This is a genomic window from Azorhizobium sp. AG788 (assembly GCF_004364705.1).
GTDB classification, from domain to species: domain Bacteria; phylum Pseudomonadota; class Alphaproteobacteria; order Rhizobiales; family Xanthobacteraceae; genus Azorhizobium; species Azorhizobium caulinodans.
Map to the genome: position 1 here is coordinate 1 of NZ_SOBM01000006.1, position 57024 is coordinate 57024.

Consider the following 57024-nt stretch of genomic DNA (forward strand, 5'->3'; position numbering starts at 1 on the left):
ACCCGCTACGATCGGTGCGCACACACCTTCTTCTCAGCCATCTGCATCGCCGCAACAGTCATCTTCTGGCTCTGATTAGTGAGTCCTGAGCCTAGGCTAGCAGTGGCAAATCTGGCCGGAGGTGACTGGCTCAAGGTTGCCATCATGGTAGCCGGCAGCCGGAACGGCCTATGCCGGCTAGCAGCCCCCGCAGGCATCCACACCTCCGCCGAGAACCTTGTGTCGTTGATTACAAGCGGGTTCTTGGAAAACGCTCTTGCACCAAGCGGTAGAATCCTCCGAGCATACATCTTCTTGGGGAGGCCGGATTTGGAAATCATCGAAGATAGTCTGGATGGTCTGCTGGTGGTTTTGTACGAGGCGCTCATGAAGTCGGGCGACAAGCAGGAAGGCTCGCGCGGGCCTATGCTCGAACTGCTCGGCGTGACGCTGCGGCTGACCAAACCGCGGGCAAGGTTGAGCAGGTCCGAAGACCGGGGCAAACCCTTCAGTGCGCTCGGCGAGCTGCTCTGGTACCTCACCGGCTCCGACAAGCTCGACTTCATCGAAGCCTACGTGCCGCGCTACAAGGAAGAGGCGGAGGACGGCCACATTCACGGGGCTTACGGCCCGCGCCTCTTCGCGATGCGCGGCAAGACCAATCAGGTTGAAAACGTGCTGGAGATGCTGGCCAAGAATGCCGGGTCAAAGCGCGCGGTCATCCAGCTCTTCAATGCGGAAGATATCGAAAAGCGTTACCCGGAAATTCCATGCACGACAACCCTGCAGTTCATGGGGCGAAACGGTCGTCTCCACATGTCGGCGACGATGAGATCCAACGACGCCTATCTCGGGCTGCCGCACGACGTGTTCTGCTTCACCATGATCCAGGAAATGGTCGCGACGACGCTCGGGTTTGAGGTCGGGGAATACTATCACTACGTCGGCAGCATGCACCTCTACACGGAGGCTCTCGACGGGGCATCCCGGTACAATGAAGAGGGGCACCAGCGCACCGTCGAGATGCCGGCGATGCCCCCGGGCAAGCCATTCGACTTCGTACCGGCATTGCGTGAAGCGGAAGACCGCCTTCGGCACGGAGAACCGGTTGACGCCGCCACCGTTGCGCCTGACGGATACTGGGCGGATATCGTGCGGCTCTACCAAGCCTACTGGGCCAGTGGTGACGACGCTGCGCTCGACACCCTGAGAGGCGCGGTCAGTACGCCCATTTACAAGAACTACATCGACGGTCGCCGCGCCTTGAGGCGGAGGACCTTCCTAACTAGGGACAACCCTTGTAATGTGGCCGACTAGGCAGACCCAGAAGCGGGACATCGCCAGCAAACTGCTGGACTTCAGCGCTAACCACAGGCAACTGCCCGGCATTGCCAACCCGCTGGCGCTCGATACGCTGTCGATGCAATTCGTCGCGAGCCTCAGGCGCGAGGACTACTACAGGCTTGTCCAACGAACCGCGATCGGGCCACGGCGCGCCGATCCTAATAACGACGCCTTCGACGCGGAGCGTGCGGTCGCCCATCACGTCCAGAACGGCAACCTAGAGGAGGCCGCTTGGCTGGTATTCCTCATGACCCATCTGGCGCGTCCGGCCGACTCGGGCTGGCTTCGCTTACGCCAGATCTACGGCAGGCTGGGGCAGGGCATCTGGACATGGGATGTTGTGGCAGCCGACCCTCAAGCCTTCGCTGACTGGCTGGCAGCCAATTGGCAGTCTGTGGGCGGCAAATTTGGCAATCACAGAAAGTACGAAAGCCTCGATCCGGCATCGAACCGGGCGTTCGGCAAGGTGCTGGCAACCTATCTCGACTGGATCGGCGCCGAAGGTCACACCGCGTTCTTCGCTCGCGCCGTAAGGGAAGCTGGTAACGACCCGGGCACGATTTTCGACCATCTTTACCAGGGGATGACGGTTCTGAGTTTCGGGCGCTTAGCGAAATTCGATTATCTCGCCCTCATCGGCAGATACGGCATCGCCCCTATCCACGCCGGTCAGGCGTATTTCCGTGGCGCTACAGGGCCGGCTCGCGGAGCCAAGTTGTTGTTCGACGGCAACGCGGACAGCAGGGCGGAACCGGATACGCTACAAGACCGGGTCGGAGAGCTCGACGGGGTATTGGACGTGGGCATGCAGGTCATGGAAGACGCGCTCTGCAACTGGCAGAAGAGCCCGACAACCTTCATTCACTTCAAAGGTTAGACGAGCGCGGGCTCGATCTCTTCCCAGGTCCAGCGACGTTTCAGCCCGTTCATCTGGTTGTGGCCGATGACCCGGCGGTGCTGCATCTGGCCGACAGTTATACCAGGAGACACGCCGACCGAATGGCTGAAGCGAAGGATAGCATCGCGCGTGGGGTTGAGCTCATCGAGATCGCCGACACGATGCAGAGGGATCAGGCACGCGCTGGCGAATTCGTTGGCTTCGCGCTCGCTCTGTTCGTCACCCGAGGTGTCGTCCTGATCGACGAATGTCCCCGCCTTGTGAAGCAGGAGGTGACCAATCTCGTGGAACAGGGTGAACCAGAAATGATCGTCTGACCGGTGCCGAAAACTCATCAGGATCATCGCTTTCCCAGGCGAGACCATACGGCTTGCGCCGCTGGCGCGGCAGCCCTTCGGCGCGCGGACGACAACCAAGGCCACGCCCACTTCGGCCAGCAACGTCCGTAGCGACGGCAGGAACCGGGCTGGCTTGGAAACACGCGCGAGCTTGCGCACACTCTCGAGACGGTCTTGCAGGTTGCCAGCGCTCCATTCCCCCGTTTCAGCGAGTTCAGCTTCCATCTCTCCGCGTCGCAACCAACGCAGGACGGACTCTTCGGAAGACTCGAGAGTCTGCGACGTGCGGAACCGTGTGGCGCCGATCAGTGAACCGTACTGTCGCTCCCAGGATTCGAATTTGGGGACGTTGAAATACACCAGTCGGCTACGCAGTTCTTCGCGCAGCTTTTCCGCGGAGGCGTTGGCAGGCAATTTCTTGCCGCTTGGTGACGGCACGCGCATCAGCCACGCGTCGCGCTCGGATTCGGCCGCCACCGTGACGGCGCGATTGACCGCGTCCTCGAAATTTGCCTGACGCTTGAGCCAGAATGCCTCGCCGCCGCCCAGGCGCTTCGACAAGGAGCGGGCGATGGTCGCGTCAATTGCCAGGGAGCCGTCGCAGATCGCGCGCACGGTGTTCATTCCGCCGTCGAAGTCGGCGGACAACTCCTGGGCGGTAACGCCCCGACGGTGCATGACGGCGCGGATGGAGTCGCCGGGCTTGGAGAACCAGTCGGTTGCTGCCTGCTCACCCATCAGTGTCCGTTTCCAATCTGAACCAGTTTCAGGTACCGTACCGTTTGCCACTTCACGGTGCCGTCGTCTTCTTTTTCGAACTTCGTTCCCACAGGAATCAGTCTCGCGAACAAGTCTGACCCAAATGCGAGTATGAGACTACAATCTTGCTGAACCGCTACTTCGTCGCCAAAGAATTTGATCCAGTCGGCGGCATTCTCCATGGCCTCTGCGTCTGCCAGTGCTGTAAACAGGGCGCGCGCGTCGAGGGGGCCATATACCGATTCCGCCACGGCGTACTCGCAGCAACGCTTTTTCAGTTCCGTCGTGTTGAAGGAGATGTTCAGCATCTGGCGCTGGCACGTCGCATTGTCGGAGCCATCGAGACGCGTCAGGTCAGTTGCGTTGGGGCAGGGGCGAATTACCCGGCCGGGTTGCCCGCTTGGCTCTAATGATCTCGAGCCGATCCCAATTGCGCGACAGTTCGGTCTCGCCGGCCTCGGTCATATCGAAACCGGAAGCCGAGCAGAGGCCCGCCAGCGTCACCATGACGCCGCCCGCCTCAAGCTGCGGTTGCCCCGGGTGGCGGGAGAAGACGTAATCGACCAAGGCGATCGCGTCCTCGCGCGATCCGCCACTTGCCTGCGCCAGTTCTAACGCTTCCTCGAGAAAGCGATGCAACCGCTCCTGCATGTCCGAAGTCGCTTCGGCCGGGAAGCAGGCCGTCATCCAATTCTTCACCCGATCCTGGAAATCCATTCCTGCCTCCATTGAGGCAATGGTAAGGCCGAGATCTCTTGGCACGAAAGATTTCGTGCATGCGGACGGAAGCCAAGTACGACCTAATCCACAGAAATGAGGAATCACTGCGCTGATCGCGTGGATGCAACGCTTCGTGCGCGAGCGGTCTGTCAGCCAAAGCAACCTTTATCCTTCCTAGCCCAGCCCAGTCCTGTCTTTGATCAGACGGTCCGGCGATGTCCGCTTTTAGGGATACACGTACGGTCGTCGACCGACCGGAATGGGGGCGCAAAGCGGCCGCCGCCGACGATCCAGGAAGCTCCGAAGCGGAAGTCTCCGGCGGCCACGCGCTGCGATACCTCATCGCTTGAACGGACGTCCACTTTTCGAAAGTGAACCGACAGTCAGCGGAGGCACTGAGCGCGGATTGACGCATTGCCCCTCAATGCATAGGGTCTGCTCCTATGCCTAGACCCTCGATGCCTGATGCCGCAGCGAAGACCGGGCCCGACTTCCTCAGTCGGGCCTACTGGAACGGCACCATCAAGATGAGCCTGTCCAAGTTCTTCATCCTGTGCGTGCTCCACCAGCGGGCCATGCACGGCTACGACATCGCCCGCGCCGTGGAGCAGACCACGAACGGCTGCTGTTCCCCCACCGAGGGGACCATCTATCCGGTGCTGCGGGAGTTCGAGGAAGGCGGCTATCTCACCGTCGAGACCGAGGTCGTCTCCGGGCGGGAGCGGAAGGTCTACACCCTGACCGACAAGGGCCGGGCCGCCTTCAAGGTCGCCGTCGAGGCATGGATGGACGTCACCCGCTGCCTGCTTGATGCCGGAAAGCTCGTCGAGGGGAACGGCCCGGCATGCTGCCCATGACCATCCTTCATTTGCCCCGAAGCATTGATGGTCGATGCATGAAGGAATGCGCTGTTCGCCCTCCACGGGTTCCCGACTCCCGAGTGAACGCATGACCGGCACCTCGGCAGCCACAACAGACGTGCCACCCCTGAGCGGCAGAAGCTGGTTCATCACCGGCCTCGGCATCGGGCAGATCTGCTCATGGGGATCGCTCTATTATGCCTTCCCGCCCATCGCCGAGGCCATGGAGCGGGAACTCGGCTGGTCGAAGCCCGAGACCTATGGCGCAGCCACCTTCGGCCTGATCCTAGCGGGCTTCGCCGCCTATCCCGTCGGATCGGCCATCGACCGAGGCCATGGCCGCTTCGTGATGGCCGGCGGCTCCCTGATCGCTGGCCTCCTGCTTCTCGGCTGGTCGCAGGCCGCGTCCCTCCTGCCCTTCTATCTCTGCGTCGCCGGGATCGGCATCGTGCAGGCCGCCACCCTCTATGAACCCGCCTTCGCCGTCGTCGCCCGGCGCAGCGGCAGCGGTGGGGCACGGGCCGGGATCACAGCCCTCACGCTATGGGGCGGCTTCGCCTCCACCGTCTTCATCCCCATCGTCCAGCATCTGCTCGACACCGTGGGATGGCGCGGAACGCTCATGGTGCTGGGCGGCGTGAACCTGATCCTCTGCGCCACCCTCTATGCCCTCGTCATCGATCCACGGGCGGATCATCCCGAACGCACAGCCCCGGCGACGTCGGCAATGGTGGGAAGCGGCATCGTCCGTCGGGTCATGCGCCTTCCCGCCTTCTGGGCCCTAGCGATCGCCTTGACGGCCTATTACGCCACCTTCTCCGCCTTCACGTTCCACTTCTACCCGCTGCTCATCGAGCGCGGCTTCGATACCGGCACGGTGGTCGCAGCCATGGCCATCATCGGTCCCGCTCAGGTCGCGGGCCGGATTGCCATCTGGCTGTTCGCTCCGAAAGCATCGGTGCGCCTGATCGGCAGTGCCGTCGTGCTGGTCTTCCCGGTGGCACTCCTCGCCCTTCAGGCACTTCCGCCGAGCTTCACCCTCGTCGCCGCCGTGGCGGCCCTCTACGGCGGCGCCAACGGCATCATGACCATCGTGCGCGGCCTTGCCGTCCCGGAGATGCTCACGCGGGAAGCCTATGGGGCCGTCAATGGTGCGCTCGCCGCGCCGGGGACGATCGCGCGGGCCATCGCGCCCGTCGGTGCCGCATCCATCTGGGCCAGTACCGGCTCATACGATGCCGTTGTGATCGCGCTCGTGATCGGAGCCTGCATCCTCGTGATTGGCTTCTGGAGCGCCGCTCTGCTTTCCGTCCGCGCGTCCCGCGCAGCCATCTGACATCAAGGTTCAAGTGATGACCGACACGACTTCGTCCCCGGACTTCCCCGCGCTCGACGAGAGGGACCTCGTCCTTCCCGATGCCGCTCTTCTAGAGCCTCGCTCGGTCCCCGATCACGCGCCCCGCATCCTCCTTCTGTACGGCTCACTGCGCGAGCGGTCGTACAGCCGCCTGCTGACCGAGGAAGCAGCTCGGCTCCTTGAACGCATGGGGGCCGAGACCCGCATCTTCGATCCACGCGACCTCCCGCTGCCGGATAGTGTGTCTCCAGATCACCCGAAGGTGCAGGAGCTGCGCGCCCTGTCCACATGGTCGGAGGGACAGGTCTGGTGCAGCCCGGAACGCCACGGCAACATCACCGGCGTGTTCAAGAGCCAGATCGACTGGCTGCCCCTTGAGATGGGTGGCATCCGGCCGACGCAGGGCCGCACGCTCGCCGTCATGCAGGTGAGCGGGGGTTCCCAGTCCTTTAATGCCGTGAACTCTCTCCGTGTCCTCGGCCGCTGGATGCGGATGGTCACGATCCCGAACCAGTCGTCGGTGGCGAAGGCCTATCAGGAATTCGACGAGGCCGGGCGCATGAAGCCCTCGGCCTATTACGACCGGGTCGTGGACGTCATGGAAGAGCTGATGAAGTTCACGCTGCTCGTCCGGGGACGCTCCGACTATCTCGTCGACCGCTATTCCGAGCGCCGCCAGCAGGCCGAGGCGCATCGGATCGCCGTGGAGAAGAGCCTCGCCGATGCGCGAAGCGCGGAGGGGCGCTGACCGCCGGGTTACTTGTGGTGCCAGACCTTCCATGCCGAAATCAGCAGGATGACGGCGAGGGCTGGCAGCAACACGTCATCCGGGATCAGACCCAGCAGTCGCCCGCCGATGAAGGTTCCGACGATGGAGCCCGCGGCCATGGCCAGCAGGAAGGCGCGGTTCCGGCCGAGCACCGCGAAGGCCTGATCGCGGCTGTATCGGGTGAAGCCGACGATCATGGTGGGAAGGCTCACGGCCAGCGAGAGACTGCCGGCCAGCTTGATGTCCGCGCCGAACAGCAGGACCAGCGTCGGAATGAGCAACTCCCCGCCGGCGACGCCAAGGAGCGAGGCAACCACCCCGATCACGAAACCGGCGGCCACGCCCGCCACGATCTGCGCCACGCCGACGAAAAGCGGTCGACCATCCCCAGCCTCATGCCCCGTGACCAGCACGATGGCGATAGCCACCAGCATGAGAGCGATGACGCGATAGAGGTTGTCCGATCGCAGCCGGGTCGCCCACCCTGCGCCGAACCACGCACCCGCCAGACTCCCGGCGAGCAGATTCAGGATGATGGGCCAGTTCGCCCCCACATCCGCGAACGGCACCGTGGCAGCCCGGAACGGGAGGGCGGTGGCGACGACCACGAGGCTCATGGCCTTGTTCAGGATCACGGCCTCAAGGGCGGCGAACCGGAACATTCCGATCAGGAGCGGCAGCCGGAACTCGGCTCCGCCGAGGCCGATGAGCCCTCCCAGGGCACCGATGACGGCACCTCCACCGAATGCGAAGGGCAATCGACGGGACGACGGCGCACGCGAAACGTCTGATGTCATGCTGCTATATCCGATCAAATATAGCGTCGATGTACGGCCGATCCGTCTCGTCTGCAATGCGACGACGGCATTCCTAGATCAGCTCAGTGACTAGCCCCGAGGACGGGCAGCCACAGGGCCAGGGCGATGAGTGTGACCAGTAGGACCGGCGGCGTGATCACCAGCCCGACCTTCATGTACGCCCCCCATGTGATCTTCTGCCCCTTGCTGCCCAGCACGTGCAGCCAGAGCAGCGTGGCGAGGCTTCCGATCGGGGTGAACTTGGGGCCGAGGTCGCAGCCGATGACGTTCGCGTAGACCATGACCTCCCGCATGAGCGGGGAGACGTCCGGAGCCTGCTGGACGGCAATGGCCCCGATCAGGACGCTGGGCATGTTGTTCATGACCGAGGACAGGATGGCCGACGTGAAGCCGGTCCCGATCGCGCCGGCCATCGTTCCCTGTCCGGCGAACCAACGGAGCAGGCCTGCGAGGTGATCGGTCAGACCCGCATTCTTCAGCCCGTAGACCACCAGATACATGCCGAGGCTGAACAGCACGATCTGCCATGGCGCAGAGGCCACGGCCTTGCGGACGGAAATGGCCTTCCCCAGCCCAGCGATCGCGATGAGCACGAGGGCTCCGGCGCCCGTCACCGCAGCCACCGGAATGCCGAAGGGGGCGGTGACGAAATAGGCGACGAGCAAGACCCCGAGCAGGGGGAAGGCCGCGATGAATACCCCTCGATCCCGGATCGCGCTTTCCGGGGCGTCGAGTTCGGTCACATCGTAGGCGGCCGGGATGTCCCTTCGGTAGAAGAGCCAGAGCACGATCAGGGTCGCCGCAAGGGAGACGACGTTCACCGGCACCATGACCGCCGCATAGCGGTCAAACGTGATGCCGAAGAAGTTCGCGCTGACGATGTTGACCAGGTTCGAGATCACCAGTGGCAGGCTCGTGCTGTCCGCCACGAAGCCGCAGGCCACGATGAAGGCCATGGCAGCGGCGGGCCGGAACTTCAGGCGCAGCAGGATGGCGAGCACGATGGGCGTGAGCAGGAGGGCTGCGCCGTCATTGGCGAACACCGCCGCGATCGCCGCGCCCAGCAGGATCACCAGAGGAAACAGGAGTGCACCTCGGCCCTTCCCCCATCGGGCGACGTGCAGGGCCGCCCACTGGAAGAACCCTGCCTCGTCGAGAAGCAGCGAGATGATGATGAGCGCGACGAAGGTGAACGTCGCATCCCAGACGATGTCCCAGACCACCGGGACATCAGCGAGACCGATCACGCCCGTCGCCAGCGCCAGGGCCGCGCCGCCGAGCGCGCTCCAGCCGATGCCAAGCCCTCTCGGCTGCCAGATGACGAGCACGAGGGTGGCGATGAAGATCGCGACGGCGAGCATGGGCGCAAGTCCAGGGAAAGAGCTCAGGAATTGGTCACGCGGTTTCCCGCGTCGTCGACGACGCGTTCGCCGTCTTCCTTGGTGAAGGCGCCGCGCTGCGGCGGCAGGAGGTCGAGGACCTCTTCGGATGGGCGGCACAGCCGGACACCCTTCGGGCTCACCACCAGGGGACGGTTGATGAGGATTGGGTGCGCCATCATGGCATCGAGCAGGTCGTCATCGGTCAGCGCCGGATTGGCGAGACCTAGCGCCGCGAAGGGCGTGCCCTTTTCGCGCAGGAGGGCGCGGACTGTCATTCCGGCCCGGTCGACAAGCTGACGAAGCATGACGCGAGAAGGTGGGCACTTCAGGTATTCGATGACGTGCGGCTCCACACCAGCGTTCCGGATCAGGGCCAACGTGTTGCGGGAGGTTCCACATTCCGGGTTGTGGTAGATGACCACGTCCATCATTTCGACTCCGAATGGAGGAGATTTGAGCGGGCAACATAAGCGTCCGTCAGTTGACCGATCGCGCGGAGCTGGTTGTGGAGCGCCATGCGATCGAGAGAGCGCAGCGGAAGCGCCATGAATGCCGAAATCCGGTTCGAGAGATGGCGCTGCGCCGTGACAAAAGCCTTCCGCCGCTCAAGATAGGTTCCCTCGACCGCTGCCGGATCTTCAATGCCCCAATGGGCCGTCGCCGGGTGGCCGGGCCAGATGGGGCAGGTCTCGCCCGCCGCGTCGTCGCAGACCGTGAAGATGAAATCCATGGTGGGAGCATCCGCCCGGGCGAACACCTCCCAGCTCTTGGAAGACAGTCCGTCGGTCGGGAAGTCCGCCTCCCGCAGCACCTCGATGGCAAGCGGGTTAACCTCGCCCTTGGGCTTGCTCCCCGCCGAGAAGGCGCGGAAGCGGCCGTCACCGAGCTTGTTCAGCATGGCCTCGCCGAGGATCGAGCGGGCCGAATTCCCCCTGCAGAGGAAGAGCACGTTGTAGGTGTGGTCAGTCATGTGACCCTTGCTCCGGGCATGAACAGGCGGTCAGCGCCTGCATTGCGGGCGCGCAAACCTCCGGATGGCCCTGGCAACAGTCCCGCATCAGGAAAGCTGCGAGGCCCGCCAGGGCATCGAGGGCCGCGCTGTAGATGATGGAGCGGGATTGCCGGCGCGAGCGGACAAGGCCCGCATGCTCCAGCTCTTTCAGATGGAAGGACAGGGTCGACATCGACGCACCGACCGCCTCGCTGATCGCTCCGGCCGAGATTCCATCAGGCCCGGCGATCACGAGACGCCGAACGATCCGCAACCGGGTCTCCTGGGAGAGAGCGCCGAACGCGGTCAAGGCAGCGAGTTCGTCCATATCGGCCCTAATAATTCGATATTTATAGAAATATTGAATTACGAGATGATCCGCAAGCCCTTCATAAGCGGGCTTGCGCTATTTCTCTTCGCAGTGGGGAGACGGACGGTGGCGCTGTCAAAACCTCAGTTTAGGGCGCAAACGCCAACACATTGATCGCACTGGAGCTTCCGCATTGTATTGGCGGCTTGACGTCTGCTCTCGGCGCAAAGGGTGCCACCGTGCCGTGCCTCGCTAATGTCGGCTTTCGGGCCGCAGCCGTTACCAGATCAGTGGCTGAAACGGGGGCGCAAAGCCGACGTTGCTGAAATGCGGTCGAGGGGCTGCTTTGGGCCATCAGCGGAACTCCCTTGGCCCCACCTTCAGCACGTCGATGCCAGATCCGGGACATAGATGTCCCGCTGCGGAGACCTCTCGGCGGCGGGTCCGGGGATCAGGACCAGAATCGCACGCCGTCCTGCGCCAGATCGGCCTGGCGCAGGACCTCGATGGGACCAGCGAGACCTAGCAACAGCGCCTGCGGCGGGGCCACGCCGAGGACTGGAATGCGCCGGGTTGGGGGCTTGGCAGTCATCCCGCCTGACGGGCGCGCGGCCGGACAGCCCCCTCCGCCTTGGGTACGTTGCCACTTGGCGACACAGCACGTTGCTATTCCCGCGAGGCTCATCGCCTGCGGTTAAACACCGAGAAGGCGCGGAACACAAAAACGAAAAAGGGCCTCCGTGAATGCGGGGCCCTTTCCCTTTATCCGCGCCGTTTTCAGGCAGTGCGCCAACCTTTGGCTGCCAATGAGCCACACTATGGCGTCAAATGCTCAACCTTTGGGTGCCACGACAACAACAACTGTAGGGGCACCCAAAGGATGGCTCACAGATTTCATAAGTCATTGATTATATTAGATATTTTTCAGAGGTTTGGCGCAGCTGGTGCCGTTTGTGAGCCAAAGATTGGCTCAACATACTCTCCATAAATCGGCTCGATCTGAGCCAATCTATGGCTTCCATCGCCGCGGGCACAAAAAAGCCCCCGGCCGAAGCCGAGGGCAAGGAAGTCCGGAGTTCAGCGAGCAGGTCGCTAATCGAATATCGCCTCCTGGACCTGGCTCAGGTCGAAGAAGGTCGCCTTCACCTCATCAGGCTCGAAGGCTGGAGCGATGCCCTGCTCTCTCATGGTTGCGGTCATTATGCCGATTTGCATCGACAGCCTGACGGCCAGGTTCCGCGCCGAGATGTATCGGCCGAGGAACGCCTCCACGTCGGCCTCGTCGACAACCCGCTGGGTATTACGGCTGATCGGATTCACGATTGTCTTCGACGGAAGAATTGAAAGATCAACAAGAGCTTTCACGACAGCTGTGCTGGTCTCCATCCTCTTCTCGACCTGTTGGAGCGAGAGACCTCCCAACTCGGGCTTCATTGCCCTGGAGATCTCTTCCGGATCGACCCTGATCGCAGCGAACGCCCTCCCCCCGGGATCCAGCTTCACCGTTGCGAGCGCACCGTCCAGAAGCAGGCGCACGACATCCACACCGGAGACGCATGCGCGCGTCGCGGCCTTCGAGACAGAGACCAGATCCCCGTCCTCAGCGTCGGCCGGTCGCGCGCCTTGCACCAGTCTCGCCAGTAGATCATCGAGATCCCGCGGATCAAAAGCATGATCAATGTCGCCCTTGGATCCTTCGATGAAGGGCACGAGGATCCCAGCTTTCAGAAGGTGCTGCTCCAGGGGCCTGGGCAAGCCGAGGTAGTCGCGGGCCGCCTTCAACGACATTGATCGTCCCACTTTCTCTAAAAAATCAGAAGCTGCATCGGCCGGGAACTGGACCAGATCGTCCGGAAGCGACATCGTCTCCTCGGTGATGTAGCCCGCACGCAGCAGAAACTTTCGCAGTCGCTTGGGGTGAATTTTGAAGCTCTTTGACGCCGAGCGGATCGAGTGCAGCCGCCTTCCATCGACTTGATGCCCAAAGGCCCCACGCCCGGCCGGGAGCGGCATGGTCTCTGCCGCCACCTCCGCCAGCACCCGGCGCAGTGGATCGTAGGCACTGTCGTCGGTGTCGTGGCCGAGCCAGCTCTCAAGACGACCATACATAGAGCGAAGGCCAATCCGCTCGCCCGGGAATGCCTCCTGCAGTCCCGTCAGCAGGTCATGCACGCCATCCTTTCCACGGGAGAGGATATCGAAGCCTTCACCGCCAGCACGATGCCAGAGCGCATCAGTCATCTCCCCGTTGCGGTAGTCAGGGCCATGCCCGATGACGGCCCCGATCACCTCGCAGGATCTCGCCGCGACATAGAAGGGGAGTTCGTCGAGCCAACACGCTGTCGCCTCCCCCTCCAGCCGACGGAGCAGGTAACGCTCAAGGCTCGATGGCGCACGTTCGCTCGCCCCCCTGGTCATGTCATCAAACCTCCGGAGATGGGGCCGCGCGAGCAGCGCAAAGTCATGCACACGCTGTGGATGGTCGTCCTCGCTGATGACCGGCAGGGGCACGTGATGCTCAGGGCAGGTCCGGATGGAGTCGATCAGCCAGATTGCCCGGCCATAGGGCCGCGCATTGACCGGACCGCGACCTTCGGCCATGTCCTTCCGAAGGCAATGGGGACAGACGCGGAGCGTCGCCCTGCTCAACGCGTCGCGGACGAGATGGTGGCCGCGATAGGTGAACTGCCGAGGCTCGTATCGCACCATCGCGTTTGACACGAGCGCACCTTCGCTGGCCCCGGTGAGAGTCGCGAGCGCCGACAGCGCCTCAGACCGCCCATCGACGATGTCCATGAAGGCCAACCCGAAGTCACAGCAGAACGCACGTGCAGAACGCCCCACGATGGCCGCGACGCGCGAGCAAAAGCTCGCCGGTGTCTCACCGCGCATGAAGGCGGTCGTAAGGGACTGGGGAAGATGATCCATCACTTACGCCTCCTGCGCTTCTTGACCCGTTCGTCGACAATCGGGGCATAGAGCTCGCCATCACGCCGACGCAGGGCGAGACGCGGGTCGATTTTTTCCCAATCGTCCTGGGTGAAAACGTTGCTTGCAGCATCGCACCCCGTCCGGCGCTCATAGGCTTCGGCGAAATGCCGGGTCTCGAGCCGCTTCGCACCGTTGTGCAGGGCGTTCTCAACCGCGTCCTGAATGAGCTCGATCACGATGCCGAGGCGATTGATCGCCGCATGGATCAGGCGCGCGATGGAGGGATCGTCGAAGAAGTGGGATACGTCGAGCTCGCCCTTATCCCGACCTAGGCCCGAAATCGCGTTCCTGACGAGCTCGGCATCTTTCGCGAGTTCGATATCCTCGATGTAGAGGGGAAGGGTCCGGCGCCATACCTGCTCATCGCCCGGATCCAGCGTTAGCGCAGCGATGTCGGGCGTCCCGGACAGGATCAGCCAAACCGGCCAGTCCTTGCTCTGCATAAGCGCCTTGAAGGTGTTGCGCACCTTCTGAATCTCGACCGGATTGTTACACTGCAAGACGTGCCCAACCTCATCGAAATGCAGGAAATAGACGCCCAGCTGCTTCAACACACCCGGAACGACCTGCCAGACTTCCGCTTCCCGGAGTTCCCGGGTGATCGGATAACCCAGCGCCTTCAAGGTCGCCGTCCCTAGCACCCGCATGGTGCACGGAGATGGCACGTCGACGGACACGAGAGGGCAGTCGCCCCCCGGGGTGCCGTAGCCTCCGAACTCCTCCCGCCGCCGAAAAATCCGAACCAGGCTCCGGGTCTTGCCCGAGCCGGATTCGCCCAGAACCAACAGAGGCCGGGCCTCAGCGAGACGGCCGACGCGGTTGCCGCTAACCCGCGCGTCCTGCACGCGCAGGCATTGATCGATCATCTCCTCGATGCGCTCCTCGATGAGGCGGTCCCGATCCGAAAAGATGTAGGCAGAGTGAAGCTTCGCGACGCGATCGGAGACCGCGGCACGCTGCGTCGTTTGCAAACGACGCATGCGCTCCAGCGGATTTTCGCGGCTTTCAGGGGTGGGCTGGTCATTCGTGTTCATGGTCAGTCTTCCATGAAGCTCGTGCCACGAGTACGCCAACGGTCGTGATCAGCGCTCCCGGCAAAATCTGCCTCGGCCGGCGGCGCGGACGATCCATCGTTCGAGGAGACTTCGCCGTCAGCCAAGGGAAGGTCGTCGAAAAGGGCCAGTTCGACGTCGCCCCGATCGAAAGTGAATGCCTTCGCGAAGGCGCGTTCGAACTCCGCGATGCTCTTGCGATCCAGGAGCGACGATTCAATCCCCGCACGAGCCTCCGCAGCCCGAGCGGCTCCCTCAATTTCGGCAAGGGCCTCGAAGACGGCACTTTCGCTCACCTTCGCGAGATCGGCATGCCTGCGCCGGATGCGCTCGGCTGCAAGCATCCAATGGCGCGCGGACACCCCGTCAAAGCCGTGCCTGACGCATTCGACCGTTAACCACTCGCCCGTACCCAACTCGACCGAGATATGACCAAGGTCGGCGCGATCGATACGCACACGGACTTTCGAGTTGGGCTTCAGCCGACGCAGCTCCTGCAACTTCAATGACTGATAATTCAGGCCGAGCACGCGGACGCCATGGTTTGCGATCGGCCGTTCGACATCGAGCCCGAATACATGACGCGCGCGATCGGGGTCCGGCGGCAGCCGCGGCGGATAGAGCTTGCTAAGCCGCAGCCAGGCGGAACGCGGCGTCTCACCACCGAGACCCGAATGCGGTGTGTTGTGATAGACGTCCACAACCCAGCGAACGATCAGCTGCCAAACCTCATCAATGAGCAGGGAAGCATTCTCTTCCGCTGGATAGTCTCCCTTCCGAACGACATCCTCGAATGTCCGCCCGCTGAACCGGCTGAATAGGCCGCTGTGCATGGTCCGGAAGAAACGTTCGATGTGCCCGCGCAACTGCGGGGCCCCGGCCGGCGGAAACGACGCTTCGGCATGAAGCCCCAAGACGGCCATTTGGAACCACTCGTTGGCATATTCCGGGCCATTGTCCGTAATGATCGTCTCAAACGTGCCCATCATATCCCAGGGCGTCGTGCAGCCGAGCGAGCGAGCCATTTCCCGTTTGTCGCTGACCGCCATCCGCAGCGTCTCGATCGAGCTCGCGCTGGAAACATTCTTCACCAAGAGTAGTCCCAGTACACATCGGGTGGCGACGTCGATGACGACCGACACCTTGAGGCGACTACGTTCGATTTGCGCCTTCGCTTCAGGCGAAAGGCTCTCCCAGATTTCCGTCTCCGCCATCAGGCTCGAGAGCGGAAGGGTATGGCCGTCGGCCTGGACCACCTCGAGCGGCCGGTTGACCCCCAGCCCATTGCGGACGATGCTGAACTTCTTTTTCGCGGCCTCGACACCGTTCCGCGCGGCATAAACCTGAAAGGGGTCGAGCCGCTTGATGACGAGGCCAAACGCCCGCCTGCTGGGCATCGGCAACGCAGCCTTGCCCTCGGCCGCAAGCGCCTTGTTCCGTTTCCGGACAGCTTGGCATAGCCTCTCCAGCACGATCTTTATTGTTGGCTGCTTCCGGTCGAGGTACTGCCTCGCATGATCGTCCATCATCTGCGTCAGCTCGGCCGGGAAGCGGGACAGGCTGTTACCGGATCGCGCGTAGTTATCGACCAATGCCATCGGCTCAAGGCCGAACAGTTCATAGATCTTCAGCCAGCGGCGAAGAGTCGACGGGGCCGGCGGATGCTCGATCTTGATATCATCGCTTCCGTGCCGACCGCGCCCTCTCTGTTCGGCAATCCTCGAGGCCAGATGACGAGCGACGAATGCGCGGATGGATGCATCAGAGCGCGAGACTTTTTTCTGATTTTCCTCGATGAGGAACGAGTCACACCAATGCTTTCGGATCAAGAGCTCCTGCCTGGCACGTTGCGGAAGATCCAAAATATCGTGATATAACTGCGTCAGGCTCAGGCGAGACTTGTTGTAACTGAGCACGTTAGGGCGGTACTCAACGGATCCCTCCTGAAGGTATTTATCGAGTTCCTCGTGGCTGAACGTCTCGAAAAAATTGGGATCGCTTCGCCGGGCAAGAACGTGGCCGTACTCGTCCTGCGAAACCGGAATGTATTCCGTCCCGTTGATAATCAGAACGTCATTGGCGGCGAGACGAAAGTGAGCCGGCGGACAGTGGCCGGCGGGCGTTACGAAGAGCTGTGTCTTCATGGTCATTTTATCCATTCCTTCCAGTAAATTCGAACTATCATCGACGGGCGGGACGCTCGATCAGGCTACTGCGCGTCAGGTGATTGGTGTCGGCGCGGCGGAGCTTTCCGTCCGCGATCAGGCAGAGCGCCGCAATGAAAGCGGCAGGCTCGTTCGGTCGGCTCGAGATGAAGGTCGCGATGGTGGCCGCCCCCCGCATGTCAGCGGCGAGCGCTGCTAACGCCAACACCTCGTCCTCGTTCCGCTGCCGAAGCGCCCAGGTAATGAGTCTCGCATCATGAGCTCTCCGCCGCGTGATGTGATCGCCCGTGAGCAGCTCGACGCGATCACCATACCGCGGCGACTGGTCGCGAATGAGCTCCAGCGTTCTCTCTAAGTCAGTGGTCCGCGCGGCAGGCTTGACCGCCAGGGAGCGATGGCTGTCGTCGGTCAATTCAACGCGAAAGTCGAAGGTGTGCGAACGCCGCACGCCCGCATCGTCGATGTAAAATACCGGCGCCGGCTGCTCCTGGATGGCCCTAACGTGCGGATCCGCGATGAGCATGTACGCAAGATCCCGCTCAAGCGTGCTCTCGTAGACAATCTCCCGGCCCGTCCGGGGATGCACGACGTAGCCCCGCACAGAACTGCGGCTGCGGAGTGCCGGCCGTCTCGTGGCCTTTGACATCGCAGGTTCCTGCCAGATCTTGTCGTGGCGGCGGGAACGGCCGGAATGCAGAGGCTGGGGTTCCTCATTCGAGTGGATGGCGATTTCATCTACGTATTCACCTGTTTGGTCGTTCATGTGGCAAGTCTCCACGCTCGCAGCACTGCGCTACGTTCGGTTACCCTCAAGAAAGGCGAGATTTTTTATAACACCGTCGGGCGTTATTGATCGTTAGTCGCTAATCACTCGCACCAATCGGCGCGGTGAGCACCTGGTGGCGAGTGGATAGGGAAACTTTAGTCTCTGGCATGGGCCCGTCTTCTGGCGCGGCGCCTCGTGGGCTCCTAAAAAAATGAAAACCCGGATCCAGCTGAGGAGCAATGGCTCATCTGCGATTTTTTTCCGATGGGAACCTGGGGGCTGCCTCTCGCGTGCCAACCTGCTGACGCCGCGGTCATGCATGATCTTCGAGCTGTTGGGGGGCTTCGAGCAGGCCTGGGGCGCTGCAGCCAGGATCTGAGCCCGATGAGGCAAGCCAGTGCGAAGCTCAAGGCTATCCCGAGACCTGGCATCGTTGTGGTCGAAAGGTGGGGAGCCGGCGACCTCGTCGGCCCCTCGCCGCTCGACGATCAAGGCGTCGACGGGACACGACACTCGGAGACTTCCAAGACCAATCCTGGCTGAAAGCCCGTTTCCTCGGATGGCGTCCCCCTCGCGTTTGAGACCACCCGCGTCCGACCCACGCGGTAATCGCAGCACGAATGCACGTGCCCGTGCACCCACAGGTCCGGGTGGTGGCGCAGCATCAGCCCCTCGAGGTTTGACGCAAAGCTGGGGTTCAGCGGATGTCCGGCATATTGCCTCCCTATTGAGCGGCCGGACGGCGCATGGTGGGTTACGACCACTGTCGGCCCCTGAAACGGCTCCGCGAGGACACCCTCAAGCCAGCTCCGAGACCGGCGATGGCAGGCAAGTGCTTGCCGGGGACCCAGACGCTCGTCACCGATGCGAATGTTCCGGTGATCCGAGCACGCGCCTTCAGCGTGGCTCATCGCAAGAGCCGGATTTCCATCCAGGGAGTAGTCGGTCCAGAGTGTGACACCAACAAACCGGACACTTCCGATAATCGCGCAGTCCTCGTCGAGGAACGTGATCCCAAGTTCCCGGGCAATCTGCGCCGCGATCCGGCGCTCGATCGTCATATCGACGCCGTGGAAGTCGGAATTGCCGGCCACGCAAACGATGGGAATAGAACACTGCTGGCGAAGCCACCTCAGTCCCCCGGCAAAGGGGGCCATCACGTCTCCCGCGACCACCAGAACATCGGGTATTGGCGACGGCGTCGAAATCTCCAGTGGACGGTCGTTCAGGTGGAGATCGCTCATGATCCAGATGCGCATCGTCCCCTCCTCACGTCGCGTTCGCTTCGGAAGCCGCCTGCGTGTCAGCTGCAGTCGACAGATGGATCGGCCCAATCAGATCCGTGAGTTCGGAGCCGCTGAGGCGCTGACGCTTCAACAGCTCGTTGGCAACCTTGATCACCGTTTCGCGGTGCTGGCGGATGATCCGCACCGTGTCTGCATGGAGCTCGGCAAGGGTTTTCTCGACAGCAACGGAGATGCGAGGGTGCAGCAGAAGCCTTTGCGTTGCGTCCGCCTCTGCCCACCAGGTGAGATGTCCGCCCGCGCCCAGGCCGAGGCTCCCTTCCAGGGCGGCTATCAGCCTCGTGGCCTGTCCGAGATCGCTGTTTTCTGGACCGCCGCCTCCGGCGGACACATCACCGACGATCTCCTGCTCCGCAGCCCGGCCGGCCAAGATGTAGCGAACCATGCGCAGGCATGTTTCACGGGTGGTCATGCCATCGTGCGACGTTTCGAAATGGGTGAAGTTCGAACGGCCGATCTGCACGTTGACCGAAGTTGACAGGCCCAGTGCAATGGCGACGAAAGCATGGCCGCTTTCGTGGATGGCAATGCGCCACCAGTTGGCCGCCGACAGGTCGCTGACGGGCCCACGGATCTCTGCAACAAGATCTTCAAGGATCAAACCCCGGCCGGCACGCCGCGCCCGCCGCCGCGCCGTTCGAACACACTGCTCCACATCGGCGCCCGTGAACCCGTGCGCAATGGTCGCCAAGGGTTCGAGATCAACGCCAACGAGTTCATCTGCCTGCAGGTAGTACCGGAATATGGCTTCCAGCGTCGGGATGCTCGGCATCGGTATCCTGATCTGCCTATCAAGCCGTCCCGGCCGCTTCAACGCGGGGTCGACACGGTCCGGGAAATTGCATGCCCCCACAACGACGACGCCTTCGCGCTTTGCGGCCCCGTCCATGCATTCGAGCAGACAGTTGATGACCTGCGTCACGTAATCCCGATGCTTGTGATGGAGATTGGCCCGGTCGCCGATCCCGTCGATCTCGTCAATGAAGATAATGCCAATGTCCCCTTTGGCCGCATCGGCGAAGATCGACCGGATAATCTTGAGCGTTTCGCCGAGGTGCTCCGCAGCATACCAGGCAGAAACCGACGTCACGATCAGCCGGACACCACAGGTCGCGGCGAGGGCTTTGGCGTAGGTCGTCTTTCCAACCCCGGGCGGCCCCTCGATCAAAGCCCCACGATCGACCCCGTGCCAACCGATACGCCCTTCCCTATAATCCTTCAGGTCCAGCGCGAGGTTGAGACCCCATTCGGTGGCGGGGCCAAAAGCGGGAAGATCGGCGAGCGTGGTCTGGGGCGGAGCGTCATCATTGGGAGCGTTATGGGACGCCATCACAGCCAGGCGTCGTGTGCATTCGTCGGCGCTTATCCCCAACGCAAAGGCAGCAGCGATCTGCAACGGCGTCAGAACGTTCGGATCCAGGTTCTTCGGGACACACACAACGCCGCCGGTGCTGATACGTCCAAGCCACTCCAGGTCGCCAGGTTGAATTAACGGAAGCTCGAGAGCATCGGTGCGGACCGACATCGCCTCGTCCCCAAGAAACGCCTCCTCTCCGGACCAGATTAACAACACAGATTCGCCCTTACCTATCGCTTCCGTGAGTATCTTGCTCCCGTGTTTCTTGAACGACCCGGATTCCTCCATTATGACTATAATATTTCTCCGGCGATTAACCTCAAGCGTACGCACACCCTTGCTGGAGCCTCGAGAGGCACCGCGGGACGATGTCGAGCGACCGAGGTCATCGAAGAACGTGCCGCCAATCACCGGAGCGATAACTTCGGACACCACAGCGGCGCCGTCTTCCGACTGGGCCCGGACGGTTGCGACGCTTGCACCCAACCCGACCGCCTCTGCGAATGCAGGGTTAAGATCGAGCAACCTTGCGCACCAGAGCCCGAATATGAGCTGAGCAGCGCCCCGCTGCCGCTGGTGAAGATCGAGGTGGGTCTGAAACGGTTTGCGCATTTCTGGCGCAAATTGATTGGCCTTCCTGCGGAACGCCTTTTCGTATTTCCCGGTCGCCATGGCTCAAGCTCCCAATACGCGGCGACCGCGAACACGGCGCGTGGGGAGGTAGATGATGCTGGAGGATGAGAGGGGCCTCGAAAAGTCGATCCGCAGCCGTCCCTCGGCAATGAGGGCGAGCACCGCGATGACGGGATCCCTGTCGCGTAATACGTGTGCCGCGCATACACCGAGGTCGGAGCTGCCACCGTTTGTCAGCAGATGCTGTTCCACCAAAATCCAGTCCGTGCGTGACACGCGGTGCGCTTTGCATGCCGTGAGGGACTGCATCACATCCCGACGCGGCTGCCTCATGAGCCACCCCTCGTCGACAACGAGCAGGTTCCTGCTGCCCCATTGTTTCACCAGCGTCCGCCGCAACTGCGTGCTGGGCATATCGCCATCAGGGACCGCGACGACGGTCAAAATCCGATCGGGCAACTTCGCGACCCGAACGACGGCGCCCTCCGGAGCGCTAGCTGCTCTGAGTTTCTCGTCGCTCCGCTCGTCGGACCGAAAGCCAATCACATGCGGAGAGACTGCAAGATGCACCTCGAGCGCATCTGCGAGCCAATCCTCGCGATGCTGGCCGGAGGGCGAAAAATGAGTTCTTGGGTGTATGGCGGGCGATATGAACATGGCATGACTCCGCGATCGCCGGAGAAGGACTCCGGACGCATGGGAACGGACTCGAAGCGATGCGGGCTCCGAGCGGATGGATTCGCGTGTTAGGCTTAGGGGTACAGATGGATTCGCGCTTCGACGGGTTTGGCCGCCGTGCGGGCTCTCAGTTGTCACCGCGAGAATGAAGGCAATGTCGACTGACGATCAGGTGCCTTTGGGTTCACGTATTTCCCATAGCATTATGGGACATGATGTACGAATCATAGATCGCGGTATGGTTAACGGTCGTTTGATAGCCGCTGCCCGAGGCCTTCTTGGCTGGGATCAGCAGGAGCTTTCAAAGCGCGCGGGGGTAAAGCGGCAGACAGTCGCCGACATGGAGAATGATGCGAGGCGGCCCCAGCTGCGCGTTCGCAACGCGGTGATGGACTCCCTCGAGAACGCTGGCGTGCGCTTCATCGAAGTCCAAAGCTCCGTCGGCGCCATCATTCCGAGAGGTAATACGACATCGGGTAACGGGCCCCTAGATCAGGCGCATGAGAGTGGCGTGCCGCCTACGACGGCGAAATGACGCGGGCGTTGACAGGTAGCGTCCGATCCTCGGGCGAAGGTCTGGGGGGACTGTCAAGAAGCTCTTATGCGAGGCGGGGGGGGTGAAGCTCAGGCCGCCATGGCCCTGGTGAAGCGCTAGCCGAAGACGACGGCGAATTGGGCCTTGGCCATGCCCCATGCACGGGGGCCCATCTTCCACTCCTTTTCCGAGCGCTTCAATGATCGACGGACTCTACCTAAATCTGGAGGAGGATCAGGGTCTCAGGTCACCGCGCTACGCCCCCAGAATGCTTATGCGGTAAGAGATCCGTCTGGGTTGCCGAGCCGGTCCACTGCCCGGCCATCGCGGCTATTCCGGGGAAGGCGCGGGTGCGCTCGGTGCCGTCGGAGGCCCGTTCCGCATCACCCTCAGCTCCGTATATAAACAGCCCCCCCCCGGTGGGCGCCGGGCCATGAGCGCTCTTCCATCACATTAGCGTCGATCCATACTGGGAGGGGCGAAGCGAAAGGTACGTCATTGAGGTCAGTCCGGGTGGAAGCCAATGTGCAACATGCCTCTTCGGCAATCACTACCATTGAACCGATTTTTCCCTTGTATCTCACCCCCTTCTCGTGATAATCTACCGATCAAGTTATATTTGAATATGTTTCGATAATACAAATACGATACAGTCGAGGCCGCCATGGCGCTTGCCCGCTTCAAATTATTCGCAACTTTTTCCGTCTTTATTCTTCTCGTCGGGTGCTCCGGCCATAAATTGACCGAGAGTGTTGAACTCGCCACCACGGGTTCAAAAGCCAGTGCTGAATTGCTCTCTGCTGCCACGAAATTGGATGAGTCATTCTCTACTTTTCAGAAAAATGATGTCTTCATGAATAAATTGCAATCCAGCGGATCAGTAAATCCAGCAGAAGGGGCAAGCAAAGAAAGCGGTGAAAGCAACGTTAACACTTGTTATATCGCTTCAAAGGGCACAAATATTACATGGAACTCGTCGCCGAAATCGTCAGACGTCATGAAGATACAGTCGGCCCTCAGAGCGAGAATTGAAGTGGCCGAAGCCCTTGGAAAGGCGTATTCAGCCCTAAATGCGCTTGGTTCCTACGGTGCGGAAGCCGCCGTAAGTCAAAGTGTTGTGAATCTCGCAGCTGCCACAAATACTCTTCGTACTGCTCTAGGTATTATGCCACTGCCAAGCAGCGTAGGAAGCATTTCAGGTAGTGCGGCGGGCGCTTTTTCTCAGTATGTTCAGGTGTCCGATCTCAAGACGGCGTCCGCCCAGATCAGGGTGGCCCTTATCTCTTATAAAGAGACAGTCGAAGCCGGACGCTCATCGGTTACGTCAGCTATGAGAGTCACGATAGCGCGTACATACAATTTGCGTATCGCCCTTTGGAAACGAGGCTACCTCGACGCCAATTCGTATTTGGCCTCTGTCGCAGGTAAGTCAGATCTTGCCGCGCCGCCGGCGACGGTCGTTCGTTTCACCGCTCAGGATGAGAATTTGTGCAATAGCGTGACCGCGGTACTCGAGTCCGAACGAGATGCCACGAAGTCGAAGGTTGCAGAAGAATATGATACATATATTAAGATCATCAGCGCAATGATTGATGCGCATGAGAAATTCGAGGCGGACGCACCCTTGAACAGCGTTCAGATTGCCGCCTTGCTTGATCGAATTAATCTTCTTTTGAAAGATGTTAAGCCTGGGAATTAGAGCCATGCAAGATAACGTTGTGACGTCTCTTGAGCGGATTGAACAAGCATTTTGTGCTATTGATGATAATTTTGATAATCTAATGCAAAATGCGAGCGATGATCAGCGGAGACAGCTTGTGCTAGCCCGCAATGTAGCGAAACATGCATACGATGAGGCCCTCGCCAAGGAATTAACTAGATCAAATAGACAAATTGATTTCGCTAGGCAAAGACTGATTGACGCGACAAATTTGCTCAAAGACGCAATTAATAATCAAAGATCAATTGCAGAATGCATCCAACTTGCGACCTCCGCGGCCAGCTTGGCTGCGTCTCTAGTAATAATTTCTGTCTGACGCGCTCGTCACCGCTATGAAATAGCCTACTCCGCTGGAAGTGAGCAATTCCATCGAAATGCGGCCTACAACTGGCGCAAGAAGTATGCGGGGCTGATGCCTTCGGAGATGCGGCGCTTGCGCCAGCTCGAGGATGAGAACGCCAAGCTGAAGCGGATCGTGGCCGACCTGTCGCTCGACAAGGCGATGTTGCAGGACGTGCTGTCAAAAAATGTATGCTCCGCCCCGTCGTTGCAAGGTTCGGGTTCGGTCTGACGATCCAGTCTGCATAAATGTATCCGGCCTCTCGCGAGTGGGCTGTTGTTGCAGCCAGGCCATGATGAGATCCGCGCGCCCCGTTCTCGAATAACTGGCTCGGGCTGGAAGCCCGCTTTTTTGCCCAGAGCTTACGGTGCGCCGATCAACTTTCTCGTCATCACTCTCCCGTGCCTCGCAGCTGGTCGAACGCGTGGGTCAGGCTGCCGCCAGCCCACGCCGCTCGTAGGTCGCGCCGGGCTTGGTGATCACCACCCAGGCGACGCGAGCCATCTTGGCGGCGAGCGCCACGGTGGCTTTGTTGTTGTGCATCCGGCTCTGAAGGCCGTCGATCCAGCTCCCGAGCCGATCGCGGGACCGGTCGAGATGGAGCAGGCAGGATCGGGCGCCGTGGATGAGGAGGCGTCTCAGATACGAGCTCCCTCGCTTGCTGATGCCGAGCAGGGTCGTCTTGCCGCCGGTCGAGTACTCCCGTGGCACGAGCCCGAGCCAGGCTGCCATGTCGCGCGCCTTGCGGAACTGCAGACCCCGGCCGGCCGCCGCCAGCAGGGCCGTCTGAACCGCCCCGGCTTCAGCGGAGGCCATTTGGTTTAAGTCATGCCGCCATGGCTGTCTCACCGAGTATGGCGTAGTAGCGTTCCTCGGCTTCGGCCGGCGGGATGTTGCCGATAGGCTCCAGCAGCCGGCGATGGTTGAACCAATCAACCCAGGTTAGTGTGGCGAACTCGACGGCCTCGAAAGATCGCCAAGGCCCCCGCCGATGGATGACCTCGGCCTTGTAGAGGCCGTTGATCGTCTCTGCGAGGGCGTTGTCATAGCTGTCACCGATACTGCCGACCGAGGGCTCGATGCCGGCCTCAGCCAGCCGTTCGGTGTAGCGAATGCTCCCATATTGGGCGGATTCAAACGGTCGTCGCAACACTGATTTCGACCTACTGCAGGAATTGATCAAGAGCTTCGGCCGGTGTTCTCCAGCCGAGTGCTTTCCGGTGTCTGGCATTGAGAGCCATTGCGACTGCGGCAATGGATTCCGCGCTGTGCGCACTCAGGTCCGTGCCTTTCGGAAAGTACTGGCGCAGCAGGCCATTGGTGTTTTCGTTCGTGCCGCGCTGCCACGGGCTCTGAGGATCGCAGAAATAGACTTGGATGCCAGTGTCGATCTTCAGCCGAGGATGCTGAGCCATCTCGGCACCCTGATCCCAGGTCAGCGACCGACGCAGATCCTGCGGTAGAGTCGCGATGGTTCGGGTGATCGCGTCGCGCACCGCCTCGGCGCCGTGACCGGCGAGCGCGGGCCCATTCTTGATGCGCCGCGCCTCGCCGTGGCCCTCCAGCCGAGGCAGATGCAGATGCAGCAACATAGTCTATCGCGTCGCGCGCTCGACAAGCGTCCAGATCGCGGAGCTGCCGAGGCCCAGGATGAGGTCTCCCTCCCAGTGTCCGGGGATCGCCCGGTCGTCCGCCTCGGCTGGACGCTGGCTGATCATGATCTCGGGCGCGACGAAGCTCTTGCCGCGCCGGCTCACACGTGCCCGCGGCGTACGAAGCGCCCGGCCTGTTCTCAGGCAGGTCGTCAATTCGCGGCGAAAGACTCCTGGCCCCTGGATGAAGAGAGCCTGGTAGATGGCTTCATGGCTGATGCGCATCGTATCGTCGTTCGGAAAGTCGATGGGAAGGCGTCGTGCGATCTGCTCCGGGCTCCATGCTCTTGCCCATCGTCGGTCCTTCCGCTTTCCATGCCGGCGTCCCTTCCACGGGGCGAAGGGGCCGGGAACGAAAGCGCCGCTCGAAGCCGTAACGACGCCAGCCAGCCTGTCCTCGACATAGGCGCGCAGAGCAGCATTCTGTGCAAGCTTGGCTGCTTTCGGTCGCCGGCCCGACCGCGCGGCATGCCACTGCGCCGTGGTCGCGCGATACTCCAGTCCACCGCCACGGGTGGCAGCGTTGCGCCGGAGCTCGCGGGAGATCGTCGAGGCTGAGCGGCCAATGCGGCGCCCGATCTCCTGCATGGAATGACCTTGCACACGCAGAAGCTCGATCTCCTCACGCTCGGACAAAGAGAGATAGCGACCGGAAAGAGGCGTGGCTGTGGGTCTGAACATCGTTGGTGGCATACCGCCCGCCTTCCGAAACCATCGGGTTCCGACAGGCTGCGACACGCCAGCCTCCAGCGCAGCATTCTCGCTGGTCATTCCCTTCGCAATGCCGGACCAGAACCGCTGTAGCTCTGTTCGCGTGGCCGACGGAGGCCGCCCGGGAGAAGGCAAAGGCGGACGTCCCGAGCGGTCCGATCTGCGTCGTGTGATACCCACCGCAACCTCCTTCGTTCGGGTGTTGCGACGACCGTTTGAATCCGCCTTGCGAGCCGCGGTCGCTATGGTGCACCAGGCCGCCGCGATGAGTGGGCCGTCGCTCGTGAAGGGCCTGCTCCAGTGCATCCAGCACGAAGCTGGCATGCGCGGTCTTGCTCACCCGCCAGCCGACGATGCGGCGGGCATAGGCGTCGATCACAAAGGCGACGTAGACGAAGCCCGCCCAAGTGCTGACATAGGTGAAATCGGACAGCCAAAGCTGGTTCGGCGCCGGCGCATGGAACACACGGTTCACACGGTCGAGCGGGCACGGTGCCGACTTGTCCGAGAGGGTCGTGCGGACCGGCTTGCCGCGGATCACACCGGCCAGGCCCATGCCCTGCATCAGCCGTTCGACGGTGCAGCGCGCCACGACGAATCCCTCGCGCATCATCTGTCGCCAGACCTTGCGTGCTCCATAGACCTCGAAGTTCTCGGTGAACACGCGCTCGATCTCGGGGCGCAGAACCTCGTCCCGTAGCGCCCGTGCCGAGCACTTCGACGGATCAAGCCGCCGGGCGACATGTGCATGATAGGTCGACGGGGCGATCGGCAGCACCTTGCAGATCGGCTCGACCCCATGCGCACCGCGATGATCATCGATCAACGCAATCATGTCTTCGACCGGCGGTCGAGCTCCGCCATGGCGAAATAAGCCGATGCCTTGCGCAGGATCTCGTTCGCCTGCCGTAGCTCGCGGTTCTCGCGCTCAAGAGCCTTCAGCTTCGCCGACACATCCGTCGTCACGCCTGCACGCTTGCCGGCATCGACCTCGGCCTTCTTCAGCCACTCATTCAGTGAGTGCGCCGAGCAGCCGATCTTCGCCGCAATCGACACGATCGCCTGCCAGCGCGAAGGGTGTTCAGCCTCGTGGTCCAGCACCATCCGTACTGCGCGAGCGCGCACCTCAGGCGAGAACTTGTTCGTCGTCTTGCTCGTCATGGCCCCATCCTCTCAGGAGTTGGGGCCTGCGGCAAAGCCGGGGCGGTTCAGTACCACTACGAGAGCCACGAGCAGCTCCGCACCCATCTACAGCTCTTCCTGGATGCCTACAATTACGCACGTCGGCTCAAGACTCTCAGGGGCCTGACGCCCTACGAGCACGTCCTTCATGTCTGGACTGAAGAGCCCGAACGCTTCAGACTCAACCCGTCACACCACATCCTGGGACCGTACACCTAACGTTCGCGTCCCTGTTCGATAAATTCGCGAAAACCCTTACTTCCGAACGTCGAGCCCCCGCCTATTGAAACTATGATATCGAATTCAGGAAAGACCTTTGTCCACATTGCGATGAACGTTTTTACTTTCCCATCCTGATAAACTGAATCCCCTATATTCAATAATTCCAAAAGACGATCTCTTCCGTGTGAGAGTCGCCCCCATACGATCGACCCGTTTATTTCTATTTCTTTTATATCCGCATATCCGTCATTGACGAAATTCTTTATTTCACTCTCTTGATTATCGGATCGAGTAGTGATCGTGATGCGTCTGATTCCACAGGCGCGCTGTACTTGACGGGCGATTGCGCCGCCATTGGCTAAAAAGCCGCTCTTCTTGGCCGGACTTGTTATAAGGACCGCCCAACTGTTACTTGCTCCCATGAACACCTCGGTAGGGCTGGTCGTGTCGAGGGCAAAGGGAAACAGCATATCGGCGACCGCACCCACGAATTGTGCACCTCGCTGCGTGATCTGGTTGTTTCGTCTCGTAGCGAAAAAACCGAATTCTTTGACCGCCGGACGATTGTACAACCAGTTGGCGGAGAGGAGGTTGTCGGCGAGCGTGAATGTTCGGCCGAGGCCCTTGACATCGATCCTATCGCCATAGTCATTGACAACGGACCCGACAAAAAGCACTCCCGGCCGCAACGATTGGGCGAGGGACTTCGGGCGGAAGTAAGCGAGGACGGATGACATGATTTCGATGTCGTCAGCCTCGTCACCTGCCAAGACACACTCCAGCCGCTCGGAAATTCTCTGTATCTCCTCGCCTGAATCAGGAACAAACAAATCCGCACGCATTCTGTGCAGTTCGATTCGTTCGATTATGCATATCAGGCGCAATAATGGGCTGCGATTCCTCATCATGACAGCCCACGAGTAGAGCAGCTTTCTTACGCACAGCGCCATGGCCTCGAAATCCTCGAAAGCGTGCGCGGCTCCCCAGTCCACCAGATGCATGCGCAACTTGGTCAGTTGATTGAAGTCCGGCTGACCGGCCTGATCGAGCGTCGCGCCTTCCTTTTCGATGACAACCATCAATTTGTCGATTGGCTCTTGGGCAGTGACCTTCAGGTAATCCTGCTTGATCCAGCGTATGCTGAGTACGCGTGCGCAGAGGGCAAGAAGCGCAATCTCGTTGGTCGAATGGGGACTAGTGAACCTATTGAACAGATAGGGATTATCCATCCAGTCGCGCGCTTTGATGATCCCGCCCCGGTCTATCTGGGACTGATCGTCGAAAAGCGTCCCAGCGATGGACGCGCCATCCCACACACATCCGCGTAGATCGGCTCGCTTGAAGTTGAACCCGGCAAGATCAGCGGTGCGTAGGTCGAGATGACGCAGGGAGCATCCGGCAAAGTCCTTTTGCGGATCCAGTTGCAACAGCCGAGTCAACTCGACGAAATCTTTGTCCAGGTTCTCACGCAAGACCCGGTGATTGCTCACGCGTCTTCCCCATCAAAAGGTTCAATCGCAATTATAGACGTGGAAACAAGCGCCTGCTGTCCGTTCCCGCTCAGCTTCTTGTTTAGAAGCACCAGGTCGAACGCCCGCCTTTTGGCGGCGGCATCTGGAGCAATATCGCTCTCTGGTCCCAAATCCACGACTGCATCTTGGAGATCAACAATCGCCTCAAAACTAAGCGACAGGATTGGTGGCGGAGCATCACTGAGGTACCTAACTAACATCGCCCCAAGGTTAATATTTGAAATATATGTCCCTGATTTGCGCATCCTTTGTGGCACGCGATTGATCTTCCAGCTTGGGTTGTTTCGAAGTCCAGCTCTCTCGCCCACGATGATTTCGTCATCGCTCCAGTCTATCTTACCGTAAACATCCCTCTTCCGGAATTCCTGGGTGTGGTCGATAAAGAGCACCTCAACATCAGTTTCGACAGCATGTGCAAAAATGCCGCTGTCAACCCGAACGGTCACGGCGGTGAAGTACATTGCGCCAGCCTCCTCGATGGAAACTGCGTTCAGCTCAACTGCCGCCAGCATGATAGGCGAAATTGCCCGAGGCTCGCTGACAAACTGGTTGTTGCTAGCCACCTCTACCGACAATGCGACAAGGCGCTCATCCTGTTTGGTGGGAACAAAGCGCACCTGAGGGCGTCGTGCCCGACCCGTCGTTGTCGTAATTGGTATGGCATTCGCCGCCAGACCGTCCGACACGTTGACATTCAGTCTTTCTTCCAACTCGCGGCGCGCGCTTTGCTTTTCGTCGTCAGTTATAAGGTCCAGATACTGCCGCAGTCCAGTGATCGTTGACAGGCGTTCCTGGTCGTAGTTTTGGCGCCAAAATTTGAAGAGATCAGCCCCAAGAGCCTTTGCTTCGGAGTAATCGAAATCCTTCCCGTGCTGTGCGAACCTGTCGTCACCAGAAAAAAGCAGCATTAGCCTATCGGTGAACGCGGCCGCCTTTTTATAGTTTGTCCCGCCTTTCCACTTGCTGTAGTCGCTATTACTTAGTGTTAATTCGCGCGTTAGCTTGTAGATAACCAACCTCGGTTTGCGACGTGAGATTGCCTTCATGCGCGGCAAACTGGAGCTCCATGCAGCTTGCAGTAAATGCTCCACTAGGCTTTGCAGCCTCTCGTCAGGCGCCCTGCGAAGCGCGTATTCAACAGTCATTGTGAACGCTCCTGGGCACGCCATATCGCATCACGATAGAGGTGGAGCCCGGCGATTTCAATGTACACGTCCGGCGAAGAACGCCTTACGCTGAACTGATAGGGTTGATGCCCCCTCCAGCGCGCACGTATTGTGTCCGGACAGCGCCGTGGTGGCGCTTTCAGCGGAGGAGCACATGCCAGATGTTCATGTCCTTGCGATCGACCTAGCCAAGAGGAGTTTCCAGGTTTGCGGCACGGATCTGGGCGGAGCGGTTCTGTTCAACGAACGGCGTCCCGCACGAAGCTGATCCAGCTGTTGAGCGCGGAGCCGCCCTGATCGTGGCGATGGAAGCCTGTGCAACGAGCCACTATTGGGGCCGGTTTGCTCAAGGCCTTGGACACGACGTGCGGCTGATTCCGCCGATCTACGTGAATCCCTTTGTGAAGCGGCAGAAGAATGATGCCGCTGACGCGGCCGCGATCGCCGAAGCTGCGCTGCGTCCGAACATGCATTGCGTCGCGGTCAAGGGTGCCGAGCATCAGGCTCGTGCAGTAGCCTTCCGGACCCACCAGTGCTTTGTGCGCCAGCGTACCCAGCTGATCAATGCCCTGCGTGGCCATCTGGCGGAGTTCGGGCTGATCGTCGCCCAGGGACCTGCTCACCTGAAGCAGATCATCGAACTGCTTGACCAAGCAGGGCCGGAGGTGCCGGACGCCGTCCGAGAGATCGTCCGGCTCTACCTCGATCAGATCGACGTTCTCACGCTCAAAATCGAAGAACTGCATTGCCGGCTCAGGGATGCAACCCAGGAAAATGCCGAGATGCGCCGTCTCTGCACGGTCCCCGGTGTCGGTCCCGTGACAGCTGGCGCTGTCCTCGCCTTCGCCCCCGATCTGCGCGCCTTCTCGAGCGGCAGGACCTTTGCGGCTTGGCTGGGGCTCGTGCCGAAACAGCGATCGACGGGCGGCAAGACGCGGCTCGGCGGTGTCATCAAGATGGGGCAGACCGACATCCGCCGGCTTCTAATCGTCGGCGCCATGAGCCGAATCCGATGGATTGTCCGTAAGGGCATCCTCCCAGGGAGCTGGCTTGGGGACCTCGTCGGGCGCAAACCTCGCATGGTCGCCGCCGTCGCCTTGGCGAACAAGATGGCTAGCATCATCTGGTCGATCATGACAAGGGAGGAAAATTGCAGGATGGCGTGAGCGATTGCCTTCCTCAGAAGGGGACAGCTATCGCCTCGGGGTCTTCAGACTCCGGCAAGGAGATCGACTGACAACCTATGCGGCAAGGACTTCAATGTTCAGGACGGGGAAAACCAGTCCCGGGGCTCGAGCGCAAAGCTCTCTGAACCGATGTGGACCCAGTCCTTCAAACTGCATACCGGCCCCGTGGCGCAGGTCACGACCAGAGGCCTGACACACGACCGATAGAAGCGCCAAGCCGCCGAAGTCTGTCAGAAACCCCTTGCAAAACCCGGGGGCATCCACACACGCCCCGGGGTTGCCGGAGGCCCCGACTCCTGAGAGATAGGGGCCATTATGAGCAACAAGACGACGCACAAGTTTTCGCTTGAGGTGTGCGAGCGCGCGATGCGGAGGGTGCTGGACCACGAGGGCGATCATCCGTCTCGTTGCGCGCCGATGGTGTCGATCGCTGAGAAAATCGACTGCACGGCCCAGACGCTGAACGAGTGAGTCAAGAAGACCGAGGTCGACGCGTGCAAGTGGGCGGGCGTGCCCAGCGACGTGGTCGAAAAATGAAGGCGCTGGAGGGGGAGAACCGCGGGCTGCGCCAGGCCAACGAGATCCTGCGCAAGGCCAGCGCCTATTTCGCCCAGGCGGAGCTCTACCGCCCGTTAAAGAAATGGTCGCCTTCATCGACGATCATCGAGGGGCGTACGGGATCGAGCCAATCTGCAAGGTCTTGCCGATCGCCCCGTCCACCTACCCTGAGCGGCTGGCCCAGCGGCGCGATCCGGCGCGGCAATCGGCCACGGCACGGCGTGACCAGGTATTGAAGCCCGAGATAGCCCGCGTCTTCGCCGAGAACTTCGCCGTCCATGGCGTGTGCGCACGGTCTGACGGCAAGTGCGCCGGGAAGGCCCCGAAGTCGCCCGCTGTACGGTGGCGCAACTGATGGGTGAGCTTGGACTGCAAGGGGTGATCCGGGGCAAGCCGGTGCGCACCACGATCAGCGACATGGCCCCTCCCTTTCCGCTGGACCATGTGAAGCGCCAGTTCCACGCACGGGCGCCTGACCGGCTGTGGCTGTCGGACTTCACCCACGTCGCCACCTGGATGCCCGGTGCATCGTAGGCCGGCGCGTCAGTCGCACCGCGCGCTTCCTCGATGACGGGCGCGTCTGCCTGACGAACAACGCTGCGGAGCGCAGCCTGCGCGGCTTTGCCCTCCGCAGGAAAGCACGGCTCTTTCGCCGGCTCCGACCTCGGCGCCACCATGGCAACGCTGGTCCAGACCGCGAGATAAACGACGCCGACCCGCAGGCCTGGGTCGCCGACGCGCTCGCCCGCATCGCCGGAACGCCGCAGAACCGTCTGCCCCAGTTGCTGCCCTGGCGCTGGCGTGCCGACACCGCACGGCACCGTACAGCGGCCTGCTCACACCAACGTCGTCGCCGATCGCCATCAGCCCGTTGCCCTCGCCAGAGGCATACATTTCGTTTGACCGGAACTTTGCAGCGGAGCGCAGAAAGATTCCGGCAAAGTGGGGGGCAAATTTGACCGCAGAACAGTAAAAAAGATGATATATTTCAAAGCATTAATAGAAGTGCTCCCTTGAATTCACCGGACAAGTCCGCCCGGGCAACAAGGGAGACACCATCATGACCACACCGAACCTTCGCGCGGCCAAAAGGCCGTTCGATCGCATGCGGCAGCGTGAAAACATCATCGCTGAGTTTGTCGCCACTAGCAGCATGTGGCGCCACTCTTGCCTGTCGCTGACCCAGATTCTCCGTTGCGAGGATCTTGACCAGACCGGCGCCAACTTTGCACCCATGATTGGCGACATTTTCAAGCGGCACCTGCCGGAGGCGGCCGAGGCCCTGCAGCGCGCGGTTCGTGGTGAACTTGGCGCAGTCTTGTTGCGCCAGGTGTTCGAGCCTGACCCGGGGCTGCCGACGCCGGTCGATGATGTTACGCCGCCGACAAACGAGTGGCTCGCGCCCATTTTCCCGCTGCTGGGGATGGCCGGCGCGGCGGGCCTGACGCCGGCTGCCTACTACAACGAAGCGGGCAAGCACCTGTTCAGCCATGTTCGCCCCACGAACGCCAGCCAGATGACTCGAGAGCGCTCCACCAGCATGTGCCGCATGCATACGGAGGTTCCGCATGGCGCGGTGGCTGGGGAACATCGCGTCGTCTGCCAGCCGATCGCTCCTAAGGGGCTGATGCTGGCGGCGTTGAAGAACCCCGATCTCGTCAAAACAACCATCATCTCGCCGCAGGGCGTGCTGTCAGCGCTGCCTGACTGGGCTAGGGACAACCTGTCCCGGCCGATCTTCAACGCTCCCGCGCCCAAGTCTTTCGGTGACCGGATTGCGATCGGCGGCATCAGCGTACTGTCACGCGATGCACTGGGCAACGACATCATCCGCTTCAGTTCGAGGTACGAGTCGCGTGACCCTGTCGCTATGGCCGCCTTCAAGTTGCTTCGGGAGCAGTTGCGGGATGAAGAGAACTTTCACCGCGTGACGCTGCATCCGGGCGACGCGATCTTCATCGCCAACGATCGGGTGTTGCATGGGCGAGAGAGCATCGTACCGCGCTTCGATGGCAACGATCGCTGGATAGTGCGGCTCTATGGCTTTTCTTCCGCGGCGCTCATTGAGCCCCTGCCGGCCGGTCCGAGCGCGATGTTCCTAGGGAAGGGCACAAAATGAGCAAGACGCTATTTACCTCGTTGCCTGTCGTCGGCTCCACTAAGGTCGTGCGACGCGACGGTTCCGCGGTGCTGTTCGCCAAGGGGCGAGGTGCATGGGTTCAAGACGAAAGAGCACAGTTCTACCTCGACTTCTCCTGCGGTGTGGGAACGGTCAGCCTGGGCCATGCGGACGGTGATTTCACCGCCCGCATGGCGGAAGCCATCAGCAACGGCCTGAGCTTTCCCGGTTATGGCGAGGCTCATGCGCGGCTTACATCGGCCATGCTTGAAGGCACGAACGGCACCTGCGTGGTGAGCCTTTTCAAGACGTCTTCGGAGGCGGTCAATGCCGCGCTCCGCCTTGCCATGGCCGAAACGGGCCGCTTCGGGGTGATCCGCTGCGGCTATACCGGGCAAGCCGACTGGCAGATTGCTGCCAGTCCCGGTTGGCATGAGCCGCTGCATTCGCCTCTTCGCGGCGTCATCCGCGAGGTCCCTGGCTGCCGCGGCCTCAGCGGCAACGAACTGATTGCGGACTGGATCGATCTTGACCCGGCGTCGCTCCAGCAGCTTCTCGACCAACATCGAGGGCGCTTCGGCGCACTGGTCATCGATGCCTATCAGTTCGAACTTGCGCCTGCGGAAGCTCTTCTGGAAGGTATCAACATCTGCCGTGAAGTTGGACTGATCGTCATCCTCGATGAGACTAAGACGGCTGGTCGGTACGGGCCGCGTGGAAGCTGGGAACATGTCCTGGCCAAGCTTGCTCAGTACGTGATCCTGGGGAAGGCGATTGGCAATGGCGCCCCCATCAGCGTGTTGCTTGGCCCGGATGATCTTGGTGACCTGTACCGCGCCAGCCGGATCGGCGGAACGCATTCCAAGGAGACGTTCAGCGCCTGTGCAGCACTCAGCACAATCGAGATCATGCGCGAGCGGGACGGCTACAACAACCTGGCCCAAATTGGACACGCCATTGTCGGAACCCTCAACCTTGCAGCTCATGCGGCCAATATATCCGAGCACCTGGCTGTTGTTCCGATGTTGGGAGGTAGACTCTTTGAATTTGCCTTCTCTGACCAGACGATCGGTGCGCCGCTGATCCGGAAGGAACTTGTGATGTGCCTACTCGACGAGGGGGTCATTGCGCTTGAAGGTCACTGCTCATTCATCAATCTAGCTCATGGCGAGATCGATCATGAACTTATGCATGACCGGGTCAAAGCCGCTTTCGTCAAATGGCGAATGAGTTCTATATTGACGCTCTAGAGCGGCTCTCTGGCGAAGTTTCCGGGTAAGTGGGCGGCAGCTTCCGCCGTGGCGCAAGCGCTCTTGACGGGCCCGATACGGGCGCTCAGCGGATGTTCGCCACCGACTCGCGGAGGCGCCGCCATGGGTCCATCACCGGAAATCCCTTGGCCTCACCTTCAGCACGTCGATGTGCAGGTCCGGGACGTGGATGTCGCGGGTGCGGAGGCCTATGGGTGGCTGGTCCCGGGGATCGGGACCGGAGCCGCCATTCCGAACCTGGTCACCTCGACCGTGCGCCAAGGGGAATGCGCCCCGCTGCCCCACGCTTGCCAGGTCCGCCGACAAGTCGGAGAGCCGGTGTGCCACCAGATGGACCACATCGCCCTCGCGCTGTATCCGGCCTCGCACCGCCATCATCCCGGCGGAGAGGACGATCTTTCGATTGTTTGCGAAGACCTTGGGCCAGACAACCAGGTTCGCGATCCCGGTTTCGTCCTCGAGGGTGATGAACATTACGCCCTTGGCCGAACCAGGCCTTTGGCGCACGAGCACGATGCCAGCGGCCTCCAGACGTTGCCCATCCCTGGCATCCATGGCTTGCCGACAAGAGACCACCCCGCGAGCCCGGAGATCCTCCCGCAGGAAGGAAACGGGATGATCACGCAGGCTCAATCCCGTGTGCCCATAATCCTCCACGACCTCGCTGCCCGCACTCATCGGGCGAAGCTGGACCTGGGGCTCCTCCAGTTCCGCGAGGAGACGCTCCTCCCGCGCCGAGGCCGCTACGAAAAGCGGAAGGGGTTCGTCCCGAAGGGCCTTGATCGCCCATAGCGCTTCGCGCCGCTCCAATCCAAAGGACGGACGAAATGCATCCGCTTCCGCGATCTGCACCAGGGCTGCGGTGGGAACACCCGCCCGGTGCCACAGCTCTTCGATACCGGCATATGGTCGATCCGCGCGAGCGGCCACGAGAGTGCCGGCATGAGCATTGGCCAGTCCCTTGACCATGCGCAGGCCCAGCCGGACCGCAAACTGCTGTCCGTCATCGGTCTGCTCCAACGTACAATCCCAACGGGAGGCATTCACGCAGATGGGGCGAACCTCCACCCCATGGTCCCGTGCATCACGGACGATCTGCGCAGGGGCATAGAATCCCATGGGCTGCGCGTTCAGCAGGGCTGCGCAGAACACGTCAGGATGCCAGCATTTGAGCCAGGCACTGGCATAGGCGATGAGCGCAAAAGATGCGGCATGGCTCTCCGGAAAGCCGTAGCTGCCAAAGCCCTCGAGCTGCTTGAAGGTCTGCTCGGCGAAAGACCTCTCGTAGCCGTTGGCCACCATCCCATCGACGAGCTTGTCGCGGAAGGCGGAAACACCGCCGGTGAACTTGAAGGTGGCCATCGACTTGCGAAGCCGGTCTGCCTCGCCGGGTGTGAAGCCCGCACATTTGATCGCGACGCGCATGGCCTGCTCCTGGAAGAGCGGAACCCCGAGAGTCTTGCCCAGCACCCGCTCCAGTTCTGGCCTCGGGTAGCTGACGCGTTCTTTCCCCTCCCTGCGCCGGAGATAGGGATGCACCATGTCACCCTGGATCGGTCCGGGACGGACGATCGCAACCTGGACCACGAGGTCGTAGAAAGTCCTCGGCTTCAGGCGCGGGAGCATCGACATCTGCGCCCGGCTCTCGATCTGGAAGGTGCCGAGCGTGTCCGCCTTCCGGATCATCGCAAAAGTCCGCGGGTCCTCCGGGGGGATCGATGCGAGGTCAAGCTCAATCCCCTTGTGCTCGGCCAGCAGATCGAAGCCCCGCTTCATGCAGGAGAGCATTCCGAGCGCCAGCACGTCGACCTTCATGAATTTCAGGGCATCGATGTCGTCCTTGTCCCATTCGATAACCTGCCGGTCTTCCATGGCCGCGGGTTCGATCGGCACCAGTTCGTCCAGACGGTCATTGGTTAAAACGAAGCCTCCCGGATGCTGGCTCAGATGCCGCGGCGCTCCCATGAGCTGCCGTGCGAGGTCCAGCGCCAGCCGCAGCCGACGATCGGCGAGATTGAGGTTGAGGCCTTCGATGTGCCGGTCCTCGACGCCGTCCTGCGACCATCCCCACACCTGCCCCGAGAGCGTCCTGATGAGGTCCTCGCCGAGACCAAGTGCCTTGCCCACATCACGCAGGGCGCCCTTGGTCCGATAGCGGATGACCGTCGAGCAGAGAGCGGCGCGATCCCGGCCGTAGGTGTCGAACACCCACTGCATGACGATCTCCCGTCGCTCGTGCTCAAAATCGACATCGATGTCCGGTGGCTCGTGCCGCTCCTCGGACACGAAGCGTTCGAAAAGAAGATCGTTGCGACCAGGGTCGATCGACGTGATGCCGAGAACGAAACAGACAGCAGAATTGGCCGCCGAACCTCGGCCCTGACACAGGATGCCCTGGGAGCGGGCAAACCTCACGATCGCGTTTACGGTCAGGAAGTAAGGCGCATACCGCAGCTTCGCGATCAGCCCGAGTTCATGCCTCAATGAAGCCTGCACACTATCCGGCACGCCTTCCGGATAACGGGTGTCCGCGCCCTCCCAGGTCAGCTTCTCCAGTGTTTCCTGCGGCGTGAGGGAGGGGTCATCCCGCTCCTCGGGATACTGATAGGCAAGTTCGTTCAGGTCGAAGCGACAGCGCGCGGCGACCTCAAGAGAACGAGCGAGGGCCTCTGGGTAACGGCCAAACAGGCGATGCATCTCCTCCGGGGCCTTTAGAAAACGGTCGGCATGACGCTCCCTCCGAAAGCCGAGGCTGTCGATGGTCACGCCATGGCGGATGCAGGTGACCACATCCTGAAGCTGGCGGCGGTCCGGCGCGTGGAACAGCACGTCGTTGGTGACGACCGTGGGCACCCGCATGCGATGCGCCAGTTGGCTCAGTTCGTGAAGCCGAAGCTGGTCATTTGGCCGTCGGCGCAGCGTGAGGGCAAGGTATGCGCGATTGCCGAAGACGTCCCGTAACCGTCGAAGCCGGATTCCGCATGTCTCATCGGGCTCGTCCGGAACGAGGACGCCGATCAGCCCGTCGCCATATGCGACCACGTCCGACCATTCGAGAAGACATTTCCCTTTGCCCGCCCGTCGCTTGCCTAGTGACAGCAGGCGGCACAGCCGGGCGTAGGCCGGGCGATCGGCCGGATAGACCAGCACCGACATGCCGTCGTTGAGGTCGAGCCGGCACCCAACGACGAGCCGCACTCCTGTCGCCTTTGAAGCCTCGTGCGCCCGGACGATGCCAGCGAGGGAATTGCGATCGACGATCGCAAGCGCCTCAATGCCGAGAGAAGCCGCCGCAGCGAAGAACTCGTCGCAGGACGAGGCCCCCCGCAGGAAACTGAAGTGCGAGGTGACCTGGAGTTCGACATACCTCGGCCCGCTCATCCGAACAGTCCGTGCAGGTACCAGCGATGGGATCCGGTGGCGGCATCCTCACCGTCGCCGGCACGAAACAGCCAGAACCGCTCCCCCGCATCATTCTCCACCCGGAAGTAGTCGCGGACGGCGTGCATCTCCTGGTCGCCGAGCCACCATTCGCCGAAGACCCGTTCCGGGCCGTCTCCGCGCCGGACCCGATGGCGGATCCCGCGCCATGAGAACCAGGCAGGGGGATGATCGGGAAGCAGAGCCATCGTTTCGATGTGCTCCGGTCGCGCCAGAAGCCGCGACGGACGGGGCCAATGGTCGGGCCAGCTTGCACCGGTCGCGGGGCTCATCGGCGCGATGCGGGCCACTGACCGCTCAGGAACATCACTGGCCACAGGCGCCATGCGAAACAGGCTTCGCTCGCCCACCGTGTTGGCGAGCACATCCACGAGCCCGGAAATATCCGAGACGGCTTCTTCGACAATGCTGGTGATCGTCTGCCGGTCAGCGAGAGGCTCCGCCAACGTGGCGGCCAGTTCCAGGCATTCGATGCCGAAGCCTGGCTCGATGGTCTCAATCTTGTCGGTGAGCAATCGGGTCAATCGGCGCGCATCGCGAACGGGCAATGCCATGCCGACACGAACCGCCTGCATCGTGCTGTCAACGCGATAACAGATGAGGTCGAGACGCTTCGCCCCGAGGCCGCGTTCGGCCAAACCCTCGCACAGGGCAATCACGAGCTTCCCGATGTAGCGGGCGATGGTCTCCGCGGCGCCGATCGGTTCCGCAAACGCGCGCCTCACGCGCACGATCTCTTCCGGTCTGATAGGCTCGATGGGCTCTGCCAGGCGGCCAAGGGCCTGGTTCAGGCGTCGTCCGAGCTCCGGACCGAAGCGCAGCGTCAGCGGTGCCCGCGGCATCTCCGCGATGTCTCCGATCCGCAAGAACCCGAGGACATGCAGGCCAGACACGATGTCAGCGGGCAGGCGCAGAGCCGCGATCGGCAGATCAAGGATCCTCGGACACGCATCGCCGCGCGGGATCACCACCGACCTTCGCCCGCCGAAACGGGCCACCGCATGCGCCGCGCCCCAGGTGTCAGCCACGGCCACCCGGGCAGACACGCCTGAGGTCTTCAGCCGTCCGGCGATCGAGGTCAGCATCATCTCCTCGCCGCCATGCAGATGGTCAGCACCGGATGTATCCATGACGATTCCATCCGGTGGATCGGTGGCGACGATGGGCGCGTACCGCTGCATCATCCAGAGGGCGATACGATCGAGGGCTTCGGCATCGGCTTCCGGGACGTGCTGGTGCACAACGAGGTTCGGCACCAGGACCCGAGCCGTGGTGGCCGGCATGCCGGGACGGAGGCCTGCGGCGAGAGCCACCGCATCCGCAGCCATCACCATCTGCTTCTGCCCCTGTCGTCCGACCAACACGAGCGGCGTTTCAGCCGGAGGCGCTGCTGATCCAGCCTTCCTCCGCCACCTGTCCGTGGGCCAAGTCGGAAGCCAGATGGAGACGACCCTCGGCATCACACGCGTCCACTTCGAAATCAGCACTCTCGCCCGCCCGGGAACGGATCAGTTCGACGAGCCATCGGTGTCGTCCGACGCCCGGCACGGGTAACGGCCTGGACGGCAGGACGGAGACCCTCCAGCGGGTCATGGCTGCGGTTGGCTGACCAAAGTCAGCCGCATCCGCAGGCCGTCGCCACCGTCGGAGGGCTATGCCCATCGTGCCCGTCTCCTCCGCACGCAGTTGCAGGCGGCGGGAGGCTGTCATGGACAACCGAGCGACTTCACCCACGACGACGCCGAGGCCGCCATGACGAAGACCTTCCTCGAGACAGGTCAGGATGGCCTTGTCGTCGCCGGCCTCCACATAGATCACTCGATCCGGAGGGAGGCCCGCTTGGGCGAGTGCCGGGGCAAACAAGTCCGCCCGCGTGATGCACCAGAGGATCTGGCCGCGCGTACGCGCGGCGATACCCGCCACGAAGAGCGCCGCTGCCGCGCCGTCGACCGCTCCGTTGCCGCCTCCCGCGACTTCGTGCAAGGCCCCCATGGCTAGTCCACCGCCGGGCAAGCGCCCATCCATCGCGGCAACGCCAAACGGCAGAACCCGCCTGATCCGACGCCTTGTTCCCTCGATGCTCTCGATCCGTTCCCGCAGGGCCTCAACGACGGTGTTGCGGCTTCTCCCCGAGCCACCGAGCGGGCCCGCAGCGTCAATGCTGGCACCCATCGAATGCTTCCACGCGCAGAGCCAACTCCGTCAGCCAATGCTCTTCCCATTGCAGCCAGACCGCTTCCCTTTGCTCGGCCGTATGGACCGGCGCCGCGGTGGCGCAGGCATGGCCGCTCAGAGGTTCGGAGGTCGCTAGAAAGGTCGGCAATGCGATGTCGTCCGCGCGAAAGGCATCGCTCGGCATGGTGGTCTCCGGGGCTGAACAGCTCTATGGATTCCACGAGAACAAAATGAGAACAAGCGAAATCTGTCAGGCACACGCGCTGGCTGTGTTTACCGGGGACGGCATCGAACCAGCATGTGCCGTCGGGCGTTCCAGCCACTCACCTCCACGCCGAGGGCCTCCCATGAGGATAGCGACTTTCAACGTGAACGGCGTGAACGGACGCCTCGATGTCCTCCTGCGTTGGCTTGCTCAGGATCAGCCGGACGTGGTCTGTCTTCAGGAATTGAAGGCTCCCCAAGATCGCTTTCCCATCGCCGCATTGGAAAAGGCCGGATACGGAGCGATCTGGCAGGGCCAGAAGGCATGGAATGGCGTTGCCATCCTGGCGCGCGGAGAGACGCCCCTGGAGACCCGTCGAGGTCTTCCCGGCGCGGCGGACGATATCCAGAGCCGTTATATCGAGGCCGCCATCGAGGGTATCATCGTGGGATGCCTCTATGCGCCCAACGGCAATCCGGCACCCGGAGCCAAGTTTGACTACAAGCTGCGGTGGTTCGAGTGCCTCAGATCATACGCTGCCGGTCTTCTCGAACTGGAATTGCCGGTCGTGCTCGCCGGAGACTTCAACGTTATGCCGACTGACCTGGATGTCTACGCTCCAGAACGGTGGCGGGATGATGCTCTGTTCCGGCCGGAGGTGCGCAAGGCGTTCGCCGCCATGACGAACGACGGCTGGATCGACGCCATCAGGCACCTGCATCCGGACGAGCGCGTTTACACATTCTGGAAGTACCTGCGGAACGCCTTCGGCCGCGACGCCGGGCTCCGGATAGACCATTTCCTCGTCAGCCCGGCACTGGCCGGCGACCTTGCTTCTGTCGGCGTGGATCGCGACGTTCGAGGATGGGCCCACGCGAGCGATCATGCACCGGTCTGGCTCCGCCTCCGATGACGGAGCAGTGCACGAAGTGAGAGAACTCTCCCCGTTGGGCTCCTGTCGCCCCCCTGCTATGGTCGAGGGCGGTCGCGCCGGAAACATCTTCGATGTGCAATCTGTACAGCGTCACCAAGGGCCAGCAAGCCATCCGTGAATTGGCCAACGCCATGCGGGATACGACCGGCAATCTCCCCCCACTGACCGGCATCTTTCCCGATCAGTTCGCACCGATCGTGCGGACTGCCGCAGATGGGGTCAGGGAACTGGCTATGGTCCGGTGGGGCATGCCTTCATCCGGCTATGCGCAATTGGAAGCCACGAAGAAGCGTGCGGCGAAGCTGGAGGCGAAGGGAAAGTCTTTCGACTTCAAGGAGCTGTTGCGCCTCGAGCCGGACGGCGGGACGACCAATGTGAGGAACACTGGTTCCAGGCACTGGCAGAGGTGGCTTGAGCCATCGAACCGATGTCTCGTGCCTTTCACGAGTTTCAGTGAACACAACAAGGTCTTCGGGGGCGATGTCTGGTTTGCCTTGGACGAGACGAGGCCTTTGGCCTTCTTCGCGGGGATCTGGGTGCCCTCATGGACCTCCGTTCGAAAGGTCAAGGAGGGCGAGGTCACCATCGACCTTTTCGCCTTTCTGACGACGGAAGCGACCGAACCTGTCTTATCAGTCCACCCAAAGGCGATGCCGGTCATTCTGACAATGGAGCAGGAACGCGAGATCTGGATGACGGCGCCCTGGGAGGAAGCGTCGGCCCTCCAACGCCCCCTCCCGTCCGACACCCTCCAGATCGTCGCCCGCGGCCGCAAATGGGACGGCCTTGATCCGGCAGAAGCCTGACCAACGCGTCGCGGGCAGGACCGCGGGGCGCGGAAGCAGGTGTTTGTTGCCTTTTTGTTCTCATTTCGCTATTAAAAGTTTGGCTGGTGACTCAATCACCCCATGGCCTCCACCGCATCTGCAAGCGAGCAGCACGGGCGACGAAGATGGGACCCGGCGACGCAAACCGATCAAGCGCGCCCACACGCAAGATCATCCACGTCGACATGGATGCCTTCTACGCATCGGTGGAGCAGCGCGATAATCCTCAACTCCGCGGCAAACCCGTGGCCGTTGGCGGGTCAGCCGCAAGGGGAGTTGTCGCAGCAGCGAGCTACGAGGCCAGGGCTTTTGGCGTGCATTCCGCGATGCCATCGGTGACCGCGAAGCGGAAATGCCCGGAGCTGATTTTCGTCCCGCCCCGCTTCGAGGTTTACCGAGCAGTCTCGGGGCAGATCCGGGAGATTTTCGCTGAGCACACCGACCTGATCGAACCGCTGTCGCTCGATGAGGCCTATCTCGACGTCACGGTGAATCGCAAAAGCATTCCGGCAGCCACGGCCATTGCAGAAACGATCCGCGCGAGGATCAAGGAGGTGACGGGCCTGAACGCATCTGCTGGCATCTCCTACTGCAAGTTTCTTGCGAAGACGGCCAGCGACCTCAACAAGCCGAACGGTCAGGCCGTCATTACCCCTCGGATGGGGCCGGCTTTCATCGAAGCTCTGCCGGTGAAGAAGTTTCACGGCGTCGGACCGGCAACGGCCGCCAAGATGGCGCGGCTGGGGATCGCCACCGGCGCTGACCTCAGAGCGAAGTCGCTGGACTTCCTTCAACAGCACTTCGGCAAATCGGGCGCCTGGTATTACCGGATCGCGCGCGGCATCGACGAACGGCCGGTTGAGCCCCACCGGGAGCGAAAATCGATCGGCGCTGAGGATACCTTCGCAATCGACATCTTCGATTTCGGCAAGGCCCGCCAGGAGTTGGAGCCGCTCGCAGCCAAAGTCTGGCGCCATTGCGAAGGGCGCGACCTTTCCGGGCGCACAGTGACCCTCAAGGTGAAGTACGCGGACTTCCAGCAGATCACCCGAAGCCGCACCCGCAACGCCCCGATCACGGGCGCCATCGATCTCGAGCGGTTCGCGGCGGACTTGCTGGCGCCCCTCTTCCCTCCACGGAAAGGCATACGTCTTATCGGCGTGACCGTCTCATCGCTGGAGGCCTACGGTCCAGATCTGATCGGAAGGCGCCAGCTTGCGCTCCTATAGACCTCACATGGCCTTACGGCGGCAGACAGCGTGAACAACCCTGCCAATGCAGCCACATCATTCCGTGCCGAAAAATGTGCGCCATGCTGCGTATATGGGTAGAGCCCACAGGAGGAGGCTGATCCCCGTATAGAACGCACCTGCAACAAGCCGCTTCCAGATTGGCGCCTCCGACGAGGTCCAGATGCGGCTGAGATCTATCTCTTTATGAAACCTTTTCTGCTGCAAAGGGCCGCTCCACTGCAATCATTCTCTCAGAGATATTCGAATATACGAAAACTCGCCAATCCTACGCAAATGCAGATGCACACAGCAGATATCATCTATATGGGAACCGATTATCCCTTTCGATCCACGGAGATTTCGCCAGACGCAGCCAACAAGTCGTCAAAATAGCATCGCATTAGATAATGCCACGCGGAAGCGGCCCGAGCGCCATAATCACTTATTCGCGGTCGCCGCATGTAAGGCAGACAACCAGCAGCTCAGATTCGATAGCAAGCAATTGACCAATTGATGACCTATCCCCTTGCGGCAACACGCATTCCTTGGCAGCATGCTGCGCCAAGGTGGGGACTATGGTCACGACGATTGTTGAGGTGCCATCCAATTTTGATGGCGTGGTGGAGCGGTCTGTTCTGCGGCTGGAAGCACGCTTTCCAGCAATCCGTTTCGAACGACGCCCTCAAGGCATCTTCGTATCGGGAGCTGTCGACGAGGCTGCCATACTAGGCCTGCGGTCAGCCGTCCTTCACACGCTCTACCGTGAGCGCATCTATCTTGAAACGCTGCCCATGCGCGAGGCCTTACTCTCGGCGGTCATGCGATGAAGGTCTGGCCGCTGCGCTTCCGGCATGCCGGTGACGACGCGTTTATATTCTCCGATGACGCGGGCGGCTTCTTCAGGGGATCAGAAGCCTTCTTGCGCCGATACGCGGAAGCTGGTCTCGATGACCACGACCGGGCATTCCTTCTCGAGGGCGGCCACGCCTATCGCCGCGAGCTGGACTTGCCGTACACGGCCTTCGCCTATCGCTGGGCAGCGCGGCAGGCCGTCCGCCGGACGATCTCCTACGTCGTTTTGGTCCCGACGCTGCGATGTGATCTCACGTGCTCCTACTGTCAGGTCTCCAGGGCCGCCTTGAATGCGCAGGGCTTCGACTGGACCGAGGAAACCGCTCGGTACGTGGAGGACTTCCTGGGCGGCCTCGACACCGAAGACGTGAAGGTGGAATTCCAAGGGGGAGAGCCCCTCCTGAGGCTCGATCTCCTGGAGCGCATCCGTTCTTTCTGCCGGTCGCGCTTCCGGCGTGCGGAGTTCGTCGTCTGCACGAACCTCCAGAACGTCGATGAGGCCGCCTGGCGGTTTCTCGAGGCACCCGATACCTTTGTCAGCACATCGCTGGATGGCGATGAAGCCACGCACCGGCGCCAACGCACCAAGACCGCTCCGGGAACCGAGGCTTTCTTCCAGAACCTCGACGAGGCCGTCCGCCGTCTCGGCCCCGGCAAAGTATCAGCCCTACCGACGATTGACATCGACGCCCCGCCCGACGTGGAAGCGATGATCGACAATTTCGAGCGGCGCGGCATTCGGTCAATCTATCTGCGGCCCGTGAACCATCAGGGCTTCGCACGTCGCGGTCGTGAGCCCGATGCGGCGCTGGATCGCTGGATCGCCTGGCACGCCGCTTTCGTCGAGCGGCTGATCGAGCGCAATCACCGAACTGGGTCGAGCCTCGAGGAGTACTATTTCAGCCAATGCCTGCGACGGGTTCTGCGCTTTGGTGCGGACGGTCACGTCGACCTCCGAAACCCCAGCTTTTTCGCGTCGGACTACATCGTCATTGATCACGATGGCACCTTCTATCCGACGGACGAAGCCCGCATGCAGTCGCGGATCGGTCGGATCGACCTATCCGTCGGCAACGTGCGGGACGGCCTCGGCCGGGCGAAGATCGACACACTGAATTCGTGTTCGTTGAACAATTTCGACCCCGACTGCATCCACTGCGCCTTCCAGCCGTTCTGCGGCTCGGACGTGATCGATGACATCTCGCGATACGGGACCATCGACATACCGCGGACCGAGACATGGTTCTGCCGCCGGCATACGGCCCTCTTCGACAAGGTCTTCGAGCTTCTCTATCGCGATGACGAGGCGACGCGCCGATCCCTCGCCCTGTGGTTGGGCATCCCGGAGTGGACGGACAACCTCGTGCGGGTGCACCAATGATCCCTCTCCGCATGCGAGCGCACTCCTCCGTCGACGAGCCCTACGTTGTCAGATTGAACTCGGAGGCGCGGGCGTTCGGCCTCGATGCATCGGGCACCCGCACCTCATTCGATGCCGACCTTGTGGAAGCCACGCCGGATGGATTGACCTACGTTGGGCCCCGCGGCCGCGTCGACATCCTTGGCGCCGATGCCTTGGACATCGATGGCGACGTCCTCCTCGTCCTTCCCGGCGGGCGGGCTGCCCAACGCCTCGTGCGCGCTGCATCCCGCCACAACACGTTCCTCGTCACCGAGAGATGCGACCAGCTCTGTGTGATGTGCTCGCAACCGCCCAAGGAACATCACTCGGACTGGTTTCCCTTCTTCGAGGCAGCAGCTCTCCTGGCTCCGCGGGACATGACACTGGGCATCTCCGGGGGCGAACCGACCCTGTTCAAGTCTGAGCTCCTTCCCATGATGGAACGGGTGCTTTGGACACGGCCCGACCTCGTATTCCACGTCCTGAGCAACGGGCAGCATCTCGGTGGGGGCGACATGGGCATACTGGCGCGGCTGCCGCGAGACCGGGTGATTTGGGGAATTCCCCTCTATGCGGCCGATGCCTACCTGCACGATGACATCGTCGGAAAGGGCGGTGCATTCGAGCGCCTCACTGAGACATTCTCGCTCTTGTGCCGCGCCGGCGCAGTCGTGGAGCTTCGAACGGTTGTCATGAAGTCGAACGCGGCCGCCCTAAAGCCGCTGGCACATTTCGTGGCCACCCATCTCCCGTTCATCGGCACGTGGGCGCTGATGCAGATCGAGAACATCGGCTTCGCGCGCAAAAATTGGGAAAACCAGTTCCTCGACACGTCGAGGGAGTTCGCTCCAATTGCGGCAGCGCTCGCTATTGCCCGAAGCCGCGGGATTAACGCCGTCTTGTACAACTTCCCGCTCTGCACCGTCCCTACCGCCTATCGGAACCTAGCGCCCTCGACAATCTCCGACTGGAAACGGCGCTACCTGCACGACTGCATCGGCTGTTCGGAAAAGGAAGCTTGCGGCGGCTTCTTTGAATGGTATCCCGAAGATCGCGGGTTCAGGAGGTTGGGAATCCAATGATGCGCAGGCTGTTCGCGATTCCGTCGCTGTTGGCGGCGGGATTCCTACCCGTAAAGGCCGCTGCCATGCCACTCAGTGTCCAGCCGTTGGCGGACCCGACGAAGACAAAGTCGCTCTTCGACGTGTTCAAGCTCGACCACCTGTACACACTCGCCGGGCACAGATCTCATAGTTCACACAGCAGCCATAGCAGTCACAGCAGCCATCGCTCATCTTCAGGCGGCAGCTATTCTGGATCGTCGGGATCGTCCTATAGCCCGCCGTCGTCGTATGCGGCGCCCCTCCATTCAGCCCCGGCTTCGACTGGCAGCTCCACAGGAACCTCGTCGGGGAATTCGCCCACGCCTTCAATGCCCACTCAACCAGCGACCCAGCAGGCTGCTCCAGCTCTATCCGCTCCCGTGGACATCAAGCCGAACCCGGTGCCGCCTGGAGCGAGGGCGGCACCGATGCCGCTCCCCGGGAACACGGACAAATTCACGGACATCGTGAAGCAAGTTCAACGAGCCATGCTTGCGTTCGGCTATTTCAATGGGGAAATCAGTGGCGTCGTCGACGGGCGGACGCGGGAGGCGCTCACGAGGCTCCAGGCGGACTACCGGCTGAAGGCGACGGGAACGATCACGCCGGAGACGTTGGATGCCTTGCGAATTGTTGCTCGCTGATTCTTCGCACGAATGAACTCAAGATCGAGGACCATCAATGCTTCATGCGTTCAATCAGAAGGGGGTGCGCCGGGTTCTCGTTCCCAAATCCGTCGAGCATTTGAACGACAAGAACGAGGATGCTGTGACATCCATGGTCTTTTCCCCACTCGCCTTCATGACCGCAGCGGATGCCCTGGCCGTCATCGTGAAGGTCCTCGGGACCAAGGTTACAGTCCCCGTTGGCAAGCGGGATGTGGTCGGCCACAAGGTGGAACTTTGGCCGCAGATGCTGAAGTCCGGCCCCGAGATGAAGAGATGCGAACCCGACGTGGTTCTGACCTTCACCTTCGACGAGGGTCCCGAACTCGTGATCATAGGGGAGATGAAGTGGGACTGGGCGATCAGCCGGGAGGCGCTCGTCGAGGAAACGACGCGTCAAGGCAAGATTTTCAAGAGGAGCGCCAAACGGGAGGTACTCCAATTTGTCATCACGAAGTCTCACGTGAAAGGTTTGATCCCGGCCTTCGCACAGCTCACGTGGAACGATGTCAGCGGCAGCGCGAACAGCTTGTCCGGGGCCCGGACCTCATACGCCGTCTCGAGCTGGGGCAAGCTTGTGCACGATTTCCTGCGCCGGGCTGGCCAGTTAGATTTTCACGGCTTCAATTACAACGAACGGAAGCCATTTTCGCTGAAGAAGCCTGCTTTCATCTCCAAGGACGCCGACGAATGAGCAAGACACTTTTTTCAGCCTACGACCTCACCCTCAAGGTTAAGGATGAAGGCGAGTACCTCATGAAGACGCTGGAGAGCGCCTTCATCGCTCGTGACTTCGAAATGCACTTCGAGCAGCCGATCAATGGGGATGAAGACGTAAATTTCGGCGGCCATTATTCCATGAAATCAAAGGCACTCGGCAGAAGACACTATGCCAATATCGCCTTCTTCCTGGACCTACACCGGGAGGTTTGCAACGGCGATTGGGAGCATGGTAAGTCCTCCCTATTCAGCTTCGGGTTTTCGCCGGTCTACGAAGAAGGCTGGTTCGATTGCGGCATGCGACTGTCATCGAACGGGCAGTTAACTCTTGAAGGTACCGAAGAGGAGTCTTCGCACTACAAGGCAGACTCATCAGGCTATCTGATCGAGTTCGTCGGTCCAGAGGTCGCCCGGCCCAAGGTGCCCCGCACGAAGCATCTAAACACGAGGACGTGGATGTTCTCCGTTCCACTCGAGGCCCTGCACAACCGCGAAGCCGCGATCTCCGAGATCGTCGATCCGGCCGTCGCCATGATCATCGACGGCAAGCTTCCCAAGGTTGCCTTCAAGGACAGGAGCGCTGTGATCTTTCCATCCTGACGATCAGCCCTCCCTGAGCGACCAACTTCGCAATAGGCCGCGGAGAGATTTGCCTCCTTGAGGGTTACGTAGCTCCTTCCAGGCGCCGAATAGACCTCGAGAAACCAGCGACCTTCGAAGTCGCGCCCGAGACGTACGGCCTGATTCCTTGCGAACTACACCTTCTGCGCCTTCGAACCGGCCTGCATCTTATTTGACGTAGCCCCCAACTTCTATCCAGCCGCGACTTCGTTTTGGCGGCCGGTTGAAGCGCTCCCCGTTTGCTCATCCCATGGACATCCATACGGTGGGCTACAGCGCTGCGCCAGGAGCCTAAGTTCGCTGCTGTGACGATGAATGGCCGGTTCGGGGCCGGTAGCGGACTATCGGCACTTGGCGAACCTCAAACGAGAAACCAGACATTTCGCTGGATGAATGCCGTATCTAGCACACCAACCGGCACTGAACTCGTTGCATTGACGGACCACCAAACGTTAATTGAAATTCACGAATCCATTTATTATGGAAACTGTCACTCGGTCACGCTAGGCATGGTGTGGGGGGGCCTACCTTGCCGACAGCGACAACTATCACGATCGCGGAAACGCTCGACTTACTCGACGGTCCGCTGAGCAGCTTTTCTGCGGGCTTCCAGGCCGGGCTTTACGCACTCTGGTTGGGATCGGGCATATCGCGCGAGCGGGTCGTCGGACTGGACGGCGTGCTGGCCAAACTGCTCGAGAATCTGCGCCTCCGCATTATAGGAGCCGATTGCGAGCATCATCGCGCATTCGACAGAATCCTTGACCTTGCCGACCTGTCCGCAGACGAGAAAGCACAGATTGACATCACACAGCCGGTCGGCACCTGGCCGATTCGCACTGAAATAATAAACCGGCTCTGGGATAAATACTCGAAGGTGTTGGGCATTGAGCTCCAAGGCCAGCCTTTAGACTACTTGCTTTGGGATGTCCTCGACTTCCCAACGACATTTGCCAGACAGAGAGCCGATGCTGAGCACTTGGCGATTGCAATGCTGGTCCTGGAAGGCGTGGTGTCAGACCTTGCGACGGCTAACTGGGACGGCCTGCTGGAGGCAGCAATGGTGGAACTCGGTCGGCCGAATGAGACATTCCGCGTTGCCGTGACCGGGGGCGACCTGCGCGGACCGCCGGGGATCGGGACGCTGTACAAATTCCATGGCTGCGCAAACCGGGCGATCGAGAACGAGAGCGAGTACCGGCCACTGCTTGTTGCCAGGGAAGCGGCTATCACTCATTGGGCGAATAGCCAGCACTTCACGCAGATGCGGCAACAGCTCAGGGCACTCATTGCCCGCTCGAGAACGCTGATGATCGGCCTTTCAGGGCAGGACACGAACATCCAACAGCTATTCAGCGCGAACGGTTGGTCCTGGAGTTCCGATCCCGTACCGATCATGTTCTCGGCTCAGGAACTGTCCGACGGACAAAAATCTATCCTCGAGGGTGCATACCTGGGCGATTATGAGGCCCACCGCGACAAGATCCGGGCGGATGCCACCTTGCCAGCCTTTGGAAAGCCACTGCTACTGGCGCTCCTCTTGAGCACAATGTTCGGCAAGCTTGTCGCCCTCGCTGGCCTGCTGACGTCGCCAGCCGTTGGTACTGCGGGCAAGCAGAGCCTCGTCGAGGGTCTGAAAGCGCTCAAACGTGCCGCGGCTCAGGCCGGGAACGCCAACCGGTACGAGTGCGCTCGGACCATTGCCGCGTTGATGGGCCGAGTCACTGAGCAGTTTCTCGGGGGGGCGGGTAGTGCCGGCCGCCGGCCCTACATGCCGCTGAGTGCGCAGCCGGCGCATCTGATGCAGCATGACCCAGCGGTAGTTTTTTCCGGCAGGCCGGAAGCCGCTGCCGCACTGGGGCTGATCGGCCAAGGTCTTGTCGCCAACCACTGGTCCGTTGCGGTCGACGATCCAGAGCAGACGACAAGCGGGGCGCTACGGCTTGTCGCTCTGGCGGCCCAGGCTCGCGTGTTTCTCGCTGCCAATGATGACAACATCAACAAGCTCATCGCGTCCGGGGCGTTCGACGAGGAGGATGATGACGTCGTCATCATCTGCTCGCGCGAGGTCACGCCCCGGCAGAAGCGAAGCCCTTCCAAGTCCTGGCGGACAGGCAAGGCGTCGCCGCGCTATGTTAGCATCAGCGACCTGCTTGGGGGGTCGGCATCGTTTGACGAGGTCCAAGAGAGGTTCAACCGTGAGGTCGGACTATGACGACAGCGGAAACGGTCTTTGAAATCCTGACGAAGGAAGGCGGCTACCGTCCCCTCGGCAAACCTATCAGGATCGGTTCGCAGGCTTTCGATTTCACCCATGTGCTGGTCGCCGGCGAAAAGGCCAACGACCTTGTCATCGTGATCGAACTCACCGGCGCGTCCGAAGACGCACAGGTTACGCGGTCGGTCCTCGCCTTTACCCGTGCGCTCGATGTCCTGGGCTCGAAGCGATCGGTAACCGCCGTTCTGACCTCTGGTCAGGCGGACAACGATCTAGTGAATTCGGTGAGTCGCGTCTGCCGCGTGCTGCCGGTCGGCGCGCCGACCGGGCCGATGGCGGCAGAGATGGTGCGGGACTGGCTGTCCGTGCTGCTCCCGCTGAAGAGCCCGCCGCCGGTCGAGCACCTGGCCGACTGGAAGGCCAATCTCGAAAAGCAGCTTGAACACACCGATGACGAACCGGCTGTCGTCAGGTTCGTGCAACTGGCCGAAGGGGGCAAGGAGGCGGTGGAGGCGGCACTCGCCCTCGAAATCTCGACGCTTGCCAACAAGGTGCTCGAGGACGGAGCGGCGCAGTCATGAACCCTCGTTTGAAGTCGCTCTCGATCCAGAACTTCCGTTCCATGCGCGGATCGGTGGTGATTCCGCTCGATGCGCAGGTGGTGCTGGTTCATGGCACCAATGGAATGGGCAAGACCAGCGTGATGTCGGCCATCGAACTGGGCCTTACCGGCTCCATCGCCCATCTCGAAGGCCAGTCGAAGTACTATGACTTCCTAACCCATATCGACACGGCACGTGGTTCGATCCTGCTCACGGTCGAAGGGATGAATGGTTGTTCGACCGGGGCTGGCCAGGTGACGTTCGCTCCAGGTTCGTTCAACGCCATGCCGGCGCTCAATGCGGCCGATGCCGGTTTCTTTGCTGAGCGGTGCTACCTGCCGCAGGCAGTGCTGGGGCGCCTGTTAGATATCTACGACCAAAAGAAGACCACGAGCTCGCGGCTGACGGAGTTCGTGAAGGAGTTGCTGCGCCTTGATGCGCTCGACGCCTTGGTGGACGGCCTCGACCATGCGTTCAACGTCACCCGGATACGAAAGATTGCTCCGGTCTACAAGCAGCTCGAAGAGGCTCGTGATCTGCTCGACCAGCAACTCGAGCGTGAACGGTCGAGCGCCGAGAGCGCCCGGGAGGCGACAAACGAGCGCATCGCCCGGCTCAACCAATTGCTCGCCGTGTTGGATCCCACCGCTGCGCCGGTAGGTGCTGGTTTCGATATGGTCGCGCTACGGGCTCGGGTCGGAGACCGCGAAAGAGACCAGACCGAACTCGCCATCGTCACCCAGCAAAGTTCGGAGGTGAGCTCGTTGCTGAGCCGTCTCGAGCAGACCGACGCAGTAAGTCCCGACTCCGAGATCGCGGCGCTGGAGCGCGACGCAACTGCCATCGGGTCCGAGTACGAGACGTGGCTGAACGGTGCTGGAGCGCAGATCGCTCAGGCGTTGGACGCCCTTAGAGAGTTCCATTCGGAGCTGTCTTCACTCGATGGCGCCAGCGTCAAGAATCAGGTCCGGGATGCGCTGAGCTGGTGCGTCATCGAAGTCGAACGCTGCCAGCGGCAACTGGACCAGCACGGCACTGCGAGCCAGGAGTTGACGGCGGCGAGAACGACAATCCAGAGGGCGACGACGCGCATTGGGGAAATCAACCAAGCGCTCGAAACCGGCGCCAAGGACGCGAGGACCTTGGCCGCTGCTCTCGCGGGCATTGCGCCGCATGTCGAAGGGGACATGTGCCCGGTCTGCAACCGCGACTACGCGGAGGTCGGTAGTGGCTCGTTGGCTGCGCACATTGCGGCCACGATAGCGAAACTCACGTCGGAGGCAGGGCGCCTGCAGGCGCTCTCGACGGAGCGCGCATCGGAGAGCGAGCGGTTGACGACGGCGCGGCGTGACGAGGCAACTGCCGAGCGGCTGGTGCTGCAGCCCGACGCGCTTATCGATCTGCGACGGCGCCAGTCCGCGATCGCGTCGACTAGATCAATGCTTGAACCGCTTCAGGGGGAAGCAGCTTACGGGCATAGCCTCTTCGTCCGACTCGACAATGCTCGGCGGAGCCTTGCCGCCAAAAGACGCGCAGGCCTGCAGTCGGCGTCCCTGCTTCCCGAGATCAATGCCGTGGTGGAACGGGCAACAGGCCTGCCGACAACGAAGTTCCCAGGCCTGCGCGAGGCGCTCGAGGCGGCAAGCGCAGCGCTTTCGAACCGTCTCAGAACCGTCCAAGCAAATCTTGCGTCGCGCGTCTCTGTCGAGACCGAACTCGACCAGTATATCCGCGAGGCCCAGTTGCTGTCTGATCGCCTGGCTCGGACCAGGCAGCTCGAAGGGCGCCTGTCGGCGATGAAGGGGACCTTTTCGTCAATTGGTAAGGTCCGAGAACGGGCGAAGACCATCGCGAGCGCGGCAACTCAGGTCCGAGCGGGGATCGTTCGCGACGTCTTCAGTGGGTCGCTCAACAAGGTCTGGCGCGACCTATTCGTGCGGCTAGCTCCAAATGAGCAGTTCGTTCCTCAGTTCCGGCTTCCTGATCGGGGCGATGGCAAAGTGGAGGCGGTGCTCGAGACCTTCCATCGGTCGGGACAGGCCTCAGGTCCTCCGGGAGCGATGCTCAGTCAAGGGAACCTGAACACCGCGGCCCTCACTCTGTTCCTCGCGTTAAACTTGTCGGTGCCGTCGCAGTTGCCGTGGCTGGTGCTCGACGACCCTGTGCAGTCGATGGACGACGTGCACATCGCACAGTTTGCCGCCATGTTGCGAACTTTCTCAAAGGGCCTCGGGAAGCAGGTAGTGATCGCCGTGCACGAGCGTGCGCTCTTCGAGTACCTGACGCTCGAACTGAGCCCGGCCTTTGCTGGCGACAGCTTGATCACGGTGGAGATCAGTCGGAATTTCGGCGGGGACGCCGTGGCGGACCCGCACTTCTATGCGTTTGAGGATGATAAGGCTGTAGCTGCCTGAATAGCTCCGCCTATTCTGCGCAGCTCATAGTGTGAGTGGCGTCGATGATGTCGTTTGGTGGGCGTCTTAGCGGCCCTTGATGACCTTGTTGAAGTCGCTGTCGTAGGCTGCGGCATGCATCTCCTTGGCGAGCTCCATCTTTCAGGCGCCGGTATCGTCCCGCGAACGTAGTAAACGAGCTGCTCTGCTCATGGCTTGATGAGGGGGCGATAGCCCGTTGCCGGCTTCAAGTCGCAAGCAGCGTAGAGCTGCTCCTCCTGAGTCTATCGACGCGGTCGCTAGTTGACTAGACTGGCGACAGGATCGAATAGGTTGCTTCCGGAGAATGGAACATTGACGGGAATGTCCGTTTTCGGGAAGGTGGCTGCAATCCTGAATGACCGTTTTGGGGCGCAAAGCCGACGTCGCCAAAAGGTGGTCGAGGCACCGCTATAAGTCATCATTGGCGATCCCTTGGCCTTTCGTTCGGCACGTCGATGCCAGATCCGGGACGTAGACGTTCCGGGTGCGGAAGCCTCTCGGTGGCAGATCCCGGCGATCGGGACCAGAAACGCATGCCGTCCTGCGCCAGATGGGCCTGGAGCAGGACTTCGATGGCACCAGCGAGATTCAGTAGCATCGCCCGCGGGGGACCACGGCGGAGACCGGAACGCGCCGAGCTGGGGGGCTTGGCGGTCATGCCGCCTGACGGGGCGCGCGTCCGGCCAGCGCTTCCTCCACCTTGGGTGCGTTGCCACTTGGCGACACAGCACATGGCGCCTCCCGCGAGGCTCGTCGCCTGCAGTTAAACACCGAGGAAGGCACGTGAGGTGCTCCCCATTTTTTAAGCCGGTTTGAGCTGGAATTTTCCACTTATGATCCCCGGCTCGGGGAGGAGGAGAATTCCATGAAGCCGTCGAAGTCCACGGAGGCACAGATCGCGTTCGTGCTGAAGCAGGCGGAGGACCGGCACACCTGTGGCTGAGCTGTGCCGGTCGGACGCGACCAAATAAACGGGATCGAGGGGTACTGGGCCTATACGAAGAACTGGCTCTATCCGTATCGCAGCGGGCCGAAAAGTTATTCCATCTCTACCTGGGCGAAACCTGATATAAATTCAATTACCGAAAATATAATTTGAAGCCGTTGATTATCAATATTTTGAAGAGCATGGCAATGGACAGCACACAGAAGAAGAGTTTCCAGTTTGATTAGGTATTGATTTATTTTTTTGCGATGCCATTTATTTAATTCGACTTGATGCGTACGACATGCGCCAAATCAAACCGTCACGGCGAATGAAATGATGATAGAGTGCCGCGCCGACATGGGTGGCGAGCAATGCGAGCAAGACTCTAGCGCCGATGCCATGGGGAATGCTTGCTCGGGAGGCATGGAAGTTCGGCAGATGAGCCGGCATTTCAGAGAAGACGGCAGGACCAGCACCACTGCGCAAGAGCATGCCGATGCCGCTGGCGACCATACCAAGTATGATGACATAGAAGCCGATGTGTACGGCACGCGCCGACCATGCCTGCCATCGCGGCATGCCAGCGGCCGGCTGCGGCTTTTGGTCAACCAGAAGCCACCAGACCATACGCAACAAGGTCAGCAGCAGGACGATGATCGCGGCTGGGATATGCGTGCGGAGCAATTCGGCTCTTGTGGCCTCGTCGATCGCGTGCGCGGCTCTAAAGCCTGACAGAAGAGCGACAACAGTCACAATGGCGCTCAACCAGTGGATCGTGACAGCTACCGAACCATAACGGTCAGTCATACTCTTCCACATCGGTCTCTCCTTCGAGTTTTCTGCGCAGAGCAAGCAGCAGGCCATGCGCAGCGTTGATGTCGTACAATCGAAGTCCCTCTGCGAGCACGTTTGCAGACGGGCCGTAAGTCTTGGACGCAGCCTCAATGGCACGCTGTCCTTTCTCGGTGAGAACAACCAAATGCGCCCGACGGTGATGC

General features: G+C 61.3%; 46 protein-coding genes, 10 pseudogenes and 2 other annotated features (1 of these 58 only partly in view). Of the genes and pseudogenes, 28 read left to right on the plus strand and 28 right to left on the minus strand.

The features are described 5' to 3' along the window. From DFO45_RS24960 to DFO45_RS16020, 3 genes and pseudogenes are all read left to right on the plus strand, one after another. Positions 1-75 (plus strand): annotated as a pseudogene (locus DFO45_RS24960) (transposase); the annotation flags it as partial. A gap of 234 nt (positions 76-309) precedes the next feature. Then, positions 310-1296, plus strand: a complete 987-nt coding sequence (locus DFO45_RS16015) for a thymidylate synthase (protein ID WP_133865676.1) — start codon at positions 310-312, stop codon at positions 1294-1296. Further along, a complete protein-coding gene (locus DFO45_RS16020) occupies positions 1283-2200 on the plus strand; it encodes a hypothetical protein (RefSeq protein WP_133865677.1) in 918 nt (305 codons plus the stop codon). The genes DFO45_RS16015 and DFO45_RS16020 overlap by 14 nt, the downstream gene beginning before the upstream one ends. On the opposite strand, the gene DFO45_RS16025 is transcribed toward DFO45_RS16020, so the two are convergent. The 3 genes from DFO45_RS16025 to DFO45_RS16035 are packed head-to-tail and all read right to left on the minus strand — an operon-like array spanning position 2197 to position 4035. Next, the gene (locus tag DFO45_RS16025; RefSeq protein WP_133865678.1) at positions 2197-3297 is read right to left on the minus strand and encodes an ImmA/IrrE family metallo-endopeptidase; all 1101 of its coding nucleotides are present in this window, start codon (positions 3295-3297) and stop codon (positions 2197-2199) included. The genes DFO45_RS16020 and DFO45_RS16025 overlap by 4 nt on opposite strands. Further along, complete coding sequence (locus tag DFO45_RS16030; protein ID WP_133865679.1) at positions 3297-3626, minus strand: hypothetical protein; 330 nt, start codon at positions 3624-3626, stop codon at positions 3297-3299. The genes DFO45_RS16025 and DFO45_RS16030 overlap by 1 nt, the downstream gene beginning before the upstream one ends. A 46-nt stretch (positions 3627-3672) precedes the next feature. Further along, positions 3673-4035, minus strand: coding sequence for a hypothetical protein (locus tag DFO45_RS16035; protein WP_245518139.1), 363 nt, complete (start codon positions 4033-4035; stop codon positions 3673-3675). A 461-nt stretch (positions 4036-4496) separates the two neighbouring features. On the opposite strand from DFO45_RS16035, the gene DFO45_RS16040 reads away from it, so the two are divergent. The 3 genes from DFO45_RS16040 to arsH all read left to right on the plus strand — a co-directional run bounded on the left by DFO45_RS16040 (position 4497) and on the right by arsH (position 7003). Next, the gene (locus tag DFO45_RS16040; RefSeq protein WP_244421803.1) at positions 4497-4895 is read left to right on the plus strand and encodes a PadR family transcriptional regulator; all 399 of its coding nucleotides are present in this window, start codon (positions 4497-4499) and stop codon (positions 4893-4895) included. Positions 4896-4986: 91 nt separating this feature from the next. Next, positions 4987-6234: an MFS transporter gene (locus DFO45_RS16045; RefSeq protein ID WP_133865680.1), complete on the plus strand. Its 1248-nt coding sequence runs from the start codon at positions 4987-4989 to the stop codon at positions 6232-6234. 16 nt (positions 6235-6250) lie between these two features. After that, the gene (gene arsH, locus DFO45_RS16050) at positions 6251-7003 is read left to right on the plus strand and encodes an arsenical resistance protein ArsH (RefSeq protein WP_133865681.1); all 753 of its coding nucleotides are present in this window, start codon (positions 6251-6253) and stop codon (positions 7001-7003) included. A gap of 8 nt (positions 7004-7011) precedes the next feature. On the opposite strand, the gene DFO45_RS16055 is transcribed toward arsH, so the two are convergent. The 13 genes from DFO45_RS16055 to DFO45_RS16115 form a co-directional block, all read right to left on the minus strand. Then, entirely contained in the window at positions 7012-7821 is an 810-nt protein-coding gene (locus tag DFO45_RS16055) for a sulfite exporter TauE/SafE family protein (protein ID WP_133865682.1), read from the minus strand. 83 nt (positions 7822-7904) lie between these two features. Continuing rightward, entirely contained in the window at positions 7905-9203 is a 1299-nt protein-coding gene (locus DFO45_RS16060) for an arsenic transporter (protein WP_133865683.1), read from the minus strand. Between the two features lie 23 nt (positions 9204-9226). Beyond that, a complete protein-coding gene (gene arsC / locus DFO45_RS16065; protein ID WP_133865684.1) occupies positions 9227-9652 on the minus strand; it encodes an arsenate reductase (glutaredoxin) in 426 nt (141 codons plus the stop codon). After that, positions 9652-10194: an arsenate reductase ArsC gene (locus DFO45_RS16070; RefSeq protein WP_133865685.1), complete on the minus strand. Its 543-nt coding sequence runs from the start codon at positions 10192-10194 to the stop codon at positions 9652-9654. The genes arsC and DFO45_RS16070 overlap by 1 nt, the downstream gene beginning before the upstream one ends. Then, complete coding sequence (locus tag DFO45_RS16075; protein ID WP_012169800.1) at positions 10187-10543, minus strand: metalloregulator ArsR/SmtB family transcription factor; 357 nt, start codon at positions 10541-10543, stop codon at positions 10187-10189. The genes DFO45_RS16070 and DFO45_RS16075 overlap by 8 nt, the downstream gene beginning before the upstream one ends. A gap of 433 nt (positions 10544-10976) precedes the next feature. Continuing rightward, positions 10977-11117, minus strand: coding sequence for a hypothetical protein (locus DFO45_RS16080; RefSeq protein ID WP_280960288.1), 141 nt, complete (start codon positions 11115-11117; stop codon positions 10977-10979). A 500-nt stretch (positions 11118-11617) separates the two neighbouring features. Further along, positions 11618-13453, minus strand: coding sequence for a TniQ family protein (locus DFO45_RS16085; protein WP_133865686.1), 1836 nt, complete (start codon positions 13451-13453; stop codon positions 11618-11620). Next, on the minus strand, positions 13453-14550 hold the full coding sequence (locus DFO45_RS16090) for a TniB family NTP-binding protein (protein ID WP_133865687.1): 1098 nt from the start codon (positions 14548-14550) through the stop codon (positions 13453-13455). Before DFO45_RS16090 ends, DFO45_RS16085 begins: the two co-directional genes overlap by 1 nt. A 2-nt stretch (positions 14551-14552) precedes the next feature. Further along, on the minus strand, positions 14553-16712 hold the full coding sequence (locus tag DFO45_RS16095; RefSeq protein WP_166657155.1) for a DDE-type integrase/transposase/recombinase: 2160 nt from the start codon (positions 16710-16712) through the stop codon (positions 14553-14555). 37 nt (positions 16713-16749) lie between these two features. After that, on the minus strand, positions 16750-17496 hold the full coding sequence (locus tag DFO45_RS16100) for a hypothetical protein (protein WP_133865689.1): 747 nt from the start codon (positions 17494-17496) through the stop codon (positions 16750-16752). Positions 17497-17987: 491 nt separating this feature from the next. Beyond that, the gene (locus DFO45_RS16105; RefSeq protein ID WP_133865690.1) at positions 17988-18758 is read right to left on the minus strand and encodes a metallophosphoesterase; all 771 of its coding nucleotides are present in this window, start codon (positions 18756-18758) and stop codon (positions 17988-17990) included. A gap of 10 nt (positions 18759-18768) precedes the next feature. Further along, the gene (locus DFO45_RS16110) at positions 18769-20832 is read right to left on the minus strand and encodes an AAA family ATPase (RefSeq protein ID WP_133865691.1); all 2064 of its coding nucleotides are present in this window, start codon (positions 20830-20832) and stop codon (positions 18769-18771) included. Positions 20833-20835: 3 nt separating this feature from the next. Then, entirely contained in the window at positions 20836-21450 is a 615-nt protein-coding gene (locus DFO45_RS16115) for a hypothetical protein (RefSeq protein ID WP_133865692.1), read from the minus strand. A gap of 175 nt (positions 21451-21625) precedes the next feature. Between DFO45_RS16115 and DFO45_RS16120 the strand changes: the two genes are divergently transcribed. The 4 genes and pseudogenes from DFO45_RS16120 to DFO45_RS16135 form a co-directional block, all read left to right on the plus strand. Further along, on the plus strand, positions 21626-22006 hold the full coding sequence (locus tag DFO45_RS16120; protein ID WP_208299815.1) for a helix-turn-helix transcriptional regulator: 381 nt from the start codon (positions 21626-21628) through the stop codon (positions 22004-22006). Between the two features lie 664 nt (positions 22007-22670). Beyond that, a complete protein-coding gene (locus tag DFO45_RS16125; RefSeq protein ID WP_133865693.1) occupies positions 22671-23705 on the plus strand; it encodes a hypothetical protein in 1035 nt (344 codons plus the stop codon). A 4-nt stretch (positions 23706-23709) separates the two neighbouring features. Continuing rightward, positions 23710-24042, plus strand: coding sequence for a hypothetical protein (locus tag DFO45_RS16130; protein WP_133865694.1), 333 nt, complete (start codon positions 23710-23712; stop codon positions 24040-24042). 21 nt (positions 24043-24063) lie between these two features. After that, positions 24064-24252, plus strand: a pseudogene (locus DFO45_RS16135) (transposase); the annotation flags it as partial. A 243-nt stretch (positions 24253-24495) separates the two neighbouring features. Here DFO45_RS16135 and DFO45_RS16140 read toward each other — a convergent pair. The 4 pseudogenes from DFO45_RS16140 to DFO45_RS16155 all read right to left on the minus strand — a co-directional run. Then, positions 24496-24852 (minus strand): annotated as a pseudogene (locus tag DFO45_RS16140) (transposase); the annotation flags it as partial. A 40-nt stretch (positions 24853-24892) separates the two neighbouring features. After that, positions 24893-25195, minus strand: a pseudogene (locus tag DFO45_RS16145) (integrase core domain-containing protein); the annotation flags it as partial. 34 nt (positions 25196-25229) lie between these two features. After that, positions 25230-26609: pseudogene (locus tag DFO45_RS16150) on the minus strand (IS30 family transposase). A gap of 46 nt (positions 26610-26655) precedes the next feature. After that, positions 26656-27590, minus strand: a pseudogene (locus DFO45_RS16155) (IS3 family transposase); the annotation flags it as partial. Next, positions 27190-27306 (minus strand) — a sequence feature (AL1L pseudoknot). Its footprint overlaps the pseudogene before it by 117 nt. A gap of 48 nt (positions 27591-27638) precedes the next feature. Here DFO45_RS16155 and DFO45_RS16160 point away from each other — a divergent pair. After that, a pseudogene (locus tag DFO45_RS16160) lies at positions 27639-27830 on the plus strand (IS481 family transposase); the annotation flags it as partial. Here DFO45_RS16160 and DFO45_RS16165 read toward each other — a convergent pair. Together DFO45_RS16165 and DFO45_RS16170 are read right to left on the minus strand one after the other, a co-directional pair. Beyond that, entirely contained in the window at positions 27827-29323 is a 1497-nt protein-coding gene (locus DFO45_RS16165) for a pentapeptide repeat-containing protein (RefSeq protein WP_133865695.1), read from the minus strand. The pseudogene DFO45_RS16160 and the gene DFO45_RS16165 overlap by 4 nt on opposite strands. Continuing rightward, positions 29320-30510 (minus strand): hypothetical protein, encoded by a 1191-nt coding sequence (locus DFO45_RS16170; RefSeq protein ID WP_133865696.1) that lies wholly within the window; start codon positions 30508-30510, stop codon positions 29320-29322. The genes DFO45_RS16165 and DFO45_RS16170 overlap by 4 nt, the downstream gene beginning before the upstream one ends. Before the next feature lie 175 nt (positions 30511-30685). Between DFO45_RS16170 and DFO45_RS16175 the strand changes: the two are divergent. From DFO45_RS16175 to DFO45_RS16200, 5 genes and pseudogenes are all read left to right on the plus strand, one after another. Next, positions 30686-31697 (plus strand): annotated as a pseudogene (locus DFO45_RS16175) (IS110 family transposase). Positions 31698-32033: 336 nt separating this feature from the next. Beyond that, a pseudogene (locus DFO45_RS25275) lies at positions 32034-32792 on the plus strand (IS3 family transposase); the annotation flags it as partial. Further along, positions 32317-32433: a sequence feature (AL1L pseudoknot), on the plus strand. It overlaps the preceding pseudogene by 117 nt. A gap of 41 nt (positions 32793-32833) precedes the next feature. Then, positions 32834-33082: pseudogene (locus tag DFO45_RS16190) on the plus strand (transposase domain-containing protein); the annotation flags it as partial. A 254-nt stretch (positions 33083-33336) separates the two neighbouring features. Then, entirely contained in the window at positions 33337-34395 is a 1059-nt protein-coding gene (locus DFO45_RS16195) for a TauD/TfdA family dioxygenase (RefSeq protein WP_133865699.1), read from the plus strand. Further along, the gene (locus DFO45_RS16200; RefSeq protein ID WP_133865700.1) at positions 34392-35645 is read left to right on the plus strand and encodes an aminotransferase class III-fold pyridoxal phosphate-dependent enzyme; all 1254 of its coding nucleotides are present in this window, start codon (positions 34392-34394) and stop codon (positions 35643-35645) included. Before DFO45_RS16195 ends, DFO45_RS16200 begins: the two co-directional genes overlap by 4 nt. Before the next feature lie 132 nt (positions 35646-35777). On the opposite strand, the gene DFO45_RS16205 is transcribed toward DFO45_RS16200, so the two are convergent. Genes DFO45_RS16205 through DFO45_RS16220 form a run of 4 tightly spaced genes read right to left on the minus strand, consistent with a single transcriptional unit; the run spans position 35778 to position 41466 of the window. After that, positions 35778-39047 (minus strand): error-prone DNA polymerase, encoded by a 3270-nt coding sequence (locus DFO45_RS16205; RefSeq protein ID WP_133865701.1) that lies wholly within the window; start codon positions 39045-39047, stop codon positions 35778-35780. Next, complete coding sequence (locus DFO45_RS16210) at positions 39044-40567, minus strand: DUF6504 family protein (protein WP_133865702.1); 1524 nt, start codon at positions 40565-40567, stop codon at positions 39044-39046. The genes DFO45_RS16205 and DFO45_RS16210 overlap by 4 nt, the downstream gene beginning before the upstream one ends. Continuing rightward, entirely contained in the window at positions 40482-41279 is a 798-nt protein-coding gene (locus DFO45_RS16215) for an ImuA family protein (RefSeq protein ID WP_133865703.1), read from the minus strand. The genes DFO45_RS16210 and DFO45_RS16215 overlap by 86 nt, the downstream gene beginning before the upstream one ends. Further along, positions 41263-41466, minus strand: a complete 204-nt coding sequence (locus DFO45_RS16220) for a hypothetical protein (RefSeq protein WP_133865704.1) — start codon at positions 41464-41466, stop codon at positions 41263-41265. Before DFO45_RS16220 ends, DFO45_RS16215 begins: the two co-directional genes overlap by 17 nt. A 163-nt stretch (positions 41467-41629) precedes the next feature. On the opposite strand from DFO45_RS16220, the gene xth reads away from it, so the two are divergent. The 12 genes from xth (at position 41630) to DFO45_RS16280 (ending at position 55077) form a co-directional block, all read left to right on the plus strand. Further along, the gene (gene xth, locus DFO45_RS16225) at positions 41630-42400 is read left to right on the plus strand and encodes an exodeoxyribonuclease III (protein WP_133865705.1); all 771 of its coding nucleotides are present in this window, start codon (positions 41630-41632) and stop codon (positions 42398-42400) included. 92 nt (positions 42401-42492) lie between these two features. Further along, positions 42493-43227, plus strand: coding sequence for an SOS response-associated peptidase family protein (locus tag DFO45_RS16230; protein WP_133865706.1), 735 nt, complete (start codon positions 42493-42495; stop codon positions 43225-43227). A gap of 146 nt (positions 43228-43373) precedes the next feature. Beyond that, positions 43374-44477: a DNA polymerase IV gene (dinB, locus tag DFO45_RS16235; protein ID WP_133865707.1), complete on the plus strand. Its 1104-nt coding sequence runs from the start codon at positions 43374-43376 to the stop codon at positions 44475-44477. 578 nt (positions 44478-45055) lie between these two features. Continuing rightward, positions 45056-45307, plus strand: a complete 252-nt coding sequence (locus DFO45_RS16240) for a hypothetical protein (protein ID WP_133865708.1) — start codon at positions 45056-45058, stop codon at positions 45305-45307. Beyond that, positions 45304-46713, plus strand: a complete 1410-nt coding sequence (gene hxsB / locus DFO45_RS16245; protein ID WP_133865709.1) for a His-Xaa-Ser system radical SAM maturase HxsB — start codon at positions 45304-45306, stop codon at positions 46711-46713. Before DFO45_RS16240 ends, hxsB begins: the two co-directional genes overlap by 4 nt. Positions 46714-46724: 11 nt before the next feature. Further along, positions 46725-47816, plus strand: a complete 1092-nt coding sequence (hxsC, locus tag DFO45_RS16250) for a His-Xaa-Ser system radical SAM maturase HxsC (RefSeq protein ID WP_245518140.1) — start codon at positions 46725-46727, stop codon at positions 47814-47816. After that, positions 47816-48481 (plus strand): His-Xaa-Ser repeat protein HxsA, encoded by a 666-nt coding sequence (gene hxsA / locus DFO45_RS16255; protein WP_348633845.1) that lies wholly within the window; start codon positions 47816-47818, stop codon positions 48479-48481. Before hxsC ends, hxsA begins: the two co-directional genes overlap by 1 nt. 37 nt (positions 48482-48518) lie before the next feature. Next, positions 48519-49196: a hypothetical protein gene (locus DFO45_RS16260; protein ID WP_133865712.1), complete on the plus strand. Its 678-nt coding sequence runs from the start codon at positions 48519-48521 to the stop codon at positions 49194-49196. Then, complete coding sequence (locus DFO45_RS16265; RefSeq protein ID WP_133865713.1) at positions 49193-49822, plus strand: hypothetical protein; 630 nt, start codon at positions 49193-49195, stop codon at positions 49820-49822. Before DFO45_RS16260 ends, DFO45_RS16265 begins: the two co-directional genes overlap by 4 nt. A 550-nt stretch (positions 49823-50372) precedes the next feature. Continuing rightward, positions 50373-52058, plus strand: a complete 1686-nt coding sequence (locus DFO45_RS16270; protein ID WP_133865714.1) for an SIR2 family protein — start codon at positions 50373-50375, stop codon at positions 52056-52058. After that, a complete protein-coding gene (locus DFO45_RS16275) occupies positions 52055-52642 on the plus strand; it encodes a hypothetical protein (RefSeq protein WP_133865715.1) in 588 nt (195 codons plus the stop codon). Before DFO45_RS16270 ends, DFO45_RS16275 begins: the two co-directional genes overlap by 4 nt. Next, on the plus strand, positions 52639-55077 hold the full coding sequence (locus DFO45_RS16280; RefSeq protein ID WP_133865716.1) for an AAA family ATPase: 2439 nt from the start codon (positions 52639-52641) through the stop codon (positions 55075-55077). The genes DFO45_RS16275 and DFO45_RS16280 overlap by 4 nt, the downstream gene beginning before the upstream one ends. A gap of 1222 nt (positions 55078-56299) precedes the next feature. Here the strand turns inward: DFO45_RS16280 and DFO45_RS16285 are convergent. Continuing rightward, on the minus strand, positions 56300-56845 hold the full coding sequence (locus DFO45_RS16285; protein ID WP_133865717.1) for a cytochrome b/b6 domain-containing protein: 546 nt from the start codon (positions 56843-56845) through the stop codon (positions 56300-56302). Continuing rightward, positions 56826-57024, minus strand: partial view of a MarR family winged helix-turn-helix transcriptional regulator gene (locus DFO45_RS16290; protein WP_133865718.1) — the end only. 278 nt of this gene lie beyond the right edge of the window; 199 of the gene's 477 nt are visible here — the last part of the coding sequence; its start codon lies beyond the right edge, outside the window — the gene reads right to left on this strand; it ends in the stop codon at positions 56826-56828. Before DFO45_RS16290 ends, DFO45_RS16285 begins: the two co-directional genes overlap by 20 nt.

Bases quoted from the DNA above. Each gene is read 5' to 3' on its own strand.
- hxsC (WP_245518140.1), top strand. From the start codon at position 46,725: ATGCGAGCGCACTCCTCCGTCGACGAGCCCTACGTTGTCAGATTGAAC.
- DFO45_RS16240 (WP_133865708.1), top strand. From the start codon at position 45,056: ATGGTCACGACGATTGTTGAGGTGCCATCCAATTTTGATGGCGTGGTG.
- DFO45_RS16020 (WP_133865677.1), top strand. From the start codon at position 1,283: ATGTGGCCGACTAGGCAGACCCAGAAGCGGGACATCGCCAGCAAACTG.
- DFO45_RS16070 (WP_133865685.1), bottom strand. From the start codon at position 10,194: ATGACTGACCACACCTACAACGTGCTCTTCCTCTGCAGGGGGAATTCG.
- DFO45_RS16105 (WP_133865690.1), bottom strand. From the start codon at position 18,758: ATGCGCATCTGGATCATGAGCGATCTCCACCTGAACGACCGTCCACTG.
- DFO45_RS16040 (WP_244421803.1), top strand. From the start codon at position 4,497: ATGCCTGATGCCGCAGCGAAGACCGGGCCCGACTTCCTCAGTCGGGCC.
- hxsA (WP_348633845.1), top strand. From the start codon at position 47,816: ATGCGCAGGCTGTTCGCGATTCCGTCGCTGTTGGCGGCGGGATTCCTA.
- DFO45_RS16215 (WP_133865703.1), bottom strand. From the start codon at position 41,279: ATGGGTGCCAGCATTGACGCTGCGGGCCCGCTCGGTGGCTCGGGGAGA.
- xth (WP_133865705.1), top strand. From the start codon at position 41,630: ATGAGGATAGCGACTTTCAACGTGAACGGCGTGAACGGACGCCTCGAT.
- DFO45_RS16285 (WP_133865717.1), bottom strand. From the start codon at position 56,845: ATGTGGAAGAGTATGACTGACCGTTATGGTTCGGTAGCTGTCACGATC.
- DFO45_RS16230 (WP_133865706.1), top strand. From the start codon at position 42,493: ATGTGCAATCTGTACAGCGTCACCAAGGGCCAGCAAGCCATCCGTGAA.
- DFO45_RS16030 (WP_133865679.1), bottom strand. From the start codon at position 3,626: ATGCTGAACATCTCCTTCAACACGACGGAACTGAAAAAGCGTTGCTGC.
- DFO45_RS16280 (WP_133865716.1), top strand. From the start codon at position 52,639: ATGAACCCTCGTTTGAAGTCGCTCTCGATCCAGAACTTCCGTTCCATG.
- DFO45_RS16055 (WP_133865682.1), bottom strand. From the start codon at position 7,821: ATGACATCAGACGTTTCGCGTGCGCCGTCGTCCCGTCGATTGCCCTTC.
- DFO45_RS16220 (WP_133865704.1), bottom strand. From the start codon at position 41,466: ATGCCGAGCGATGCCTTTCGCGCGGACGACATCGCATTGCCGACCTTT.
- DFO45_RS16130 (WP_133865694.1), top strand. From the start codon at position 23,710: ATGCAAGATAACGTTGTGACGTCTCTTGAGCGGATTGAACAAGCATTT.
- DFO45_RS16110 (WP_133865691.1), bottom strand. From the start codon at position 20,832: ATGGCGACCGGGAAATACGAAAAGGCGTTCCGCAGGAAGGCCAATCAA.
- DFO45_RS16045 (WP_133865680.1), top strand. From the start codon at position 4,987: ATGACCGGCACCTCGGCAGCCACAACAGACGTGCCACCCCTGAGCGGC.
- DFO45_RS16200 (WP_133865700.1), top strand. From the start codon at position 34,392: ATGAGCAAGACGCTATTTACCTCGTTGCCTGTCGTCGGCTCCACTAAG.
- DFO45_RS16275 (WP_133865715.1), top strand. From the start codon at position 52,055: ATGACGACAGCGGAAACGGTCTTTGAAATCCTGACGAAGGAAGGCGGC.
- DFO45_RS16265 (WP_133865713.1), top strand. From the start codon at position 49,193: ATGAGCAAGACACTTTTTTCAGCCTACGACCTCACCCTCAAGGTTAAG.
- DFO45_RS16195 (WP_133865699.1), top strand. From the start codon at position 33,337: ATGACCACACCGAACCTTCGCGCGGCCAAAAGGCCGTTCGATCGCATG.
- hxsB (WP_133865709.1), top strand. From the start codon at position 45,304: ATGAAGGTCTGGCCGCTGCGCTTCCGGCATGCCGGTGACGACGCGTTT.
- DFO45_RS16080 (WP_280960288.1), bottom strand. From the start codon at position 11,117: ATGACTGCCAAGCCCCCAACCCGGCGCATTCCAGTCCTCGGCGTGGCC.
- DFO45_RS16035 (WP_245518139.1), bottom strand. From the start codon at position 4,035: ATGGATTTCCAGGATCGGGTGAAGAATTGGATGACGGCCTGCTTCCCG.
- DFO45_RS16025 (WP_133865678.1), bottom strand. From the start codon at position 3,297: ATGGGTGAGCAGGCAGCAACCGACTGGTTCTCCAAGCCCGGCGACTCC.
- DFO45_RS16260 (WP_133865712.1), top strand. From the start codon at position 48,519: ATGCTTCATGCGTTCAATCAGAAGGGGGTGCGCCGGGTTCTCGTTCCC.
- DFO45_RS16120 (WP_208299815.1), top strand. From the start codon at position 21,626: ATGTCGACTGACGATCAGGTGCCTTTGGGTTCACGTATTTCCCATAGC.
- DFO45_RS16205 (WP_133865701.1), bottom strand. From the start codon at position 39,047: ATGAGCGGGCCGAGGTATGTCGAACTCCAGGTCACCTCGCACTTCAGT.
- DFO45_RS16090 (WP_133865687.1), bottom strand. From the start codon at position 14,550: ATGAACACGAATGACCAGCCCACCCCTGAAAGCCGCGAAAATCCGCTG.
- DFO45_RS16170 (WP_133865696.1), bottom strand. From the start codon at position 30,510: ATGACTGTTGAATACGCGCTTCGCAGGGCGCCTGACGAGAGGCTGCAA.
- DFO45_RS16085 (WP_133865686.1), bottom strand. From the start codon at position 13,453: ATGGATCATCTTCCCCAGTCCCTTACGACCGCCTTCATGCGCGGTGAG.
- DFO45_RS16125 (WP_133865693.1), top strand. From the start codon at position 22,671: ATGGCGCTTGCCCGCTTCAAATTATTCGCAACTTTTTCCGTCTTTATT.
- dinB (WP_133865707.1), top strand. From the start codon at position 43,374: ATGGGACCCGGCGACGCAAACCGATCAAGCGCGCCCACACGCAAGATC.
- DFO45_RS16210 (WP_133865702.1), bottom strand. From the start codon at position 40,567: ATGCCGAGGGTCGTCTCCATCTGGCTTCCGACTTGGCCCACGGACAGG.
- DFO45_RS16060 (WP_133865683.1), bottom strand. From the start codon at position 9,203: ATGCTCGCCGTCGCGATCTTCATCGCCACCCTCGTGCTCGTCATCTGG.
- DFO45_RS16100 (WP_133865689.1), bottom strand. From the start codon at position 17,496: ATGAACGACCAAACAGGTGAATACGTAGATGAAATCGCCATCCACTCG.
- arsC (WP_133865684.1), bottom strand. From the start codon at position 9,652: ATGGACGTGGTCATCTACCACAACCCGGAATGTGGAACCTCCCGCAAC.
- arsH (WP_133865681.1), top strand. From the start codon at position 6,251: ATGACCGACACGACTTCGTCCCCGGACTTCCCCGCGCTCGACGAGAGG.
- DFO45_RS16115 (WP_133865692.1), bottom strand. From the start codon at position 21,450: ATGTTCATATCGCCCGCCATACACCCAAGAACTCATTTTTCGCCCTCC.
- DFO45_RS16075 (WP_012169800.1), bottom strand. From the start codon at position 10,543: ATGGACGAACTCGCTGCCTTGACCGCGTTCGGCGCTCTCTCCCAGGAG.
- DFO45_RS16095 (WP_166657155.1), bottom strand. From the start codon at position 16,712: ATGAAGACACAGCTCTTCGTAACGCCCGCCGGCCACTGTCCGCCGGCT.